The organism is Streptomyces sp. NPDC004284 (genome assembly GCF_042874035.1).
In the GTDB taxonomy this organism is placed as follows: domain Bacteria; phylum Actinomycetota; class Actinomycetes; order Streptomycetales; family Streptomycetaceae; genus Streptomyces.
Genome location: NZ_JBIAMJ010000012.1, coordinates 1 through 57413, shown reverse-complemented (window position 1 = coordinate 57413; position 57413 = coordinate 1). Strand labels below are relative to the sequence as shown.

At 72.6% G+C, this 57413-nt stretch carries 46 protein-coding genes, 1 tRNA gene, 1 rRNA gene and 1 pseudogene (1 of these 49 running past the window's edge); 18 read left to right on the top strand and 31 right to left on the bottom strand.

Annotated elements, in window-relative coordinates:
• From ACFYUS_RS27140 to ACFYUS_RS27105, 8 genes are all read right to left on the bottom strand, one after another.
• On the bottom strand, positions 1-84 hold the beginning of the coding sequence (locus ACFYUS_RS27140) for an FAD-dependent oxidoreductase (RefSeq protein WP_388857303.1). Its footprint begins 1182 nt before the window's first position; the window shows 84 of its 1266 coding nt (coding positions 1-84); it begins with the start codon at positions 82-84; its stop codon lies off the left edge, out of view.
• Positions 81-821, bottom strand: a complete 741-nt coding sequence (locus ACFYUS_RS27135; protein ID WP_388857300.1) for an arylmalonate decarboxylase — start codon at positions 819-821, stop codon at positions 81-83. The genes ACFYUS_RS27140 and ACFYUS_RS27135 overlap by 4 nt, the downstream gene beginning before the upstream one ends.
• A 178-nt stretch (positions 822-999) precedes the next feature.
• Positions 1000-1419, bottom strand: coding sequence for a 4-oxalocrotonate tautomerase family protein (locus ACFYUS_RS27130; RefSeq protein WP_388857298.1), 420 nt, complete (start codon positions 1417-1419; stop codon positions 1000-1002).
• Between the two features lie 40 nt (positions 1420-1459).
• Positions 1460-2050 carry a LuxR C-terminal-related transcriptional regulator gene (locus tag ACFYUS_RS27125; RefSeq protein ID WP_388857295.1) on the bottom strand — a complete coding sequence of 197 codons (591 nt, stop codon included), beginning with the start codon at positions 2048-2050 and terminating at the stop codon, positions 1460-1462.
• A gap of 107 nt (positions 2051-2157) precedes the next feature.
• Positions 2158-3099 (bottom strand): DMT family transporter, encoded by a 942-nt coding sequence (locus ACFYUS_RS27120; RefSeq protein ID WP_388857292.1) that lies wholly within the window; start codon positions 3097-3099, stop codon positions 2158-2160.
• Positions 3100-3255: 156 nt separating this feature from the next.
• A complete protein-coding gene (locus ACFYUS_RS27115) occupies positions 3256-4167 on the bottom strand; it encodes a LysR family transcriptional regulator (protein WP_388857289.1) in 912 nt (303 codons plus the stop codon).
• A gap of 79 nt (positions 4168-4246) precedes the next feature.
• Positions 4247-5164 (bottom strand): TIGR03619 family F420-dependent LLM class oxidoreductase, encoded by a 918-nt coding sequence (locus ACFYUS_RS27110; RefSeq protein WP_388857286.1) that lies wholly within the window; start codon positions 5162-5164, stop codon positions 4247-4249.
• Positions 5161-6378: an MFS transporter gene (locus tag ACFYUS_RS27105; protein WP_388857283.1), complete on the bottom strand. Its 1218-nt coding sequence runs from the start codon at positions 6376-6378 to the stop codon at positions 5161-5163. Before ACFYUS_RS27105 ends, ACFYUS_RS27110 begins: the two co-directional genes overlap by 4 nt.
• A 183-nt stretch (positions 6379-6561) precedes the next feature.
• Between ACFYUS_RS27105 and ACFYUS_RS27100 the strand changes: the two genes are divergently transcribed.
• A complete protein-coding gene (locus ACFYUS_RS27100; RefSeq protein ID WP_388857280.1) occupies positions 6562-8196 on the top strand; it encodes a glutamate--tRNA ligase in 1635 nt (544 codons plus the stop codon).
• A gap of 44 nt (positions 8197-8240) precedes the next feature.
• Here the strand turns inward: ACFYUS_RS27100 and ACFYUS_RS27095 are convergent, their stop codons facing one another.
• The 3 genes from ACFYUS_RS27095 to ACFYUS_RS27085 form a co-directional block, all read right to left on the bottom strand.
• Entirely contained in the window at positions 8241-9623 is a 1383-nt protein-coding gene (locus ACFYUS_RS27095; RefSeq protein WP_388857277.1) for a hypothetical protein, read from the bottom strand.
• Positions 9624-9658: 35 nt separating this feature from the next.
• Positions 9659-10609: a hypothetical protein gene (locus tag ACFYUS_RS27090; protein ID WP_388857274.1), complete on the bottom strand. Its 951-nt coding sequence runs from the start codon at positions 10607-10609 to the stop codon at positions 9659-9661.
• A 130-nt stretch (positions 10610-10739) separates the two neighbouring features.
• A complete protein-coding gene (locus tag ACFYUS_RS27085) occupies positions 10740-11234 on the bottom strand; it encodes a hypothetical protein (RefSeq protein ID WP_388857271.1) in 495 nt (164 codons plus the stop codon).
• A 670-nt stretch (positions 11235-11904) separates the two neighbouring features.
• Here ACFYUS_RS27085 and ACFYUS_RS27080 point away from each other — a divergent pair.
• The 4 genes from ACFYUS_RS27080 (at position 11905) to ACFYUS_RS27065 (ending at position 16680) form a co-directional block, all read left to right on the top strand.
• Complete coding sequence (locus ACFYUS_RS27080) at positions 11905-13149, top strand: RCC1 domain-containing protein (RefSeq protein WP_388857268.1); 1245 nt, start codon at positions 11905-11907, stop codon at positions 13147-13149.
• A 14-nt stretch (positions 13150-13163) separates the two neighbouring features.
• Positions 13164-14348: an RCC1 domain-containing protein gene (locus tag ACFYUS_RS27075; RefSeq protein ID WP_388857265.1), complete on the top strand. Its 1185-nt coding sequence runs from the start codon at positions 13164-13166 to the stop codon at positions 14346-14348.
• A 28-nt stretch (positions 14349-14376) separates the two neighbouring features.
• Positions 14377-15576 (top strand): RCC1 domain-containing protein, encoded by a 1200-nt coding sequence (locus tag ACFYUS_RS27070; protein ID WP_388857262.1) that lies wholly within the window; start codon positions 14377-14379, stop codon positions 15574-15576.
• Between the two features lie 105 nt (positions 15577-15681).
• Positions 15682-16680 carry a TAXI family TRAP transporter solute-binding subunit gene (locus ACFYUS_RS27065; protein ID WP_388857685.1) on the top strand — a complete coding sequence of 333 codons (999 nt, stop codon included), beginning with the start codon at positions 15682-15684 and terminating at the stop codon, positions 16678-16680.
• Positions 16681-16784: 104 nt separating this feature from the next.
• Here the strand turns inward: ACFYUS_RS27065 and ACFYUS_RS27060 are convergent, their stop codons facing one another.
• Positions 16785-18209, bottom strand: a complete 1425-nt coding sequence (locus ACFYUS_RS27060) for an ATP-binding protein (RefSeq protein WP_388857259.1) — start codon at positions 18207-18209, stop codon at positions 16785-16787.
• An 18-nt stretch (positions 18210-18227) separates the two neighbouring features.
• The gene (locus tag ACFYUS_RS27055; RefSeq protein ID WP_388857256.1) at positions 18228-18941 is read right to left on the bottom strand and encodes a response regulator transcription factor; all 714 of its coding nucleotides are present in this window, start codon (positions 18939-18941) and stop codon (positions 18228-18230) included.
• A 280-nt stretch (positions 18942-19221) separates the two neighbouring features.
• Between ACFYUS_RS27055 and ACFYUS_RS27050 the strand changes: the two genes are divergently transcribed.
• The 8 genes from ACFYUS_RS27050 (at position 19222) to ACFYUS_RS27015 (ending at position 25608) form a co-directional block, all read left to right on the top strand.
• A complete protein-coding gene (locus ACFYUS_RS27050) occupies positions 19222-20019 on the top strand; it encodes an amino acid ABC transporter ATP-binding protein (RefSeq protein ID WP_388857253.1) in 798 nt (265 codons plus the stop codon).
• 54 nt (positions 20020-20073) lie between these two features.
• Positions 20074-20895: a glutamate ABC transporter substrate-binding protein gene (locus ACFYUS_RS27045; RefSeq protein WP_388857250.1), complete on the top strand. Its 822-nt coding sequence runs from the start codon at positions 20074-20076 to the stop codon at positions 20893-20895.
• A 104-nt stretch (positions 20896-20999) separates the two neighbouring features.
• Positions 21000-21674, top strand: coding sequence for an amino acid ABC transporter permease (locus tag ACFYUS_RS27040; protein ID WP_388857247.1), 675 nt, complete (start codon positions 21000-21002; stop codon positions 21672-21674).
• Positions 21671-22561 carry an amino acid ABC transporter permease gene (locus ACFYUS_RS27035; RefSeq protein WP_388857244.1) on the top strand — a complete coding sequence of 297 codons (891 nt, stop codon included), beginning with the start codon at positions 21671-21673 and terminating at the stop codon, positions 22559-22561. Before ACFYUS_RS27040 ends, ACFYUS_RS27035 begins: the two co-directional genes overlap by 4 nt.
• Positions 22562-22753: 192 nt before the next feature.
• Positions 22754-24445 carry an FAD-dependent monooxygenase gene (locus tag ACFYUS_RS27030; protein WP_388857241.1) on the top strand — a complete coding sequence of 564 codons (1692 nt, stop codon included), beginning with the start codon at positions 22754-22756 and terminating at the stop codon, positions 24443-24445.
• Between the two features lie 32 nt (positions 24446-24477).
• Positions 24478-24564: a putative leader peptide gene (locus tag ACFYUS_RS27025; RefSeq protein WP_311605579.1), complete on the top strand. Its 87-nt coding sequence runs from the start codon at positions 24478-24480 to the stop codon at positions 24562-24564.
• A 106-nt stretch (positions 24565-24670) separates the two neighbouring features.
• Positions 24671-25204 (top strand): cysteine dioxygenase, encoded by a 534-nt coding sequence (locus ACFYUS_RS27020; protein WP_388857682.1) that lies wholly within the window; start codon positions 24671-24673, stop codon positions 25202-25204.
• Entirely contained in the window at positions 25201-25608 is a 408-nt protein-coding gene (locus tag ACFYUS_RS27015) for a rhodanese-like domain-containing protein (RefSeq protein ID WP_388857238.1), read from the top strand. The genes ACFYUS_RS27020 and ACFYUS_RS27015 overlap by 4 nt, the downstream gene beginning before the upstream one ends.
• Before the next feature lie 319 nt (positions 25609-25927).
• On the opposite strand, the pseudogene recX reads toward ACFYUS_RS27015, so the two are convergent.
• The 5 genes and pseudogenes from recX to ACFYUS_RS26990 all read right to left on the bottom strand — a co-directional run.
• Positions 25928-26530 (bottom strand): annotated as a pseudogene (recX, locus tag ACFYUS_RS27010) (recombination regulator RecX); the annotation flags it as partial.
• Positions 26499-27623 (bottom strand): recombinase RecA, encoded by a 1125-nt coding sequence (recA, locus tag ACFYUS_RS27005; protein ID WP_388857235.1) that lies wholly within the window; start codon positions 27621-27623, stop codon positions 26499-26501. The gene recA and the pseudogene recX, both read right to left, overlap by 32 nt.
• Positions 27624-27943: 320 nt before the next feature.
• Positions 27944-28777: an alpha/beta fold hydrolase gene (locus ACFYUS_RS27000; RefSeq protein ID WP_388857232.1), complete on the bottom strand. Its 834-nt coding sequence runs from the start codon at positions 28775-28777 to the stop codon at positions 27944-27946.
• Between the two features lie 27 nt (positions 28778-28804).
• Positions 28805-29920, bottom strand: coding sequence for an AI-2E family transporter (locus ACFYUS_RS26995; protein WP_388857679.1), 1116 nt, complete (start codon positions 29918-29920; stop codon positions 28805-28807).
• A 293-nt stretch (positions 29921-30213) separates the two neighbouring features.
• On the bottom strand, positions 30214-30408 hold the full coding sequence (locus ACFYUS_RS26990) for a DUF3046 domain-containing protein (RefSeq protein WP_116158513.1): 195 nt from the start codon (positions 30406-30408) through the stop codon (positions 30214-30216).
• 79 nt (positions 30409-30487) lie between these two features.
• On the opposite strand from ACFYUS_RS26990, the gene ACFYUS_RS26985 reads away from it, so the two are divergent.
• Positions 30488-31417 (top strand): hypothetical protein, encoded by a 930-nt coding sequence (locus ACFYUS_RS26985; protein WP_388857229.1) that lies wholly within the window; start codon positions 30488-30490, stop codon positions 31415-31417.
• Between the two features lie 176 nt (positions 31418-31593).
• Here ACFYUS_RS26985 and ACFYUS_RS26980 read toward each other — a convergent pair whose 3' ends face one another.
• Genes ACFYUS_RS26980 through ACFYUS_RS26970 form a run of 3 tightly spaced genes read right to left on the bottom strand, consistent with a single transcriptional unit; the run spans position 31594 to position 33554 of the window.
• Positions 31594-31902: an AzlD domain-containing protein gene (locus ACFYUS_RS26980; protein ID WP_030692368.1), complete on the bottom strand. Its 309-nt coding sequence runs from the start codon at positions 31900-31902 to the stop codon at positions 31594-31596.
• On the bottom strand, positions 31899-32639 hold the full coding sequence (locus ACFYUS_RS26975) for an AzlC family ABC transporter permease (RefSeq protein ID WP_388857226.1): 741 nt from the start codon (positions 32637-32639) through the stop codon (positions 31899-31901). The genes ACFYUS_RS26980 and ACFYUS_RS26975 overlap by 4 nt, the downstream gene beginning before the upstream one ends.
• 54 nt (positions 32640-32693) lie before the next feature.
• Positions 32694-33554, bottom strand: coding sequence for an AraC family transcriptional regulator (locus ACFYUS_RS26970; protein ID WP_388857223.1), 861 nt, complete (start codon positions 33552-33554; stop codon positions 32694-32696).
• A 91-nt stretch (positions 33555-33645) separates the two neighbouring features.
• On the opposite strand from ACFYUS_RS26970, the gene ACFYUS_RS26965 reads away from it, so the two are divergent.
• From ACFYUS_RS26965 to ACFYUS_RS26955, 3 genes are all read left to right on the top strand, one after another.
• Positions 33646-38295: a DEAD/DEAH box helicase gene (locus ACFYUS_RS26965; protein ID WP_388857220.1), complete on the top strand. Its 4650-nt coding sequence runs from the start codon at positions 33646-33648 to the stop codon at positions 38293-38295.
• A gap of 68 nt (positions 38296-38363) precedes the next feature.
• Positions 38364-39167, top strand: coding sequence for a DNA-formamidopyrimidine glycosylase family protein (locus ACFYUS_RS26960; protein WP_388857217.1), 804 nt, complete (start codon positions 38364-38366; stop codon positions 39165-39167).
• Positions 39168-39199: 32 nt separating this feature from the next.
• On the top strand, positions 39200-39970 hold the full coding sequence (locus tag ACFYUS_RS26955; protein WP_388857214.1) for an SDR family NAD(P)-dependent oxidoreductase: 771 nt from the start codon (positions 39200-39202) through the stop codon (positions 39968-39970).
• A gap of 474 nt (positions 39971-40444) precedes the next feature.
• On the opposite strand, the gene ACFYUS_RS26950 is transcribed toward ACFYUS_RS26955, so the two are convergent.
• The 8 genes from ACFYUS_RS26950 to ACFYUS_RS26915 all read right to left on the bottom strand — a co-directional run bounded on the left by ACFYUS_RS26950 (position 40445) and on the right by ACFYUS_RS26915 (position 54186).
• Positions 40445-40828 carry a helix-turn-helix domain-containing protein gene (locus ACFYUS_RS26950; RefSeq protein ID WP_024758922.1) on the bottom strand — a complete coding sequence of 128 codons (384 nt, stop codon included), beginning with the start codon at positions 40826-40828 and terminating at the stop codon, positions 40445-40447.
• A gap of 109 nt (positions 40829-40937) precedes the next feature.
• Positions 40938-41459, bottom strand: coding sequence for a CinA family protein (locus tag ACFYUS_RS26945; protein ID WP_388857210.1), 522 nt, complete (start codon positions 41457-41459; stop codon positions 40938-40940).
• Positions 41456-42130: a CDP-diacylglycerol--glycerol-3-phosphate 3-phosphatidyltransferase gene (gene pgsA / locus ACFYUS_RS26940; RefSeq protein ID WP_388857207.1), complete on the bottom strand. Its 675-nt coding sequence runs from the start codon at positions 42128-42130 to the stop codon at positions 41456-41458. The genes ACFYUS_RS26945 and pgsA overlap by 4 nt, the downstream gene beginning before the upstream one ends.
• Positions 42127-43632 carry a 30S ribosomal protein S12 methylthiotransferase RimO gene (gene rimO, locus ACFYUS_RS26935; protein ID WP_388857204.1) on the bottom strand — a complete coding sequence of 502 codons (1506 nt, stop codon included), beginning with the start codon at positions 43630-43632 and terminating at the stop codon, positions 42127-42129. The genes pgsA and rimO overlap by 4 nt, the downstream gene beginning before the upstream one ends.
• A gap of 90 nt (positions 43633-43722) precedes the next feature.
• A complete protein-coding gene (locus ACFYUS_RS26930; protein WP_388857201.1) occupies positions 43723-44547 on the bottom strand; it encodes a helix-turn-helix domain-containing protein in 825 nt (274 codons plus the stop codon).
• Between the two features lie 232 nt (positions 44548-44779).
• Positions 44780-47602, bottom strand: a complete 2823-nt coding sequence (locus ACFYUS_RS26925) for a DNA translocase FtsK (RefSeq protein ID WP_388857198.1) — start codon at positions 47600-47602, stop codon at positions 44780-44782.
• A 127-nt stretch (positions 47603-47729) separates the two neighbouring features.
• On the bottom strand, positions 47730-48404 hold the full coding sequence (locus ACFYUS_RS26920; RefSeq protein WP_388857195.1) for a two-component system response regulator: 675 nt from the start codon (positions 48402-48404) through the stop codon (positions 47730-47732).
• Positions 48405-48708: 304 nt separating this feature from the next.
• Complete coding sequence (locus ACFYUS_RS26915; protein ID WP_388857193.1) at positions 48709-54186, bottom strand: HAMP domain-containing protein; 5478 nt, start codon at positions 54184-54186, stop codon at positions 48709-48711.
• A 269-nt stretch (positions 54187-54455) separates the two neighbouring features.
• Between ACFYUS_RS26915 and ACFYUS_RS26910 the strand changes: the two genes are divergently transcribed.
• The gene (locus ACFYUS_RS26910; RefSeq protein WP_388857190.1) at positions 54456-57101 is read left to right on the top strand and encodes a SpoIIE family protein phosphatase; all 2646 of its coding nucleotides are present in this window, start codon (positions 54456-54458) and stop codon (positions 57099-57101) included.
• A gap of 130 nt (positions 57102-57231) precedes the next feature.
• On the opposite strand, the gene ACFYUS_RS26905 is transcribed toward ACFYUS_RS26910, so the two are convergent.
• Together ACFYUS_RS26905 and rrf are read right to left on the bottom strand one after the other, a co-directional pair.
• Positions 57232-57304, bottom strand: a tRNA-Thr gene (locus ACFYUS_RS26905).
• Positions 57305-57308: 4 nt separating this feature from the next.
• Positions 57309-57413, bottom strand: a 5S ribosomal RNA gene (gene rrf / locus ACFYUS_RS26900); the annotation flags it as partial.

Here is a 57413-nt window from a genome sequence, read left to right as displayed (position 1 = left end):
GGCGAGGACGAGCGCGGCGGTCAGGCCCACGGGCCCGGCGCCGACGACGGCGACCGGCCCGTGGGGGGCGGTACGGCCGCTCACGACACGGCCGCGGCGGCGAGTCGCCGGAGCAGCGGGTGGGCGTCCGGCCCGTCGGCCGGGAGGCCCAGGGCGTCCCGGGCCCACCAGGCGCTCGCCAGGTTGGAGGTGAGCAGGGTGCGTCCGCTGTCCTTGCCGAGCTCGGTGAGCGCGTCGAAGGTGAACATGCCGGTGCCGGTGAACAACAGGGTCGCGTCCTCGGGGAGTTCGGCCTCCCGGACCTGGGCGACGAGTTCGTCGGTGGTCACGTCGTACGGGGAGAAGCGCGCGCCGGCCCGGATCTTGACGACCCGGTCGACCTTGAGCCCGGCGGACTCCCAGTAGGCGTGCGAGAGTTCGGTGAGCCACGGCTCGTACGGCGAGACCAGGACGAGTCGTTCGGCGCCGACGGCGCGCGCGGTGTCGAGGATGGCCAGGGCGGCGGACCGTACGGGCGCTCCGGCGCGCTCGGAGAGCTCCGCGCAGAGCGCGCGGTCGCCTTCGGGGGTGAGGAGGTAGTGCGAGCCGGTGCAGGAGACGACGGTCGCGTCGAGACGCAGTCCGCCGAAATTCCCCAGCACTTCGGGGAGCACGTCGTTGTACTTCTCCAGACGACCGCGCAGGTCTTTTCCGGGAAGTACCGGGAATCGCGAGGTGTGGACATTTACCGCGGGGCTGACGAGGCTGCCGATCTCGGGTTCGGCGGCGGCGTTTCCGGAAGGAACCACCACACCGAGTCGCGGCGCCGATTGCAGAGCCATGAACGAGTCTCTCCCATCCGTCGGTGCCATTGACATCACCGTACGGGCGGGGAGATCCGTACATCGATACGGGAATCCGCACCTGCCCCGCGTTCCGGAAATGCGAACGGCGCCGCACCGTGAATACGGTGCGGCGCCGCCGGCAGGAATCGGGGAACAGGAATCAGGAATGCGGAATTCAGTCGGCGCGGGCCGCCTCGGCGACGAGTTCGTCGATCTTCGCGCGGCGGGTCAGTCCGCCGTTCACGCCCCAGTTCCCCTCCGGGATCTCGTTCACGACGAGCCAGACGACGGTGTCGGGCCCGGTCGCCTCGTGCACGTGCCGGGTGACCTCGGCGGACAGCGCCTCGTTGCGCTCGGGGGTGAGGAAGCCCTCCAGGGGCGTGACGACGACCAGGACGCCCGGGGGCCGGCCGGTGCCGGTGGCGGCGAGGCCCTTGGCGGCCTCGCGGACGTACACCCAGGTGGCGGCGGCGAAGAATTCGGTGCGGGGCAGCTCCATGGCCGTCAGCACGGCGTCGGCGACCTGCTGCTGCAGGACCTCCGCGGCGGCCTCGGAGAGGGTGCCCTCGGGAACGGTTATCTCGACCAGCGGCATGGCGACTCCCGTCGTCGGTGTGTGCGTGCGGAGGTAAGGGTCAGCAGGCCAGCGCGGCTTCGAACCGGTCGATGGCAGCGGCCAGTTGGGCGCGCCTGCGGATGTCGAGCTTCCGGTAGATCCGGGTGATGTGCAGCTCCACGGCCCGGGTGGAGACCGTGAAGGACTCGGCGATCTGCTTGTTGGTCAGGCCGTCGAGCATCATCGTGGCGATGCGGCGCTCGTGGGCGGTCAGTTCCTCACGGGCGCGCGGCGGGGCGGTCGGCGTGCCGGGGGCCGGCGCGCCCCCGCGTATTCGCTCGTGGGTCCCGGCGCCGCCGGTGGACCGTTCGAGCCCGGCGAGGACCACGTGCCCCATGACGGCGTTCCATTCGCGGACCCGCAGTTCGCCGATGACCTGTGCCTGTGCGTACGGGTCGGCGTACAGCACCCGTAAGAGCGTGCGGCGGTCGGGGGCCTCGCAGACCAGGAACTCCCCGGTACCGTCCCGCCAGGGTCCGCCGCCGAGCAGGATGCCGCGTGCGGACATTCTTTTCCAGTAGGTCCGGTGAGCCTCTCCGAAACTCAACCGGTCCGTCTCACTGCCACGGAAAACGAGTTCGACCACAAAAGCCACGTGCGACTCCCCCATAAAGGCCGGGTGTTTCCACTTGTGACGCTACCATCCACCGCCCGCCCATTGAATGAACACAATGTTGCGGACGGCGGCCCGGCATTTCATGGGTTCCGGCGGTACGGCTAATCGGCCGCGGCGGGCGTCGGTACGGGGGCGGTGTCGGGGGCGGTCCCGGAGGCCGGTTCGGCCGCCGGGCGGGGCTTGCGGCGCAGCAGTCCGGTGGCGGCGAGCACCGCCGCGGCGCCCAGCCAGACGGTCCAGCCGAGCGGCTCGCGCAGCACGACGGCGCCGAGCACGACGGCCACGGCGGTCATCAGATAGGTGACGGTGGAGGCCACCGTGGGCCCGTCCTTGATGATCAGTTCGAAGTTGAGGAGCGCGGCGAGGCCGGTGCAGACCACGCCGAGGACGAGGACCGAGATCACCGAGTCGGCGCGCCAGGTCACGGCCTGGAGGCCCAGGAACGGGAAGGCGGCGAGGAGGAGCACGGTCGCCACGCTGAGCTGACCGCCGGCCAGCATGAGCGGCGGAATGCCCTTGCCCACGAGGAACTTGCCCATGTACGCGAAGCTGGCGCCGAAGCTGATCGAGCCGAGGACGAAGCAGAGGATGCTCCAACCGGAGCCCGCGGAGGCCGAGTTCCAGGGGGAGGCGATGAGCGCGGTGCCGCCGAGGCCGAGCAGCACGCCGCCGGCCTTGTAGCCGGAGACGCGCTTCTCCTGGCCGAGGAGCAGCGCGGCCGCCAGGGTCCAGATCGGCGCGCTGCCGTTGACGACGGCGGCGACGCTGCTGGAGCCGTCGATCTCGCCCTCGGCGTACAGGGTCCAGGGGACGGCGTTGCCGAGGAGCGCGGCCACCGTCAGATGCCCCCAGGTGGCGGCCTCCTTGGGCAGCCGGAGCCCCTTCGCGTATCCGATGGCGAGGATGACGACGGCGCCGAGGGCGAGCCGGATGAGCACCATCTGCACGGGGGAGAAGCCGTAGCCGGCGATCTTGATCCACAGGAAGACGGAGCCCCAGATGAGGCTCAGCGCGGCCAGCCGCGTGTACGTGGCTTTGGACATGGGTGTTCCCGCTCCAGAGAGGACAAGGGGAGAAGAAGGGGACGCGCGAAAGGGTCCGCGGTACGGGTCCGAGCCTCGCAGCGGCGGCCGCGCGGGTCCAGCAACGGCTGGTGGAGGGTACCTTCCACCAGCCGTGGCGAATCGCGTTCCGCCTGGTCAGGCGGCGACGGCCGCCCTGGCGACGGTGCGGAGGGCGTCCAGGACGGCGGCGATCTCCGGGGAGTTCTGGCTGCCCTCCCGTACGGCCGCGAAGACCGTGCGGGACGGGGCCCGCTCGCTGAACGCGCGGATCGTCACCTCGGGCCGCGGCGCCGGCTTGGCCAGGCGCGGGACGAGTGCGACCCCGAGGCCGAGCCGCACCGCCGCGAGGGTCGCGTCCCAGTCGCCGATGGCGTGGGAGGCCTGCGGGGTGAACCCGGCGGCCGTACACGCGGCGACGCCGATGTCGTGGCACATGCCCGTGGTCGCGAAGATCCAGGCCTCCTCGGCGAGGTCGGCGAGGAGCAGCCGGGGGCTGTCGAGGAGCCGGTGGCCCTCCGGCAGGGCGATGTCGAAGGGGTCGTCGCAGAGCGCGACCCGGTGGAAGCGCGGGTCCTCGCCGGCCGCCCCCGTGGTGTCGGCGGAGATGACGACGTCCGTCTCCCCGCGGTGCAGCAGGGAGAAGCTCTCCGGCGGGTCGATCTCGGCGAGCGAGGTCCTCAGCAGCGGCCGGGTCTCCCGCAGCCGGGCCACGGCGGGCAGGATCAGCGCCGAGAGGGTGGTGGAGAAGCCGGCCACCGCCACCTCGCCGCGCTCGCCGCTCTGGTGCGCGGCGAGTTCCGCGCGCATCTGCTCGACCTGCGTGAAGACGGCGTCGGCGTGCCGGAGGACGATCCGCGCGGCGCCGGTGAGGCGCAGCCGGCGCCCGGAGGGTTCGGTGAGCGGGACGCCCAACTCCCGGCCCAGGGCGCTGATCTGCTGGGAGACGGCCTGGGGGGTGAGGTGGAGCGCCTGGGCGGCGGCGCTGACGGTGCCGCGCTCGCTGAGCTCCCTGAGCACGCGCAGTTTCCGCAGGTCCGGATCGGCCACGTCCCGCTCCCCCTCCCCCGTCGCCCTGCCACCCTGTCGAACTGTCGAACTGTCGAACTGTCGAAGCGTCAGCGTCTCGTCATCGTACGCAGCCGGCGTCCACGTCGATGACCTCCTTGGCCAGTGTCTCCAGGCCGTCGAGGTCCCGCGCGGTGCGGCCCGCCTCCCGCCGGTCGCCCGGGTAGGTGGGGTCGAGGACGACGGCGCTCGCGCCCAGGTCCTGGAGGAGTCCGAGGTCGTCGGCGATCTGCGCCCGGGTGCCCTCGCCGAGCAGTCTTCCCGGGCCCAGCGGCCGGGTGGTGACCCGCAGTTTGATCCGGGGACAGAGGTCGGGCACCGGCCGCTCCTGTTCCTCGGCGACCTGGCGGAGCGTGGGAAGGCCCACGCCGAGGAGCCAGTCCCCGGAGACGGAGGTGGGGTGCCAGGCGTCGCCGAGGCGGACGGCCCGGCGCAGGGCCCCGTAGCTGTGGCCGCCGACCCAGACGGGCGGTCCGGGCCGCTGCACGGGCAGCGGCCCGGTGTGGACCTCGCGGAAGGAGACGTGGGCGCCGTCGAAGGAGGCGACCTCGCGGGCCCAGCAGGCCTTGATCGCGGCGAGGTACTCGTCGCTGATCGCGCCGCGCTTGCGGTACGGCACGTCGAGGACGGCGAACTCCCGGGCGGCCCAGCCGGCGGCCGCGCCGAAGACGAGCCGGCCGTTGCTGAACCGGTCGATGTTGGCGGCGACGCGGGCGGTGTGCACGGGATGCCGGTACGGGAGGATCGTCACCGTCGTGCCGAGCCCCACCGTCCTGGTGACCCCGGCGAGCCAGGCGAGGGTCGCGAAGGGGTCGTAGAACGGGGCGGGGAAGAGGTGCTGGACGTCCGGGGTGAGCGCCACGTGGTCGGAGACCATGGCGTAGTGGTAGCCCATCGCCTCGACCCGCAGCGCCCAGTCGGCGAGGGCGTCGGGAGTGGCTTCGGGCCCGTAGTTGGGCAGATTGACGCCGAATTTCATGAGGCGTTCCTTTCGGGGGCCTCGGCCGCGGCTCCGGCCCCGTGTGCGTTGTCCGGGAGGACGGGACCGGTGGTGCGCCGGGCCACGGTGAGGTGGAGGAGGACTCCCGCGAACGCGGCTCCGGCGGCCAGGAGCGGGAGCAGGCGGGCGTCGAGCCCGCGGGCGAGGGCGAGGCCGCCGAGCGCGGAGCCGACGGCGCCGCCGAGGTAGGTGGCGGAGCTGTTGAGGCCGACGGCCGCGGCGCCCGTGCCGGAGGAGTCCCCGGCGAGGAGCCGGTGCTGCTGCGGGACGACGAAGGCCCAGCCGACCGCGCCCCACACGAGGAGGGGCAGCAGGACGAGACCGGGGACGGCGCCGGTCCACGGCAGCAGCGCGAGGGCGCCGCCGAGGACGCCGAGGAGCGTGACCGCGAGCCGGGCGGGCTTCCCCGTGCGGTCGACGAGGGTCCCGGCGAGGAAGCTGCCGCAGACCCCGCCGATGCCCCAGACCCACAGGTACGGCACCGCGCTGCCCACGTCGGCGACGCGGTGCAGGACCGGTTCGAGGTAGGTGTAGAGCCCGAGGCTGGCCACGGTCTGGGTGAAGGTGACGGCGACGACGACGGCGACCCGGGGGCGGGCGAGGGCGCCGATCCGGTCCCGCAGCGAGGGCGCCGCGGCTCCCCGTACGGGCGGCAGCGCGGCCGCGACGCCGAGGAGCGCGGCGAGGCCGAGCGCGGTGACCAGCCACAGGGCGGCCCGCCAGCCGGAGCCGGCGGCGACGAGCAGCCCGAGCGGCACGCCGAGCACGGTGCCCGCGCTCATCCCGCCGAGGACCAGGCCGAGGGCGCGCCCGCGCCGCTCGGGCGGGACGAGCGCGACGGCGGCGGTGGCGGCCGCCGGGGTGAAGAGGCCCGCTCCGGCACCGGCGAGGGCGCGGGAGCCGAGGAGTGCGGCGTACGAACCGGCCAGCGCCGTGCCGGAGTTGGCGAGGACGAAGACGACGAGCGCGGCAACGAGGACGGTGCGGGTGCCCCAGCGGGCGAGGACGGCCGAGAACAGCGGCGCGGCCAGGGCGTAGCAGAGGGTGAAGGCGGTGACGGACTGGCCGGCGAGGGAGACGGAGACGCCCAGGTCGGCGCCCATGTCCGGGAGCAGTCCGGCCATCGCGTAGGCGTCGGTGCCCATGGCGAAGGAGCCGAGTGCGAGCAGGCCCACCGCGCGCGTGCCGCCCATCACACCCCCTTGTGGTTCTCGTGCGGAACGGTCCTCGGGACGCTACTGACCGGGCATGCCCCTCGCAGCCCACAACGCGGAAGAGGGTTCGGAGTTCCGCAGCCTCGCGCTCCCGGTCCCCTCGGACCGGCCGGTCACCGGCCTACCGTGGATCTCTCCAGGAACCCCAGGAGGGAGTCCACCGTGCTCGACCTGTCCGTCATCAACGCGATGTTCCCGCCCGATCTCCCGGAACCGGCCGACTGGGAGCGGCGGTTCGGGCCGCGCGCCCTGCCGGACGGCGCCGAGGTCACGCGCTTCGCCCCGAGCCCCACCGGACACCTGCACATCGGCGGCCTCTACACGGCGGCGGTGTCCCGGGCGCTCGCCCGCCAGTCGGGCGGCGTGCACGTGCTGCGCGTCGAGGACACCGACCGGTCCCGGCAGGTGGCGGGCGCCGCCGAGGAGTTCTCGCGCCTGCTCGGGGCCTTCGGGCTCGCGCCCGACGAGGGCGGCGCCGCCGGGGACGGGGCGTGGGGGCCGTACCTCCAGTCGGAGCGCCGGGAGGTCTACCTCGGCCATGTGCGCGAGCTCCTGAGACGGGACCGCGCGTATCCCTGCTTCTGCGACAAGGAGTCGCTGGCCCGGAGCGCGGAGGAGCAGCGCGCGGGCCGCTCGCCGCTGGGCTACTACGGGCGCTGGGCGCCGTGCCGGACGCTCGCGCCGGAGGAGGCGGCGCGGCGGCTCGCGGCGGGCGAGCCGTACGTGGTGCGGTTCCGCTGCCCGTACGAGTTCCCCGGCCGGGTCCGGTTCACGGACCGCATCCGGGCCTCGGTGACGATGCAGGACAACGGCAACGACATCGTCCTGCTCAAGTCCTCCCAGGAGGAACTGCCGCTGCCCACGTACCACTTCGCGCACGTCGTCGACGACCACCTGATGCGGGTGACGCTGGTGGTGCGCGGCGAGGAGTGGCTCTCCTCGACCCCGGTCCATCTGCAGCTGCACGCGGCGCTGGGCTTCGAGCCGCCCGCGTACGCGCACCTCGCCCCGCTGATGAAGGCGGAGGGGTCCTCGCGCCGCAAGCTCAGCAAGCGCAAGGACCCCGAGGCGTCGGTGGACTACTACCTGTCGGCCGGCTATCCGCCGGCCGCCGTCCAGCACTATCTGCGGGGCCTCGCCAACATCCGGCTCATGGACGTGCCCACCGCCGAGGCGCTCGCCGCCGACGTCCGGCTGGACGGCATGCGCCCCTCGGGCCCGCTGCTCGACCTGCCCAAACTGCACTCCCTGAGCCGGGAGTTCATCGCCTCGCTCACTCCGGGCGAGCTGTACGCGCAACTCCTCGCCTGGGCGCGGGAGTACGACCCGGAGCTCGCCTCCGTCCTCGCCCGCCACGAGGGGATCGCCCTGGCGGCGGTGGCGACGGGCCGGCCGGAGGGCGCGCCCGCCCGCAAGGACCTGGAGCGCTGGTCGTGCTTCCGCGACCGGTACGGCTTCTTCTTCGCGGAGCTCTTCGGCCCGGTGCCGGCGCCCGGCGACGACCGCTACGACGGCCTCGACCCCGGCCTCGTGCGGCGGATCGCCGCCGACTTCGCCGCCCTCTCCCCCGAGGAGTGGCCGGCGGAGCTCGGAGGGCTCGCCGTGCGCCACGGCTTCGCCCCGGACACGGCCTCCTGGCGCCGGGACCCGGGCCGCTGGGCGGGACCGCCCCGCGCCGTGGCGAACGTGGTCCGGGTCGCGCTCACGGGCGCCACCCGCGGCCCCGACCTGTTCGCCGTGGCCCGCGCCCTGGGCCGGGACGAGGTGGTGCGCCGCCTCGGCGCCGTGGCGGGGTGAGGCGGCGCGTTCCGGCGTACTCCGGCACGCTCCGACGGAGGCGGCTAGTGCAGCGTCAGGCTCCGGGAAGCGGCGCGGACGCCCGGGGCCGTCGGCGCGGGCGTCTTGAGGAGGCCCTTGTCGCTGGAGCTCGCGGGCGCGTCCGCGCCCACCGGGGTGGTGGTCATGGGACGGGAGGCGGCGCAGCGCTGCTTCTCGGCCTCGGACATGGGCCCGGTGCGCTGGAGCAGCCGGTCGGGCACGGCGCGGGAGGGCCCGTCGACGACGGCGTGCAGCCGGTAGTCGTCCTTCTTGCTGACGAACCAGCCCTCGACCCGCTCGCGGCTCGGCTGCATCTCGACCCAGCTGACCTCGCCGGGCTGGATGCGCTCCACGACGGTCCGCTGGTCGCTGCTGAACCATTGCCAGGGCCGCTGCCAGCCCTTCTCGTAGGCGAGGGCGAACTGGGTGGCCATCGGCCGCTCCTTGATCCGCTTCTCGTCCTCCTCCCGCACGCCGGTCGTGGGCAGCCGGGCCACCTCGGGGAGCGCGAGGCCCGCCTCGGCGTACGTCTGGGAGATGCTGTCGTGGCTGCGCTCGGCGTACGAGAGGAGCCGGCTGTGCTCCAGGGTGTTCCGGGTGCAGTTGACGAAGGCCTCGCCGACGACCCGCGCCTCGTCGTAGTAGCGGAAGGAGGTCCGGGCGTCCGGCCGGAAGGTGCAGGCGTTCTCGCCGTTGCAGGCGGCGGCCGCGTTGTGGAGGGAGCTCTCCCGTTCGTTGCCCTTGTACGCCTCGGAGGTGCCGAGGTTCGTCTTGTCGACGGTCATGTCGACGGGGGGCGGCACCTCGACGGCGCGGATGCGGGCGATCATCGGCGTGCAGGTCACGTGGGTGCGTGAGTCGGTGACGCGTGAGGTGAAGGTGAGCACCGGTTCGTTCTCGCCGGCGGTGAAGACGTAGGCGCGGCCGGTCCACACCCCCTTGCCGGCCGTGCCCTTCACCCGGCCGGGGTCGCCGTCGGTGACGACCTCCAGGACCGGCCCGCCGGAGCCGGAGACCGTGTACGGCTGGCCGTCGGCGACCTCGGGTCCCGTGCACTCCTTGGAGACGGCCGGGCTGTCCTCGTAGGTCACGGTCACCCGCGCCCCGGCGCGCACCCCGCGCAGCCGCTGCCGGAGGCTGTTGCCGTCCTTCTGCAGGGCGACGCCGTGGGCGTTGTCGGTGCGGCCGGAAGCGGTGGGCGAGTAGCGCTGGTTGAGGCCGGTCCAGTGGTCGAGGCCGACGGTGGTCGGGCCGTCGCCCTTCATGACCGGGTCGGCGAAGTCGCCGTTGAGGACGGGGACGGTCTGCTCGGCGGGGGCGGCCTGCGCCGCGTACGAGACGGGGGCGACGGGCAGCAGCAGTCCGGCGGCCCCGAGGACGGCGAGCGCGGAGAGGGAGCGGTTCACGGTGGGGTTCTCCTCCGGGTCGGTGGGCGGCCGGGTCAGCGGGCGGCGGACGGCAGGACGACTTCGCGCTTGGGGTCGGCGCCGGGCGGCACCGCCCGGGTGGCCGGCACCTCCCGCGTCTCGTGCTGGAAGCCGGGCACCGTACGGGTGTTGTCGCCGTCGGGCGCGGTGTCGGAGGCGGGGCGCTTGCGGCCGCAGAGCATGTCGGGGACGGCGTACGTCTGGGCGACGAAGGTGCTGCTGTTGACCATGGAGGGGCTGTCGACGCGGATGCCGAGGATCCGCTCCCCCTTGTCCGTCCTGAGGCTGCCGACCACGCGGCGCATGGCCGCGCTCGCCCCGAAGACCAGCATGTCGTAGGGCTTGACGGTGGTCCTGTACGTGGTGGTCTCGGTGTTGTCGATCGTCCAGGACTTGGAGTACGTGGCCTTGAAGGCGGCTTCGAAGGCGAGCTTGGCGCTCATCGAGCCGGCGACCTTGCCGCCGGTGGCGACGCTGGTCTTGGTGCCGTTCGTCGAGGTCGGGCCGTCCTTGAGGTTGGGCGTCTTGTTCTCCATGGTCATGTCGTTGACGAGGTTGGTGGTGACCTCGCCCGAGACGCCGACCGAGCCCTCGGCGGAGATCTTCCCGGAGATCTCGCCGCCGATGTTGTCGGTGCTGCTGGTCCGCAGCGTGACGGTCCGGTCCACGTTCATGTCACTCTTGGTGCAGTTGACGACCGCGTTGCCCAGGGACTTGACGGCGGTGGCGTACTCGCGGTCCTGCTTCGGGTCGATGGTGAAGGTGCAGGCCGTGCGCTTCGTCCCGCAGTACTCCAGGACGTCGGCGATCTTCGCGGGGCGGCCGTCGGCGGTGACGGCGCGGGGCGCGGGGATCTCGCCCGGCCCCTCCTCGGCGGTGGCGGCGGGCGGGGCGAGCAGCGCGAGCGGCGCGGTGATGCCGAGGACGAGCACGGGCAGGACGGCGCGGGGACGGCGCGGGGACATGGCGGAGGAACCCTTCGGGACGTGGGGGGGCGACGGGTGCGGCGAGGAGCCGGGCTTCGGGACGGGGGCGACGGCTGAAGTCAGCAGCCGGGCTTCGGGACGTGGGGAGGGAGGGGGACGACGGGTGGGGTCAGGAGCCGAGCAGGGAGCAGAGCTGCGCGACCGGGAAGGGGGACTGTCCCGGGTCGGTGGAGCCCTGCGGCAGGGAGGCGGGGAAGTCCGCGCAGGTGGAGGTCACGGCGGACTGCGCGTTGTCGGCGGGCTCCGGCTGGTACGTGGAGAGGGTGTCGGTCATGTCCTTGACGCCCTTCTCCTCGGCGGCGCCCTTGCCGGAGGTCAGCCTGCCCATGCAGGAGGCGGAGTCCGGCGGGCACTCGTCGATCTTCTTGCCGACGTCCTTGATGTCCTTGTCGGCCTGGCCTGCGGCCTCCTCGGTCTTCTTCTGCTTCTCCGCGATCTCCTTGGCCTCCTTTTCGTTGGCCTCCTTGTCCTTCTGGTCCTGGCAGACCTTGTCGTCCGGCTTGCAGTCCTCCGCGTGGGCGACGGAGGCCAGGGGCAGCGCCAGGGCGGCGGCGAGGAGGACGGCGCCGAGGGCACGGCGCGGCGAGGCCTTCACGTGGGGCATGGGAACTCCCGTGGGACAGGGGCGAGTTGGTCAGCTCGGAAGGGGACGCCAGGGGCGGACAGGGGACTGTCCTCAAGATCACCGAGCGTGCCTCGACGCTAACCGCAGAGGCCCGGCACCGCGGCGCGACACACGGCGCGGCGCGCGCCGACGGGGGGCGCTCACCACTTCGGCGGAGCGCACTCGAACCCGCCGCGAGAGGCCGGACCGAGGGGCCTCACGAGCCTCCTCCCGTCCCTGCGGGTCCACCCGTTCGTAGGGAATCCGAACCATCGGCGAGAGACCGGACGGCCTCGTGCGGCGGGGGTCCTCACTCCCCCGGCCGCCGCCGTTCGGCGGCCCGCCGGCCGTGGGCGGGCGGCTCCGCGCGACGGCCGCCCGGAGGGCGAACGCGCCCCTTCCCGCACCACCCCGAACGGGCGTCCGTCAGACGGGTGTTTCAGCGGTTCCGGCTCGCCGGAGTGATCCTTTTCGGACAGTCTGCTCTTGTGCCCGGCGGCCCGTCCCGGCCGCCGCACCCGGCCGTGGGCACCCCATGCCCAAGGGCCCGGCACGGCCTGTCCGCATGACCCGCGCCCGAAGCACGCGCGCGCCCCCGCCCTTCCCCGCGGGGCCGCCGGCCGAGCGGGCGCAGCGCTCCCGTATGTCCCCATCGAAGGAGAGCAGAGCCATGTTCCGCAGCAGAGCCATGTCCCGTACCCGCCGCAGTCCCCTGCGTGCGCCCTTCCGCGGCCTCCCGTTCGCCACCGCCGTCCTCACGGCCGCCGCACTCGCCGCCGTACCGGCACACGCCCCGGCCGCGAGCGCCAACGAGGGCAACCCGACCGTGCTGGCCTGGGGCGCCGGCCACACCGGCCAGATCGGCAACGGCACCCTCGCCGACAGCCTCAGCCCGTCCTCGGTCACCAGCCTGTTCCGCGGCGACGTCGACCAGATCTCGGCCGGCGGCACGTCCTCGGCCGACTCGTTCGTGCTCGCCCGGACCGACAAGACGGTCAAGTCCTGGGGCAACAACTCCGCGGGCCAGCTCGGCACCGGCGGCACCACGAAACAGACCGTGCCCACCATCGTCCCGCGCCTGAACAACATCAAGGACATCGCCGCGGGCGGGGCGCACGGCCTCGCCCTCGACACCGACGGCCAGGTCTACTCCTGGGGCGACAACGCCTACGGCCAGCTCGGCAACAACCGCACCGGCGAACACCGGAGCGTCCCCGACCGCGTCCAGGGCATGCCGAAGGTCAAGCAGATCTCGGCCGGCTGCGACTTCAGCCTCGCCCTCCTGGAGAACGGCACCGTGTACGCCTGGGGCCGCGGCATCCACGGCCAGCTCGGCAACGGCAGCCGCGCCACCAGCTCCGTCCCCCGGCAGGTCACGGGCCTGACGGACATCGTCGAGATCGACGCGGGCTGCCACCACGCCCTCGCGCTGACCTCCGACTACACCGTCAAGTCCTGGGGCTACAACCTCTACGGCCAGCTCGGCAACTCCTCCACCAAGTCCTCCACCGTCCCCGTCGACGTCGACTGGCTCACGGACGTCTCCGACATCGAGGCGGGCGCCTTCCACAACTACGTCCAGACGAGCGACAGCCAGGTCTGGGGCTGGGGCAACAACCAGTACGGGCAGCTCCTGGAGGAGGACGAGACCTTCGAGGCCAACGTCTCCCGCACCAACCGCACCGCCCCCGTCGTGATCCCGCGCCTGGAGGGCGTCCAGCACCTCGCGGCGGGCCTCCGGCACGGCGTCGCCGTCACGGCCGACGACGTCGTCACCTGGGGCTTCAACGGCGAGGGCCAGCTCGGCAACGGCACGACGGTCGCCCGCTACGAGTCGGTGAAGATCCTCAACCAGGGCTCGGCGATCAAGGCGGTGGCCGTCTCCCTGGCCGGCAACACGACGTACGCGTACTGAGTCGGGTGCACGGCATGTCGTACCACTCGCACGTACGGGGTGCCGTCGCCACGGCCCTGACCCTGGCCCTGCTCTCCCTCGCCGCCCCCGCGCACGCGGAGCCGAGCGATCCGTGGGTACGGGCCTGGGGGACGAACACGGGCGGCCAGCTCGGCAACGGCACCACGCTGGGGCAGCTCACCCCGGGCTCGGTCGTGGGAGTCGCCCGCGGTGACGTCCGTGAGGTCTCCGCCGGCGGCTACAACAACGAATCCGCCTTCGCCCTCGCCCTCCTCGCCGACGGCACGGTCCGGTCCTGGGGCGGCAACACCTCGGGACAGCTCGGCGACGGCACCACCACCGCCCGGAGCTTCCCCGCGACCGTCGCCGGGCTCTCCGGGGTGTCCTCGGTCTCCGCCGCCGGCGGCCCCTTCGCCCTCGCGGTACGCGGCGGGCGCGTCCTGGCCTGGGGCACCAACGCCTACGGCCAGCTGGGCAACGGGCTCACCACCCCCGACAAGGACGGCCCCGTGACCCGTCCCGCCGCCGTCCAGAGCCTGAACAGGGTCACGGACGTGTCGGGCGGCTGCGAGCACGCCGTCGCCCTCCGGGAGGACGGCACCGTCTGGACCTGGGGCAGGAACAACTACGGACAGCTCGGGACCGGCACCGACGCCGACCGGAACACGCCCCAGAAGGTGCCCGGACTCGACGGCGTGGTGGCCGTCGCCGCCGGCTGCCTCCACACCCTCGCCCTCACGGCCGACGGCACGGTCAGGGCCTGGGGCCACAACGCCTACGGCCAGCTCGGCGACGACGGCGTCGAGCACAGCAAGGTGCCCGTCGACGTGCGGCACCTGGACGGCGTCACGAAGATCTTCACGGGCGCCTACCAGAGCTACGCGCTCCTCGACGACGGCACCGTGCGCGCCTGGGGCGAGAACGGCAACGGCCAGCTCGGCGACGGCACCGCCGCGAACCGGACGACCCCCGTCCCCGTCACCGGCCTCACCGACGTCCAGGAGATGGCCTCCGGATGGCAGCACGCCCTCGCCGTCCGCACCGACCGGTCCGTCGTCGCCTGGGGCGACAACAGCAACGGCCAGCTCGGCAACGGCACCACCGAGTCGTCCCCCACCCCGGTCACGGCACTGCCCCCGGGCAGCGGCGCGCTCCACGTCGCCGTCTCGGTCGCCAACAAGTCCAGCTACGCCTACTGACCACCCGTACGAACGGAAAGGCACGCAGATGACCCCACCCCTGCGCCGCACCCTCCTCGCCGCGCTGTCCCTCGCGGCCCTCGCCGCCCCCGCCCTCCCCGCCCACGCCGCCGACGCCGGCGACCCCTGGGTACGGGCCTGGGGCGAGAACGCCCAGGGCCAGCTGGGCAACGGCAGCGTCGTCGCCCAGCAGACCCCCGCCGCCGTCACCGGCATCGCCCGCGAGGACGTCCGCGAGCTCTCCGGGGGCGGGGGCACCACCGGCACCGGCACCGCCGCCGTCACCAACCCCTTCGCCGTCGCCCTCCTCAGGGACGGCACCGTGAAGAGCTGGGGCAACAACGCCACCGGCCAGCTCGGCAACGGCACCCTCAACGCCCAGAGCTTCCCCGGGACCGTCGCGGGGCTCTCCGGGGTGAGCGAGGTCTCCGCCGGCCTCAACCACGCGCTCGCCGTCAAGGGCGGCCGGATCTTCGCCTGGGGCAGCAACGCCTCCAAGCAGCTGGGCACCGGCCAGGACACCACCAACCCGCAGCGCGTCCCGGTCCCGGTGCAGAGCCTGGACAAGGTCAAGGACGTCGGCGCGGGCTGCGACTTCAGCGTGGCGCTCCGGCAGGACGGCACGGTCTGGACCTGGGGCAAGGGCGACAACGGCCGCCTGGGCACCGGCAACAACACCACGCGCGACACCCCGCAGAAGGTCCCCGACCTCGCTGGCATCGAGTCCGTCTCCGTGGGCTGCGACCACGTCCTCGCGCTCACCGTCGACGGCACGGTCAAGGCCTGGGGCAAGGGCACCGAGGGCCAGCTCGGCAACGACACCGTCGTCGACAGCAGCACGCCGGTGGACGTCGCCTACCTCGACTCCGCCGCCAAGGTCTTCGCCACCTCCGCGTCCGGCTTCGCCGTCCTCGACGACGGCAGCCTGGCCGGCTGGGGCAAGAACACCGACCGCCAGCTCGGCGACGGAACGGCCGCCAACCGCACCACCCCGGTGATCCTGGACACCATCAGGGGCGTCCAGGACATCGCGGGCGGCCTCGACTTCACCCTGGCCGCGCTCGACGACGGCTCGGTGATCGGCTGGGGCGCGAACGCGGCCGCCCAGCTCGGCGACGGCTCCACGACGGCACCCACGGGCACGGGCACGACCACGCCCCTGCCGCCGGGCAGCGGGATCACCCGCGTCGCGTCGACGATGCTGGGCAAGTCCGGCTTCGCCTACTGACGGCTGCTCCTACTCGCGAGTACGCAGGCCCGTGCGCGCACCCGCGCGGGCCTCCGTCACCGCCGAACCTGGCCAGGGACGCCGGTGAGCTGGCAGGATCGCCGCATGTTCGCCTCGCTCTCCCGTGCCGCCCGCCGCCGTGTCCTGGCGGTCTCGGCCGCGCTGCTCGCGCTGTGCGGGGTGCTGGTGTGGTGGCTGGTCCCCTTCGGCTCCCCCGCCCCGAGCGGTTCGGTCACCTTCAGTACGGGGGTCCCCAGCGGCGTCTACCAGCGGTACGGGCAGCTCCTCAAGAACGCCCTGGCGCAGGACCTGCCCGAGGTGTCGATAAAGCTCGAGGACAGCGAGGGCTCGCAGCAGAACCTGGCCCGGGTCGCGACGGGCGAGGCCGACTTCACCGTGGCGACGGCCGACGCGGTGGCCCAGTACCAGCGCGAGCGCAGGGCCGGCTTCGAGCGGCTGCGCGGCTGCGCACGGCTCTACGACGACTACGTACAGCTCGTCGTGCCCAAGGGCTCCCCGGTGCAGAAGGTCAAGGACCTGCGCGGGCTCCGGGTCGGGGTCGGCCAGGCCGGGTCCGGCGTGCGGCTCATCGCCGACCGGGTGCTCGCGGCGGCGGGTCTGACCCCGGACCGGGACGTACGGTCGGTCGCGGCGGGCATCGACACGATGCCGGGGCTCCTGGAGCGGGACGAGCTCGACGCCTTCTTCTGGTCGGGCGGACTGCCGACCACGGCGGTGCAGACGCTGTCCGAGCGCTTCCGGATCCGGCTCGTCCCGCTGGACTCACAGCTGGTCGACCGGCTGCACGACGTCGGCGCGTCGACCCGGTACTACCGGTCGGCGGTGATCCCCGCGGACGCGTACGGCAAGGCGCAGGACGGCCGCCCGGTCGAGACCCTGGCCGTGGCGAACCTGCTGGTCACCACGGTGGACGCCGACGAGGACCTGGTCGAGGGCTTCACCCGTACGGTGATCAGGAGCCGCGACCGCATCGGCAGCCAGGTCCACCCGGCCCAGCTGGTGGACCTGCGCACCGCCGTCTACACCGAACCCCTGAAACTCCACGCCGGCGCCCGCCGCTACTACCGCTCGGTGAAGCCCTGACGCGCCCCGCAGTACCGCGCACCACCGCTCCGTGAAGCCCTGACCGCACCCCGTAACCGCGCGCCACCGCCCCGTGAAACCCCGACCGCACCCCGCACCGCGCGCTACCGCTCCGTGAAGCCCTGACCCGGCTCCCGCTCCGCCGGCGCGTGTCTCGGCACCGTCACCGTCACCTTCAGCCCGTGCGGCTCGTTCGGGGCGAAGCCCACGCTTCCGCCGCCCGCCGTGAGCAGGACGCGCGCGATCGAGAGGCCGAGGCCCGAGCCCTTGACGTTCTGGTGGCGGCCGGAGCGCCAGAAGCGGTCGCCGACCCGGCCGAGCTCCTCCTCGGTGAGGCCGGGCCCGTGGTCGGCGACGACGACGGAGACGGCCGACCGGCCGGGGGCGACGGTGACCGCGACCGACTCTCCGGCGGGGGTGAACTTCAGCGCGTTGTCGATCACGGCGTCGAGGGCGCTGGAGAGGGCCACCGGATCCGCCCAGGCGGTGACCGCCCCGCACTCCCCGGTCAGGACGACGCCCTTGTCCTCGGCGACCGGCCGCCAGGAGGCGATCCGCTCGGCGGTGAGCGCGCCGACGTCGGTGAGCCGCGGCTCGGCCGCCGCGTGCTCGGCGAGCGCCAGGTCGAGGAGGTCGTCGAGGACCTGCGCGAGACGCTTGCCCTCGGTCCGTACGGAGGCGATCTCCTCGTTGCCCTCGGGGAGCTCCAGGGCGAGCAGCTCGATCCGCAGGAGCAGCGCGGCGAGCGGGTTGCGCAGTTGGTGGGAGGCGTCGGCGACGAAGGCCCGCTGCTGTTCGAGCGCGTCCTCGACGTTGTCGGCCATCTCGTTGAACGAGCGGGCGAGGCGCCGCAGTTCGGGCGGTCCGCCCGTGGCGGCGACGCGGGAGTTCATGCGCCCGGTGGCGATGTCGTGGGTGACGGCGTCGAGGACGCGGACCGGTCGCAGCACCCAGCCGGTGAGCCGGAAGGCGGCGCCGACGGCGAGCAGCATCGCGGCGGCCTCGCCGGCGAAGATCAGCAGCCAGCCGCGCAGGATGCGGGAGCGGAGCTGTCCGGTGGGCGAGTCGGTGACGACGACGGCGACGACGTCCCCGTCGCGGACGACGGGGGAGGCGATGATGAGCCGGGCGTCCCCCTGCCAGGGCCAGACCTGGGGCGGGTCGTGGCTGCGGCGCCCGAGCAGGGCCTCGTTGAAGGCGCGCCTGCCCTCCCCGGCGTACGGGACGACCCAGTCCTCGGGTGCGGCGGCCATGGAGCGGTTGTCGCGGTAGAAGATCCCGGCGCGGATGCCGTACACGTCGTGGTAGCTGGCGAGTTCGCCGCTGAGCGTGGCCTGCCGCTCGTCGTTGCCGGGGTTGCTCTCGCTGACGAACTGGGCGAGGGCGGCGAAGCGCGCGGCGTCGTCGAGCCGGTCGACGACGACCCGCTGCTGCTCGGACGCGGCGAGGCTCGCGGCGAGCGGGAAGCCGAGGGCGAGCAGCACGCCGGCCATCAGCACGATGAGCAGCGGGAGGAGTCGGGTGCGCACGTGAGGAGCCGTCCGGGGTTACGCGGCGGGGGCGACGAGGCGGTAGCCGACGCCCCGCACGGTCTCGATCAGGGCGGGCATGCGCAGCTTGGAGCGCAGGGAGGCGACGTGCACCTCCAGGGTGCGGCCGGTCCCCTCCCAGCTGGTGCGCCAGACCTCGCTGATGATCTGCTCGCGGCGGAAGACGACGCCGGGCCGCTGGGCGAGGAGGGCGAGCAGGTCGAACTCCTTGCGGGTGAGCGGCACGGCCTCGCCGTCGACGCTGACCCGTCGGGTGGGCAGTTCGATGGTGACGGAGCCGAGCCGCAGCAGGGTGCCGTCGGCGGCGCCCGCGGTCCCGGAGGTCTCCTCGGCTCCGGTGCTGCGCCGGCTGACGGCGTGGATGCGGGCGAGGAGCTCACCGGGGTCGTAGGGCTTGACGACGTAGTCGTCGGCGCCGAGGTTGAGTCCGTGGATCCGGGAGCGCACGTCTCCGCGCGCGGTCACCATGATGACGGGGGTGGTGGTGAGCTTCCGGATGCGGCCGCAGACCTGGTAGCCGTCCTGGTCGGGGAGGCCGAGGTCGAGGAGGATCACCCCGTACGAGGGGCGCTCGCCCTGGGCGGTGGGCAGGACGGCCTGGAGGGCCTCCTCGCCGTTGCGGGCGTGCGTGACCGCGAAGCCGTGCTTCGCGAGGATCGCGGAGAGTGCGGCGGCGACGTGGTCGTCGTCCTCGACGAGCAGCAGTCGCATGCGTACCTCCTCCGTGATGGATGTCCGCCGATGGCGGGCGGCTCTCTGTGTACCAGGTGCCACCAGGGCATGAACACCGAACATGGGTGTCACAGTCAAGTGTCCCCCTGCGACGGAACCGCTTCCGTTACGGACCCGGTACGGCCCGGGGTGTCCCCTTCACGCGCTGTGTCCGTTCGCGGCCGTATCGTTATCCTCAATTTCCGCTCAGATGTGATGACGCTCGTCACATCGGGTCTCTAGTGTCCTCTCCAACCGAGGAGGACGGAGCAAGAGGCCGATGAGCGGAGAGTCCGTGTCCAAGTCCGTGCCCAGGGGGCCCGAGGACACCCCGCGTGCGGCGGACGACCTGGTCGTACTGTCCGACGTGAACAAGCACTTCGGCGCACTGCATGTCCTCCAGGACATCGATCTGACGATCACCCGCGGCGAGGTCGTGGTCGTCATCGGACCGTCCGGGTCCGGCAAGTCGACGCTGTGCCGCACGATCAACCGGCTGGAGAGCATCGACTCCGGCACCATCACCATCGACGGCAAGCCGCTGCCGCAGGAGGGCAGGGAGCTCGCCCGGCTGCGGTCCGACGTCGGCATGGTCTTCCAGTCGTTCAACCTCTTCGCGCACAAGACGGTGCTCGAGAACGTGATGCTGGGTCAGATCAAGGTCCGCAGGACGGAGAAGAAGGCCGCCGAGGCCAAGGCCCGGGCCCTGCTCGACCGGGTCGGGGTCGGCACCCAGGCGGACAAGTACCCGGCCCAGCTCTCCGGCGGCCAGCAGCAGCGCGTGGCGATCGCCCGCGCCCTCGCGATGGACCCGAAGGTCATGCTCTTCGACGAGCCGACCTCGGCCCTCGACCCCGAGATGATCAACGAGGTGCTGGAGGTCATGCAGCAACTCGCCCGGGACGGCATGACGATGGTGGTCGTCACCCACGAGATGGGCTTCGCGCGCTCCGCCGCCAACCGCGTCGTCTTCATGGCCGACGGAAAGATCGTCGAGCAGGCGTCGCCCGAGGAGTTCTTCAGCAACCCGCGCAGCGACCGGGCCAAGGACTTCCTCTCCAAAATCCTTCACCACTGAGCTGGTTGACCACCTAGTCTTCCCAACTCACGCCTATTCAAGGGATTTTCCTCCATGAAGCTTCGCAGCGTCTCCGCCGCCGCCGCGGCCGCCGTCGTCCTCGCCCTGACCGCCACCGCCTGTGGCAGCGGCTCCGACTCCGGCAGCAACGGCGACAAGATCAACATCGGCATCAAGTTCGACCAGCCGGGCCTCGGCCTGAAGACCCCGGACGGCACGTACGCCGGCTTCGACGTCGACGTCGCCAAGTACGTCGCCAAGGAGCTCGGTTACTCCGAGGACAAGATCAACTGGAAGCAGGCGCCGAGCGCCGAGCGCGAGAACCTGATCAAGAACGGTGACGTCAAGTTCGTCGTCGCCAGCTACTCGATCAACGACAAGCGCAAGAAGGAGGTCGACTTCGCGGGTCCGTACTTCCTGACCCACCAGGACCTCCTCGTCCGCGCCGACGACAAGTCGATCACCAAGGTCGAGGACCTCAACTCCAAGAAGCTCTGCTCGGTCACCGGCTCGACCTCCGCGCAGAACGTCAAGGAGAAGCTCGCTCCGAAGGCCAACCTCCAGCAGCTCGGCGGCTACTCCGAGTGCCTCACCGGCCTGGAGAACAAGGCCGTCGACGCCCTGACCACGGACGCCTCCATCCTCGCGGGCTACGCCGCGCAGAAGGAGAACCAGGGCAAGTTCAAGCTCGTCGGCCTGAAGATGAGCGACGAGAACTACGGCATCGGCCTGAAGAAGGGCGACGACGAGCTCCGCGGCAAGATCAACAAGGCGCTGGAGAAGATGGTCTCCGACGGCACCTGGGAGAAGCTCGTCAAGGAGCACTTCGGCCCCTCGGGCTACCAGTACGAGCCCGCTCCGAAGGTCCAGAACTGACCTGACGTGCTCCGGCCGTGACGGCCGCCCCGTACACGAGGGCGGCCGCCACTCCGGCACCGGCCAACACACCGACCGACCACCAGGGGAGAGCGCGGGGCATCGTGTTCGACTTTCTTGATTCCGGGCAGTACGACCTGCTCGGCGCCTTCTGGGTGACGGCGCAGCTCGCCTTCTACTCGGCGATCGGCTCGCTGGTCTGGGGCACGGCCCTGGTCGCCATGCGGGTCAGCCCGGTCCCTCTGATGCGGGGCTTCGCCACCGCGTACGTGAACATCGTCCGGAACACTCCGCTGACGGTCGTCCTCGTCGCCTGCCTGCTCGGCCTCAACCAGACCCTCGGCGTCTCGCTCGGCGCGGACCGCTTCGAGGACATCGGCTTCCGCCTCGCCGTCCTCGGTCTCGTCGCCTACACCGGCACCTTCGTCTGCGAGGCGCTGCGCTCGGGCATCAACACCGTGCCGCCGGGCCAGGCCGAGGCCGCCCGCGCCCTGGGCCTGAGCTTCACCCAGGTCCTCCGTCTCGTGGTCCTCCCGCAGGCCTTCCGCGCCGCGGTGACCCCCCTCGCCAACGTCCTGATCGCCCTCACGAAGAACACCACCGTGGCGGCCGCGATCGGCGCCGCCGAGGCGTCGCTCCTCATGAAGACGATGATGGAGAACGAGACCGACGCGCTCTTCGCCGTCTTCGCGGTCTTCTCCTTCGGCTTCATCGTCCTCACCCTCCCCACCGGCCTCATCCTGGGCTGGGCGGCCAAGCGACTGGCGGTGAAGCGATGAGCTCCGTCCTGTACGACACCCCCGGCCCGCGCGCGAAGCGGCGCAACGTCGTCTACACGATCGTCTTCGTGGCGGTCCTCGCCCTGGTGGCCTGGTGGGTACTGGCGGCCCTGGACGAGAAGCACCAGCTGGACGCCGACAAGTGGAGCCCGTTCGTCACCGACTCCGAGGTCTGGACGACGTATCTGCTGCCGGGCCTCACCGAGACCCTCAAGGCCGCCGCGCTCGCCATCGTGATCGCGCTGCCGCTCGGCGCGGCCCTCGGCATCGGCCGGCTCTCCGACCACCGCTGGGTGCGGGTGCCCGTGGGCACGGTCGTGGAGTTCTTCCGCGCCATCCCGGTGCTGCTCCTGATGATGTTCGCCGCCGCGGCCTACCGGGAGTTCACCACCATCAGCTCGGACTTCCGGCCGCTGTACGCGGTCGTCACCGGCCTGGTGCTCTACAACGCCTCCGTCATCGCCGAGGTCGTCCGGGCCGGCGTGCTCTCGCTGCCCCGGGGCCAGGGCGACGCCGCCGTCGCGCTCGGCATGCGCAAGGGCCAGACCATGCTGTACGTCCTGCTGCCGCAGGCCGTGACCGTCATGCTGCCCGCCCTGGTCAGCCAGCTCGTCGTCATCGTCAAGGACACCGCGCTCGGCGGCGCCCTGCTCGGCTTCGCGGAGCTGCTCAGCCAGAACCGGCAGATCACGGCCAACTACGGCTCCAACACGATCGCCACCCTCACGGTCATCGCGCTGATCTACATCGTCATCAACTTCCTCCTCACCCACCTCGCAGGCCGCCTGGAGAGGCGCCTGCGGCAGGGCAGGAAGTCCCCCTCGGTGACCCTCCCGGCCCAGGCCGGAGCCCCCGAAGCGCAGTCGGAGGCCGTCAGCGGCGCCTGACCCCGCAGGGGTCCGTGGGACCACAGGGGTGGGCCGGAGCGGCACCGACTTCAGGTCGGCCGCACCGCGCCCACCCCGTCGCTTGACGCAAGCACCCTCAGTGGGTTGCATACGGTCTGTGATCAACCACCGGGCTCGTGCCACACTCAGCTGTGCTGCCCCCATGACCGTCCGGCCTACAGGAGCCGCGCCGTGGACCCGGTGATCATCGTGGGCGCGGGGCCGGTCGGCCTCGCGCTCTCCCTCGCGCTCGCCGCGCAGGGCGTGCCCAGCGTCGTCCTCGACGAGGGCACCGGCAAGGAGGAACCGCGCCCGGCGCGGAGCGTCGTCCTGCGCGCCGACATGGCCGCCATGGTCGAGCGGCTCGGCTGCACGACCCTGCGTGACGAGGGCGTCCGCTGGATCGGCTGGCGCGGGATGCGCCGCCGCCAGGAGGTCCGCCGGCTCACGCTCGACCTGGGGCTGGGCGGTACGGAGGAGTGGTCCGAGGACCCCGACGCGCCCGCCTCCCCGGCCTCCCCGCTGCACATCCCCCAGCACGCCCTGGCCCGTGGCCTGCGCGACGCCATCGCCCGGCAGAAGCTGATCCGGCTCGTCACCGAGTCCCGGCTCGACACCCTCGAGCAGGACCGGGAGGGGGTCGTCGCCCACACCCGCGGCCCGGAGGGCACCTGGTGGCGCGGCAGCCACCTCGTCGGCTGCGACGGGGCCCGCTCGACCGTGCGCAAGCTGCTCGGGATCCGCTTCCCCGGCCGCACGGCGGTGGAGCGGCACGCCGTCGCCGCGCTGCGCACCGAACTCCCCTGGCCCGGCGAGGCCCTGCTGCACCGTCAGCCGCCGTGGCGCGGCGCCCCCGAGGAGATCTCCGCGCGTCCGCTGCCCGACGGGGTGTGGCGGATCGACTGGCTGCTGCCGCCCCGCGGCGACCTCGTCACCCCGGACGCGCTGGTCGCCCGGATCCGCGAGACCCTCGCCGGCTGGTGCGACGGCATGACGCCCCCGTACGAGCTGATCGACACCGGCGTCCACACCCTGCACCACCGGCTGGCCCGCCGCTGGCGGGTGGACCGGGTCTTCCTCGCCGGGGACGCGGCGCACCTGCTCGGCGCGGTCGGCACCCAGGGCCTCGACGAAGGGCTGCGGGACGTCGACAACCTCGCGTGGAAGCTCGCCCACGCCTGGCACCACGGCGGCTCGGAGCGGCTCCTCGACAGCTACCAGAGCGAGCGGCGGACGGCCGTCGCGACCCGGCTGCGCGCGGCGGACCAGTCGCTGCCCGTCCTGCGCGGCGGCGGGGGCCTGCGGACGTACCTCCCCGGGGCCGCGCGCGGCCACGACGCCCTGCTGGCCGACGGCCACGTGGGGCGCGGCCCGCTCGGCGCGCCCCCGGCGTACCCCCACTCCCCCCTCGCGGCCCCGTACACCGAGGGACAGACGCCCGTCGGCACCCCGGTCGGCGCCCCGGTCGAGGACGTCCGCGTGACCGCCCCCGACGGCACGACCGTACGGCTCCGCGACCGGCTCGGGCAGGGCCGTCTCCTGGTCCTCCTCGTCGCGCCCGGCACCGGGGTGTGGGACCGGCGCCACTGGCGTACCGCAGGCGTGATGCCCCGGCTCGAAGAGGCCGTCCAGGCGCTCCCGGCGAAGGCCGAGGTCCTGGTGACCGAGGCCTACCCGGGGGCTCCGGCCCACGCCGTCCTGCTCGTACGGCCCGACGGGCACCTCGTCGCCTCCTTCTCCGGGGTCCGCCCGGAGGAGCTGTACGCGGCGGCGGACGCGACACGCGGCGGCCCGGCCGCCGAGGAGGCCGCCGCGGAGAAGGCCTCCCCGGAGGAAGCCCTCGAAGTGTCCGTGTCGAGCGACCGCACAGCGGACACGCATTGATTCCCGCAGGCGCGCATGGTGTACTCCGGAACGTGACCGACACCGATGTGCGCCTGTGGCGGAGGGTCCACATGGACCTCGTCCGCTACGCGGGCTGCGTGTGTCGCCCGTCCTGCTGATCTCGCCCTTTCCCCGCGCGCCCCGCCGCTGACGCACGCCCCTGTACGCGTGTGCCGCGTGCCGTCGCGCGCTCTTCCGCGAACCCCAGGACGGTCACCCGTGCCCCTGCACGCCTCCCCCCTCCCCCCTGCCCTCTCCTCCTCGCCCTCCCCGACCTCGGCGGAACTCCTCGACTTCGTCCGGCGCACGGCGGCCGACAAGGAACTCGTCGACTCCCTGCCGCTCGACCCCGAGGGCCGTACCTGGGTACGGCTCGACGGACCCGGCGGCAGCGAGGCCTGGCTCATCGGCTGGCCGCCCGGCACCGGCACCGGCTGGCACGACCACGCCGAGTCGCTGGGGGCCTTCGCGACCGCGCGCGGCACCCTGACCGAGAACGCCCTCGCGGTCCGGCTGCCGGCGAGCGGCTGGAAGACCCTGGAACTGGCCGACGGCCTCGACCGCTCCCGGCGTCTCCCGGAGGGCACCGGCCGGGCCTTCGGCCGCCACCACGTCCACGAGGTGCTCAACGAGTCCACGGACACCCACGCGGTGTCGGTGCACGCCTACCACCCTCCGCTTCCGCTGATCCGGAGGTTCAGTCGTACGGGCCCGGTACTCCGGCTCGAGCAGGTCGAGCGTCCGGAGGAGTGGCAGTGAGCGAGGAGCGGGTGGGCATCGACGAACTTCTGGAGCGGGTCAGGGCGGGCCTCGACCGGATCGAGCCCCGGGCCGCCTACGAGGCGTACGAGGCGGGTGACGCGCTCCTGGTGGACACCCGCTACGCGGCCCTGCGCGAACGGGACGGCCTCATCCCGGGCGCCCTGATCGTGGAGCGCAACGAGCTGGAGTGGCGGCTCGACCCCCTGGGCAGCCACCGCGCGGCGGAGGCCGACAGCCACGACCTCCGGGTGGTGGTCCTCTGCGACGAGGGCTACGCCTCCTCCCTCGCGGCCGAGTCCCTGCGCCGCCTGGGCCTCCACCGGGCCACCGACCTCATCGGCGGCTTCCAGGCCTGGAAGTCCGCCGGCCTCCCGGTCCTCCTCCCCGCCCCCCGCCCCTGACCGCCCACCCCGAACCGGACGAGCCCTTCTGTACCCCCGTACCAGAAGGACCCGTCAGGAGAACCCGCCAGAAGGGCGCGTCCCAGGAAGGCGTCCCAGGGCGGCGTCCCAGCGGGCGACCCCGGGCCGCGGCTGAGCAAGTCCCAGAAGGGCGACCCCGGGCTACGCCCCAGGGGCACGTCTCAGCGGGCGGCCCTGGGCGGCGTCGTCGCAGGCACCCCAGGCGACGCGTCCGACCCGCCCGGAAGAGTCCGTCTCGGACGGGCAGTCCGTCCCGGACGGGCCCATCGTCGACGGTCCCCTCTCAGAAGGTCTCGTCTCAGAAGGGCTCGTCCAGCCCCTCCGTGTCCTCGCCCTCGGCCTCCAGCGCCTGGCGGACGACGCGGAGGGCCATGCCCTCGGGGTACCCCTTGCGAGCGAGCATCCCCGCGAGGCGTCTCAGGCGCCGGTCGCGGTCGAGGCCGCGGGTGGCGCGCAGCTTGCGGTCCACGAGCTCGCGCGCCGTGGCCTCCTCCCGCTCGGAGTCGAGCTGCTCCACCGCCTCCTGGATGAGGGCCGGCTCGACGCCCTTGGTGCGCAGCTCCCGGGCGAGGGCCCGGCGGGCGAGGCCCCGGCCGTGGTGGCGGGACTCCACCCAGGCCCCCGCGAAGGCGGCGTCGTCGATGAGACCGACGTCCTCGAAGCGGGAGAGGACCTCCTCCGCCACCTCGTCGGGGATCTCCCGCTTGCGCAGCGCGTCGGCGAGCTGCTTGCGCGTGCGGGGGCTTCCGGTGAGCAGGCGCAGGCAGATCGCGCGCGCCCGCTCAGCCGGATCCTGGGGTGACAGCTCCTTCTCGGCCCTCGACGAGTCGGAGCTGTCACCCGGCCATTCGGTGCGCCCGGTCACCGGGTCAGCTCTTGACCGCGGTGGCCTTGGTCGCCTTCGCGGTCTTGCTCGCGGAAGCCGGGACGCCCTTGGCGTCGTCCGCGTCGGCGGCGCCCGCCGCGTCCGCACCCGGCTCGGCCGACAGCGCCTCGGGCCGGACGCCGACGCCCAGCTTCTCCTTGATCTTCTTCTCGATCTCGTTGGCGAGGTCGGGGTTGTCCTTCAGGAAGTTACGGGCGTTCTCCTTGCCCTGGCCGAGCTGGTCGCCCTCGTACGTGTACCAGGCACCCGCCTTGCGCACGAAGCCGTGCTCCACGCCCATGTCGATCAGGCCGCCCTCGCGGCTGATGCCCTGGCCGTAGAGGATGTCGAACTCGGCCTGCTTGAAGGGGGGCGCGACCTTGTTCTTGACGACCTTGACGCGGGTGCGGTTGCCGACCGCCTCCGTGCCGTCCTTGAGGGTCTCGATGCGACGGATGTCGAGGCGCACCGAGGCGTAGAACTTGAGGGCGCGGCCACCGGTCGTGGTCTCCGGCGAGCCGAACATCACGCCGATCTTCTCGCGGAGCTGGTTGATGAAGATCGCGGTGGTCTTGGACTGGTTGAGCGCGCTGGTGATCTTCCGGAGGGCCTGGCTCATCAGGCGGGCCTGGAGACCCACGTGCGAGTCGCCCATCTCGCCCTCGATCTCCGCGCGCGGGACGAGCGCGGCGACGGAGTCGATGACGATCAGGTCGAGGGCGCCGGAGCGGACCAGCATGTCGACGATCTCGAGGGCCTGCTCGCCGTTGTCCGGCTGGGACAGGATGAGGTTGTCGATGTCGACGCCGAGCTTCTTGGCGTACTCGGGGTCGAGGGCGTGCTCGGCGTCCACGAAGGCGACCTGGCCGCCGGCCTTCTGGGCGTTGGCCACGGCGTGCAGGGTCAGGGTCGTCTTACCGGAGGACTCCGGGCCGTAGATCTCCACGACACGGCCGCGCGGCAGGCCGCCGACGCCGAGGGCGACGTCGAGGGCGGTCGATCCGGTGGAGATCACCTCGATCGGCTCCTGGGTGCGGTCGCCCATGCGCATCACGGCGCCCTTGCCGAATTGGCGTTCAATCTGTGCGAGCGCGGCGTCGAGCGCCTTCTCGCGGTCGGTTCCTGCCATGGGTTCCACCCGGTTTGCTTGAGTCGATCGCTTCATGTGAAAGACGCTAACCCCTGCCACTGACAACGGGCCCCGACGTCCCCTCCGACCTGTGGATAACCCGGCGAGAAGCCCGTGATTCCAAGGGTCGGGCTTCCATGAGAATGGATGTTCGATTTTAGTGTCAAGCGCACCACGCGGTCATCGACCGGGTCTTGCGCGCAGCGGGATGCGCAGGATCCCCGGCATGGCACCGCACCCCGTCCTGGTCGACATCAAGCGGTCCACGGACGCGCGAGCACACGCGGCCCGGCCCCCGGACAGGCCTGGCCGCGGCGCCGTCACACGGACCGGTCCGTGAGCCATTCCAGGGCCGCCGGGCCGCCTCCGAGGACGGAGATGTGCCCGTCGGCCGGGCCGAGTCGCAGTTCCGCGCCGGGGCAGTGGTCGGACAGCCATCGGCCGTGGGCGCTCGGCACGATGCGGTCCTCGGCTCCGTGCAGGAGGAGGACGGGGGCGGCGATCCGGGCGGGATCGCATCCCCATGGGGTGACGTAGGCGAGGTCGTCGTCGATCAGTGCGCCCGGCCCGCCCTCCAGGGCCGGTCCGACGACCTCGCCGAACCAGGACCACTCACCGGCGAGCGCGGCGTGGTCGGCGGGGGTGAACATCTCCGGGTCGTACGCGGCGTCCGCCTCGTACGCCTCCTTCGCCGCGCGCCCCTCGGCGGCGGCCCGCAGGCCCGCCGCGCCGGACGCGGTCATGCCCGCGAACCAGTCGAGCCCTTCGGCGCCGAACGGGGCAAGCGCCGCCACGGCGACCACGGCGAGCACCCGTTCCGGCAGGAGGGCGCCGCAGGCCAGGGCGTGCGGGCCGCCGCCGGAGTGCCCCATGACGGCGAAGCGGCCGATTCCCAGGGCGTCGGCGACGGCCCCGACGTCGCCGGCCGCCGAGGCGACGTCCCGGCCGGGACGTGGAGTCGAGCCGCCGTAGCCGGGGCGGTCGTACGACACCCAGCGGATCCCCAGCCGTTCGGAATCCCGGAGGAGCGGCCCCGGGGGCGTGCCGGTGTTCGGCGTCCCGTGCTGCCAGAAGACGGTCGTACGGGGGCCCGCCCCGGTGTCGTAGACGTGCAGCCTGCGCCCGTCGTCCAGTTCCAGATCGGTTTCGATCACGGTTCCCCCTCTTCGGCTGCCGAAGGCTCAGGATTCCTTCTTCGAGTGCAGCGCCTTCTGCAGCCGGGCCACGACGGCCTCGCCGTACCTCCGGTGGCCGTGGACGCGCGGGTCGTCCGTCACGTCGTACCGCTTCACGTACGCGCCCAGGAAGGCCTGGAGGGTGGCGACGGCCGGGATGGCGATCAGCGCGCCGACGGCCCCGAGCAGCGCCGTGCCCGCGATGACCGAGCCGAAGGCCACCGCCGGGTGGATGTCCACGGTCTTCGAGGTGAGCTTCGGCTGGAGCACGTAGTTCTCGAACTGCTGGTAGATCACGACGAAGCCGAGCACCCACAGCGCGTACCAGGGGTTGACCGTGAAGGCGATCAGCATCGGCAGGGCGCCGGCCAGGTACGTGCCGATGGTCGGGATGAACTGCGAGACCAGGCCGACCCACACGGCGAGCGCCGGGGCGTACGGCACGCCCAGGATCTCGAAGACCACGAAGTGCGCGATGCCCGAGACGAGGGCCATCAGGCCGCGCGAGTAGAGGTAGCCGCCGGTCTTGTCGACGGCGATCTCCCACGCCCGCAGGACCTCGGTCTGCCGGGCCGGCGGCAGGACGGAGCAGAGCCCGCGCCGCAGCCGGGGCCCGTCGGCCGCGAAGTAGAACGAGAACAGGAAGATCGTGAGGAGCCGGAAGAGTCCGCCGAGGACGGTGGCGGAGACGTCGAGGACGCCGGACGCGCTGTTCTGCACGTACTTCTGCAGCCAGTCGGAGCTCAGCACGCTGTCCTGGACCTCGACGCGCGAGAGCTCCGTGTGGAAGTTCTGGTTGATCCAGTTGATCAGCGAGTCGAGGTACTTCGGGAAGTTCTCGACCATGTCCACGATCTGGCCGGCCAGCATCGAGCCGAGGAGGACGACGAAGCCGATGCAGAAGACCGCCACGGCGAAGAAGACGAGGAAGGTGGCGAGGCCGCGGCGCATCCCGCGCGCCGCCATGCGCCCGACCGCCGGTTCGATGGCGAGGGCGAGGAAGAAGGCGAGCAGGATGTTGACGAGGAGGCCGACGAGCTGGTGGAAGGCCCAGCTGCCGAGCAGGAAGCAGGCGTAGAGCGCGAGGGCGAGCACGAGCGCGCGGGGCAGCCAGCGCGGCATCCGCGCGGAGGCGGCGGCCGCCCCGGCACGTGGGTCCGACGGCAGGGCGGCCGTGTCCGACGGCGGGACGGCCGTGGCGCTCCCCACGGCTCTCGTTCCCTCTCCCGTCACGGCGACCGCGGCCGGCGCCGGGGCCGGGAAAGCCGTCGCGCCGGTCACATCGGGCACATCGTTCGGTTCGGTCTTCTCGGTGTCGTCAGTCGGAGCCACCCCGCCAGTCTCGCGCACCGCACGGACATTCCACCCGGGACCCCCGCACATCCCCGCCAGTCACCCCGTGGTTCGCCTTCCGGTCACCGCTTGTCGGCCGGTACGTCGACGGCCGCGCAGACGGCACGCCACACGTCCTTCGCCTCCCAGCCGGCGTCCAGCGCCTCCCGCACCGTCCGGCCCCCGAGCTCGGCCATCACGTGATCGCTCGCGAAGGACTCGGCGTAGGACCCGCCGAAGTGGTCGGCCATCCGTTCCCAGAAAATCGTCAACCGCATGACCTCAGTATCCCGCTCCCAAGAGTGCAGCCCGGTCCGCAGGCCTTGTCACCGCGCTTTTCCGCCCTACCTTCGGAGCATGGCCGAAAACCTCCTCTCCTCCCCGCCCCCGACTCCCCTGGCGCGCGCCGAGCGCTTCGTCTGGCTGACGGCCCGTGTCCTCGAACAGCGCCGGTTCGCCTACCACTTCCTGCGCGGTGGCGCGGACCCCGTCGAGACGGCCCTCACGGCGTACCTCAACGAGGACGGCGGCTACGGGCACGCCCTCGAACCGGATCTCCGCGGTCCGGTGAGCCAGCCGCTGCACACCGCGCACGGGCTGCGCGTCCTGGACTCCATCGGCCGCTGCGGCGGGCCGCGCGTGGAGCGGATCTGCCGCTACCTCACGGAGGTGTCCACGCACGACGGGGCACTCCCGGCGATCCACCCGTCCCAGCGCGGCTATCCGTCGGCTCCCTTCGTGCCGGTCGTCGACTCCCCGCCGAGCGCGCTGCTCTCGACCGGCCCGGTGGTCGGCCTGCTGCACCGCAACCAGGTGTGGCACGCGTGGCTGTTCCGGGCCACCGAGTTCTGCTGGTCGGCCGTGGAGTCGCTGGAGGAGTCCCATCCGTACGAGGTCCAGGCGGCCGTCGCCTTCCTGGACGGGGCCCCCGACCGGCCGCGCGCGGAGGCGGCCGCCGACCGGCTCGGCCGGCTCGTCCGGGAGCAGCGGCTCGCCGTCCTGGATCCCGGCCGGCCGGAGGACTTCCCGGTCTCGGAGGGGTACGCGCCCGGTGAGCACCACTACCCGCACGACTACGCGCGCGTGCCGGACTCGCTGGCCGCGCGCTGGTTCACGGACAAGGAGATGGACCTCTCCCTCGACCGGCTCGAAGCCGACCAGCAGGAGGACGGCGGCTGGCCGATCCGCTGGCGCGCCTGGGCGCCCGGCTCGTCCCTTGAATGGCGCCCGATCGTCACCATCGAGGCCCTGCGCACCCTGCGGGCACACGGCCGCGCCCTCGCGTGACACGCGCGCGCGTGGGGAGGCGGTACGGGGCGGGCGCGCCGGCCCTTGGCTCCTGGCGGCGCCACCGGCCCCGTACGGCCCTTACGGCTCCGGACGGCGCCGGGCCGGTCCCGTACCAGTCCCGTACCGGCTCCGGTGGTGCCGTCACCGGTCCCGGGCGGTTCCTGTCGCCGTCGTCACCAGCCCAGGGCCCGTACCCCCGCCGTGACGGCGACGGCGGCGCCCACGACGACCAGGAACGGTGCGCGGAGGACGAGTGCGACGGCGGCCGCGGCGAGCCCGGCGGCCCGGGCGTCCAGGACGAGGTCGCCGCCCGCGCTGAAGGTCTGCTGCGCGGTGAGCGCGGCGAGCAGCGCGACGGGGAGGAGGGCGGCGAGCCGCTGGACGAGCGGGCGTTCCAGCGCTCCGGCGGGGACGAGCAGGCCGACCAGCTTGACGAGGTAGCACCCGGCGGCGGTGAGGGCGATCGCGATCCAGACGTTCATCGGGGGTCCTTCTCTCCTCCGGTGGGGGCCGTGCGCCGGCCCTGGGCCCAGAGCACGGCGGGCGCGGCGAGGGCGGCGCCGAGGACCGGGACGCCGGCGGGCAGGACGGGCAGCAGCCCGAGGCCGAGCAGGACGGCGATCCCGGCGGTCGCGCGCTCGGTGGCGGACTTCAGCATGGGGGCGAGCAGGGCCAGGAAGACGGCGGGCCCGGCGGCGTCGAGCCCCCAGGCCGCGGTGTCGCCGATCGCCTCGGCCCCGAGCGCCCCGAGGAACGTGGTCAGGTTCCACAGGACGTACAGGGAGATGCCGGTGACGGTGAAGCCGATCCGGACGGCCCTGCGGGACGGCTGGGCGAGCGCGACGGCCGTGGTCTCGTCGATGACCCAGTGCGCGGCGAAGGGCCTGACGGCCTTCGGCAGGGCGAGGAGCTGGGAGAGCCGCAGCCCGTAGAAGGCGTTGCGGGTGCCCAGGAAGAAGGCTCCGGCGGCGGCCGTGAAGGGGTTGCCGCCCGCGGCGAGCGCGCCGACCAGGGCGAACTGCGAGGCGCCGGTGAAGACGAGCAGGCTGAGGACGCAGGTCTGGAGGAGGCTGAGGCCGGAGCCCGCCGAGGTCACGCCGAAGGCGAAGCCGGAGAGCCCGACGGCGACGCCGACGCCGAGCGCGTCGCGGACGACGGCCGCGTCGGGCTTGGCGGGGGTGCCGTCGCGTATGACGGGGGTTGCTGTCTGTTCTGCCACGTCAGGGACGTTACGGGGCCGGTGCGGCCCCGGTCTTGTACGTTCTTGCGGCGGCTACGAGGCCTGCCGTCCCACGCCCCGCGCGCGTTGGTAGGCGCCCGGCGGGACCCCGACGCTCCGGGTGAAGTGCCGGCTGAGGTGGGACTGGTCGGTGAAGCCGACGGCGGCGGCCGCCTCCGCCGGGGGCGTCCCCGCGTCGAGGAGCTGCCGGGCCCGCCGTACGCGCGCGTCGGTGAGCCAGGTGTGCGGCGGCATCCCGTACGCCTCGCGGAAGGCGCGGAGCAGGGCGAACGGGCTGGTGCCGAGGTCGGTGGCGAGCCGTTCCAGGGTCGGCGGCCCGGCCATCCCCGTCTCCAGGACCTCACGCGCGCGTGCCGCGTTCCGGGCGCCCGCCGAGCGGGGCGGGAGCGGGGTGAGCAGTCCGCCGTGGCTGCGCAGCAACCGGGCGGTGACCAGGCGCAGGAGGCTGTCCGCTGCGAGCGCGTTGCCCTCCTCCGCGGCCCGGTGGACGCCGACGACGAGCCGGGCGGCGTACGGGTCGTCGACGACGGGCGAGGTGAAGCCGACCGCGCCGCGCAGGGCGAGGGTGTCGGCGGCGATCGACCGGACGATCTCCGCGTCGGGGTAGATCGTCCGGTAGGTCCAGCCCTCGGGCACGCCCGCGTACCCGGTGTGCGGGGTGTCCGGGTTGACGAGGGCGAGCTGTCCGGGCCCGGCGTGGACGAGTTCGTCGCGGTGGTGGAAGGCCTCGACGCCCTCGGTGATCGCGGCGAAGACGAAGGTCTCGTGGGTGTGCCGGGCGAAGGCCTTGCGGATGTAGTGGGCGTGCAGCAGGTCGACCCCGGGCAGCTCGGCGTACTGCCAGTACCGTGCCCGCTCCCCGCTCGCGCCGCCCCGCTCCGTACTCCTGGCCATTCCCCCATTCTGCGCCCCGCCGGCACCCCTCGACGATCGGGATTCCCCCAGGTCCGGACGGTTGTCAGTGGTCGGGTGCACGATGGGGGGCATGGTCAGGTCCGCGCTCGACTCGTTCTCCCCCGCGACCCGTGGTTGGTTCACCGGGGCCTTCGCCGCGCCCACGGCGGCGCAGGAGGGCGCCTGGCGGGCCATCGGCGCGGGCTCCGACGTGCTCGTCGTCGCGCCGACCGGTTCGGGCAAGACCCTCGCCGCGTTCCTCGCCTCCCTGGACCGGCTCGCGTCCGTCCCGCCGCCCGCCGAGGCGAAGAAGCGCTGCCGCGTGCTGTACGTGTCGCCGCTGAAGGCCCTCGCCGTGGACGTCGAGCGGAACCTGCGCTCGCCGCTGACCGGCATCCGCCAGGAGTCGGTGCGGCTCGGCCTGCCCGAGCCGGACGTCCGGGTCGGGATCCGGTCCGGGGACACCCCGGCGGCCGAGCGCCGGGCGCTCGCCACCCGGCCGCCGGACATCCTGATCACCACCCCCGAGTCCCTGTTCCTGATGCTGACCTCCGCCACGCGCGAGGCCCTGTCGGGCGTGGAGACGGTCATCCTGGACGAGGTCCACGCGGTCGCGGGCACGAAGCGGGGCGCGCACCTGGCGCTCTCCCTGGAGCGGCTCGACGAGCTGCTGCCCCGCCCGGCGCGCCGGATCGGCCTGTCGGCCACGGTCCGCCCGGTCGACGAGGTGGCCCGCTATCTGTCGCCGGGGCGGGCCGTGGAGATCGTGCAGCCGCCGTCGGGCAAGGAGTTCGACCTCTCCGTCGTCGTGCCCGTCGAGGACATGGGCGAGCTCGGCGGGTCGCCGGCCTCCGAGGGCAAGGACGGCGGGGACAAGCCGTCGATCTGGCCGCACGTCGAGGAGCGGATCGCCGACCTGGTCCAGTCCCACCGCTCCACGATCGTCTTCGCGAACTCCCGGCGGCTCGCCGAGCGCCTGTGCAACCGGCTCAACGAGATCGCGTACGAGCGGGCGACGGGCGAGCCGCTCCCGGAGGGGGCCCCGCCCGCCGAGGTCATGGCCCAGTCGGGGGCGGCGCAGGGCGCCCCGCCGCTGCTCGCCCGGGCCCACCACGGTTCGGTGTCGAAGGAGCAGCGCGCCCAGGTGGAGGAGGACCTGAAGGCGGGCCGGCTGCCCGCCGTGGTGGCCACCTCCAGCCTGGAGCTGGGCATCGACATGGGCGCGGTCGACCTGGTCGTGCAGGTCGAGTCGCCGCCCTCCGTGGCCTCCGGCCTCCAGCGCGTGGGCCGCGCGGGCCACCAGGTCGGAGCGGTCTCCACGGGCGTGGTCTTCCCCAAGTACCGGGGCGATCTGGTGCAGGCGGCCGTGGTCACCGAGCGGATGCGTGCGGGTGCGATCGAGTCGATGCGGATCCCCGCCAATCCGCTGGACGTCCTCGCGCAGCAGCTGGTCGCCATGGTCGCGCTCGACACCTGGCAGGTGGACGACCTGCTCGCGGTGGTGCGCCGCGCGGCCCCGTTCTCGTCGCTGCCGGAGTCGGCGTTCACCGGCGTCCTGGACATGCTGGCCGGCCGCTACCCCTCGGACGCCTTCGCCGAGCTGCGCCCGCGCGTGGTCTGGGACCGGGTCGCCGGGACGGTCACGGGACGGCCGGGTGCGCAGCGGCTCGCCGTCACCTCGGGCGGCACGATCCCCGACCGCGGTCTGTTCGGCGTCTTCCTGGCGGGCTCGGACCCCAAGAAGGGCGGGGGCCGGGTCGGCGAGCTCGACGAGGAGATGGTGTACGAGTCGCGGGTCGGCGACGTCTTCACGCTCGGCACGACCTCCTGGCGGATCGAGGACATCACCCGGGACCGGGTGCTGGTCTCCCCCGCGCCCGGGGCGCCGGGCCGGCTGCCGTTCTGGAAGGGCGACCAGCTGGGCCGCCCGCTCGAACTGGGGCGGGCGGTGGGCGCGTTCCTCCGCGAGGTCGGCGCCCTGGGGGACGAGGACGCGCGGCTGCGGCTGCTCGCCGCGGGCCTGGACGCCTGGGCCGCGGAGAACGTCCTGGCGTACCTCAAGGAGCAGCGCGAGGCCTGCGGCCATGTGCCGGACGACCGGACGATCCTGGTCGAGCGCTTCCGGGACGAGCTCGGGGACTGGCGGGTCGTCATCCACTCGCCGTTCGGGGCGCAGGTGCACGCCCCGTGGGCGCTGGCGCTCGGCGCGCGGCTCACCGAGCGGTACGGCATGGACGCGCAGGTGATGCACGCGGACGACGGCATCGTGCTGCGCCTGCCGGACGCCGACCTGATGGGCCTGGACATGGGCCTGGACCTCCTCGACCACGAACCGGTCGACCCGGGCCGGCACCTGGACACGACGTACGACGCGGACAAGGCGCCGGTCGGCGCCGCCGACGCCCTCTTCGACAAGGGTGAGATCGGGCAGATCGTCACCGACCAGGTGGGCGGCTCCGCGCTGTTCGCCTCCCGCTTCCGGGAGTGCGCGGCCCGCGCCCTGCTGCTGCCCAAGCGCAATCCGGGCAAGCGCACCCCGCTGTGGCAGCAGCGGCAGCGCGCGGCCCAACTGCTCCAGGTCGCGAGCGAGTTCGGCTCGTTCCCGATCGTCCTGGAGGCCGTCCGCGAGTGCCTCCAGGACGTCTTCGACCTCCCGGGCCTCGAAGAGCTGATGGGGGACATCGAGTCCCGCCGCGTCCGGCTCGTCGAGGTCACCACCCCCGAGCCGTCCCCCTTCGCCCGCTCGCTGCTCTTCGGTTACGTGGCGCAGTTCCTGTACGAGGGCGACTCCCCGCTCGCCGAGCGGCGGGCGGCCGCGCTCTCCCTGGACTCCCGGCTGCTCGCGGAGCTCCTCGGCCAGGCCGAGCTGCGCGAACTGCTCGACCCCGAGGTCCTGGCGGAGCTGGAGCGGGAGCTCCAGTGGCTGGCGGAGGACCGCCGGACCAAGGACCTGGAGGGCGTCGCCGACCTGCTGCGGATCCTGGGCCCGCTGACGGACGCGGAGCTGGCCGAGCGGGGCGCCGAGGCGGGGTGGGCGCCCGAGCTCGAGGCGGCCCGCCGGGCGATCCGGGTGCGGATCGGCGGCCGGGACCACTGGGCGGCGATCGAGGACGCGGGCCGGCTGCGGGACGCCCTGGGCACGGCCCTGCCGGTCGGCGTGCCCGAGGCCTTCACCGAGCCGGTCAAGGACCCGCTGGGCGACCTCCTCGCGCGGTACGCGCGCACGCACGGCCCGTTCACCTCCTCCCGGGCCGCCGCCCGCTTCGGACTCGGCACGGCCGTCACCGACGGCGCCCTCCAGCGCCTCGCCGCCTCGGGCCGGGTCGTCCAGGGCGAGTTCCACCCCTCGGGCATCGGCCAGGAGTGGTGCGACGCGACCGTGCTGCGCCGGCTGCGGCGCCGCTCCCTGGCGGCCCTGCGCCATGAGCTGGAGCCGGTGCCGCCGGCGGCCCTCGCCACCTTCCTGCCGCAGTGGCAGCACCTGGGGAGCAGCGGCCTGCGCGGCATCGACGGCCTCGCGCGGGCGATCGAGCAGCTCCAGGGCGCGCCGGTCCCGGCCTCGGCCCTGGAGAAACTGATCCTGCCGTCCCGGGTCCGCGACTACTCCCCGGCGCTCCTCGACGAGCTGACGACGACCGGCGAGGTCGTCTGGGCGGGCGCGGGCTCGCTCCCCGGCAAGGACGGCTGGGTCTCGCTCTACCTGGCGGACGCGGCCCCCCTGCTCCTCCCGCCGGCGCACCCCCTGGAACTGTCCGCCCTGCACGAGTCCGTCCTCACGGCCCTCTCCGGCGGGTACGGCCTGTTCTTCCGGCAGATCGCCGACCAGATCCGGGCCACCACCCACCCGGACGCCACCGATCCGCAGCTCGCCGACGCCCTCTGGGACCTGGCCTGGTCGGGCCGGCTCACCAATGACACCCTGGCCCCGCTGCGCGCGCTCCTCGGCTCGGGCCGCACGGCGGGCTCCACCGCCCACCGGGCGCGGCGCACGGTCCCGCGCGGCCGGTACGGCACGCTGACGGCCGCGGCCCGCCCGGCGTCCCGCACGGGCCCGCCGACGGTCTCCGGCCGCTGGTCCCTCCTCCCTCCCCCCGAACCGGAGCCGACGCACCGGGCGCACGCCCTGGCCCGCACCCTCCTGGACCGGCACGGCGTGGTGACCCGCGGCGCGGTGGCCGCCGAGGGCGTGGAGGGCGGCTTCTCGGCCACGTACCGGATCCTGGCCGCCTTCGAGGACAGCGGACAGGCCCGGCGCGGCTATGTCGTGGAGGGGCTGGGCGCGGCCCAGTTCGCGATGGACGGAGCGGTGGACCGGCTGCGTGCGGCGGCGACCGCGCGCGACCGCGGCGCCGAGTCCGCGGCGGGCCCCCGCGCCCTGGTCCTGGCGGCGGCCGACCCGGCGAACGCGTACGGAGCGGCCCTCCCCTGGCCCGAGCCCCCGACCGGTGCCGGCCACAAGCCGGGCCGCAAGGCGGGCGCGATGGTGGTCCTGGTCGACGGCGAGCTCACGCTCTACATGGAGCGCGGCGGCAAGACGCTGCTGTCCTGGCCGACGGACCCGGAGGATCCGGCCCTGGGAGCGGCGGCGGCGGCCCTGGCCGAGTCGGCGAAGGCGGGCGCGCTGGGCACGGTCACGGTCGAGCGCGTCAACGGCGCGATGTCCCTGACGTCCCCCCTGTCCCGCCCCCTGGAATCGGCCGGCTTCCTGGCCACCCCCAGAGGCCTCCGCCTCCGCCCCTGAAGCCCTCCGCGTCCCCCTGAGCCCTCCTGCAACCCTCTGAAGCCCTCCGCCCCTGGAACAATGACCCCATGCCCGAAGGAGACACCGTCTGGCAGGTCGCCCACCGTCTGCACGCCGCGCTCGCCGGGCAGGTCCTCACTCGCGCGGACCTCCGTGTGCCCCGGTTCGCGACCGCCGATCTCACCGGGCGGACGCTGCTCGACGTCACCCCGCGCGGCAAGCACCTGCTCGCCCGGATCGAGGGCGGGCTCACTCTGCACTCGCATCTGCGGATGGACGGCGCGTGGCGGGTGTACGCCACCGGGGAGCGCCCGCGCGGCGGCCCCGAGCATCAGATCCGGGCGGTCCTCGGGAACGCCGAGTCCACCGCGTACGGCTACCGTCTGCCCGTCCTGGAGCTGATCCGCACCGCCGAGGAGGCGAGCGTCGTGGGTCATCTCGGCCCTGACCTGCTCGGCCCCGACTGGGATCCCGAGGAGGCCGTACGGCGGCTCGTCGCCGACCCCTCCAGAACACTGGGCGAGGCCCTGCTCGACCAGCGCAACCTGGCCGGCATCGGCAATGTGTACAAGTCGGAGCTGGCGTTCCTGGCCGCCGTCACCCCCTGGCTCCCGGTCGGTGAGCTCGCCCCGGAGGTCCCGGCCCGCCTGGCCGCCACGGCCCACCGTCTCCTGGAGGCGAACAAGGACCACCCGGACCGGCGCACCACGACCACGCGCCGCCCCGGCACCCCGCTCCACGTGTACGGCCGCGAGGGCCGGCCCTGCCTCCGCTGCGGCACCGCGATCCGCCGGGCGGAGCTGGGCGACCGGGTCACGTACTGGTGCCCCGGCTGCCAAAGAGGGCCCGCCGCCGACCCGCACGACAATTGACGGACCGTCAGATGCGGTCGTACGGTCCGGACATGACGACGACTCTCCCGGCATACGACCTGACCGGCCGCACCGCGTTCGTCACCGGCGCCGCGAGCGGCATCGGCCGTGCCACCGCGGCCCTCCTCTCCCGCGCCGGTGCCACCGTCCACTGCGCCGACCGCGACGAGGACGGCCTCAAGGAGACCGCGGCCCTGATCGCCCGGCAGGGCGGCACCGCGCACACCCACCCCCTGGACGTCACCGACCGGTCCGCCCTGGCGGCGGCCGTCCGGTCCGCCGGCCCCCTGCACGTCATGGCCGCCGTCGCGGGAATCATGCACACGAGCTCGGTCCTGGAGACCCGGGACGAGGACCTCGACCGCGTCCTCGCCGTCAACTTCAAGGGCGTGCTGTACGCGTGCCAGGAGGCGGCCCGTTCGATGATCGCCGCCGGCGTCCCCGGTTCGATCGTGACGATGGCCTCGGGCGCGATGGACACCGCGAGCCCGGGCCTGCTCTGCTACAGCGTCACCAAGGCGGCCGTGGTCCAGCTGACGAAGACCCTGGCGACGGAGGCGGGTCCGCGCGGGATCCGGGTCAACGCGATCGCCCCGGGCTGGATCCGCACCCCGATGACGGACCGCCACGAACCGGCCGCCCAGGAGCAGGCCGAGGCCGCGATGGTCCGTCACTCGCCGCTGGGGCGGGTCGGCGAGGCCGAGGACATCGCGCACGCGGTCCTCTACCTCGCCTCCGACGCCTCCGCGTTCACGACCGGCCAGATCCTCCGCCCCAACGGCGGCGTCGCGATGCCCTGGTGACCCCCGGGGCCGCCGCACCGGGTAGTCGCCGCCCCCTCGAAGCGACCGTCCCCCGCCGTCCCGACGAGGCCGCCACGTGCACCGGCAGCAGGCTCAGCCCCCAGCCGCCCGCGGCCACCGCCCCCTCGACCGGCCCGGTCTCCACCGGTACGAGCAGCAGGCGCAGCACCGCCCACCACCAGAGCCCTCCGGCGGCGAGGCCACACGCGAACAGCGCGAGCGTCACCAGCGGAACCCGTCGCCGTACCATGGCCGCCTCCTGCGGTCGACGCTAGACCGGCAGGATCACCCTGCGGGAGGGCGCACCGGTGGCAACCCCGGCGCACACGGCCCAGGCGTACGTCCCTCCCACCATGGCACGCCCCACCGGAACCCGGCATCTCAGGAAAACCGCTCGAAAACCCCCGGAAACGAGAAAAGCCCCGGTCAGCGCCTCACCAAGAGGCACCGACCGGGGCTTCGCCCCACTTCGGTTCAGGCAGCGACGACGTCCACCGCTTCGGCGGGCGCCTTGATGGTCACCCGCCCGGTGGGCACACCGGCCACCGACGTCACCGACACCGAATTGAGCATCGGGCGCACCGGCGTCGGCACCGGTTCGCTCGCCGCTGCCGACTCGGCCAGTTCGGCCAGCGACAGCTCGTCACTCACTTCGCGCATGAGCTCGGACATCCGTACATCCAACGCGTCGCAGATCGCGGAGAGCAGCTCGGAGGAAGCCTCCTTCTGCCCCCGCTCCACCTCGGAGAGATAGCCGAGCGAGACTCGGGCGGACGAGGAGACTTCGCGCAGAGTACGGCCCTGGCGCTGGCGCTGCCGACGCAGCACGTCACCCAGCAGGCGACGGAGCAGAATCATCGGTGGCTCCCTCCTCGGACCGCGTAGCCGCATCCTTCACGCCCCACCGTACCGCCTCGCGCCGCGGCCGTGCGGGGAGCGATGTCGTGTTCACTCAGGGCTGCAAACATCAAATCCCCCCGTTGTGTTCCGTATCCTGTGCCCGCGCATTTCCCGAGAGTTCCTCATGGAGCAGTTCCAGCACGCTCCGTACGCTCTCTCTACGGATTTCCGCACGATCGCCGTTCAACCTCAGCGACACCACTTTCCCGGCGCGGGCGCTCGTCGTGGCGGGGCCGGCGACCGCCACGTAGACCGTTCCGACGGGCTGCCCGTCCTGCGGGGTCGGTCCCGCGACCCCGGTCGTCGAGATGCCCCAGTCGGCGCCGAGCCGGTCCCGTACACCCGCCGCCATCTGCAGCGCGACCTCCGGATCCACCGCTCCGCGCTCCGCGAGCAGGGACCCGTCGACGCCGAGGAGCTCGCGCTTGAGGGGCGTGGCGTAGGCCGTGACCGACCCCAGGAAGGAGGCCGATGCGCCGGGGACGCCGGTGATCTCGGCGGCCACCAGACCACCCGTGAGCGACTCCGCGGCGGCCAGCGTCTGGTCACGCTCCGCAAGCAGCGCCAGCACCCGGGCGGCCTCGGTCATCGCGTCGCCGTCTCCGACCGCGCCGCCGCCCGCTCCACCGCGAGTCCCTTGCGCCTCAAGGCGACGGCCTGCCGGACGTAGTCCAGACCGGTGACGACCGTCAGCACGACGGCCACCGCCATCACCCAGAAGCGCAAGGTGGCCAGAGGGCCGGTGAGCATGAGGACGTACATGCCCACGGCCGTGCCCTGGGCCAGCGTCTTCATCTTGCCGCCGCGGCTGGCGGGGATGACCCCGTGCCGGATGACCCAGAACCGCATCAGGGTGATCCCGAGCTCCCGGGCGAGGATGACCCCGGTGACCCACCAGGGCAGGTCCCCGAGCGAGGACAGCGAGATGAGTCCGGCCGCCATGATCGCCTTGTCGGCGATCGGGTCGGCGATCTTCCCGAAGTCGGTGACCAGGTTGTACGTACGGGCGAGGTGCCCGTCGAAGACGTCCGTGATCATGGCCACCGCGAACGCCGCCCAGGCCCAGGCCCGCCACACGGGGTCGTGCCCGCCGTCCTGGAGCAGCAGCACCACGAAGCCCGGCACGAGGACGAGCCGGATCATGGTGAGGATGTTCGCGATGTTCCACAGGCTGGCCTGGTTGACGGCCGCCGAGCCCAGCTTGCCGCGGGGCGTCGGCCTACCGGTCCCGCCCGTCGCGGATGCCGGGACTCCGGTCATCTGCCCGCCTCCTCGAAAAGACACTCGGCCACCAGGTCGACGCCCTCCGTGCCGACGACCTTCGCCCTGACCATACGGCCCGGGGCGAGTTCGGGGCCCGCACCGCCGTCCGTGGTGAGCAGGAGCACCTGTCCGTCGGTCTCGGGCGCCTGGTGGGCCGCGCGGCCGATCCAGCCGCCCGCCTCGTCCTCGTCGTCCGACTCGGACTCGACGAGTACTTCCAGGGTCTCTCCGATCCGCTCCTCCGCGCGCTGCGCGGTGAGCTCCTCGGCGAGCCGGGAGAGGTGGGCGAGGCGCTCGTCGACGACTTCCTGGTCGAGCTTGTGCTCGTACGTGGCGGCCTCGGTGCCGTCCTCGTCGGAGTAGCCGAAGACGCCGATGGCGTCGAGGCGGGCGTGGGTGATGAAGCGTTCCAGCTCGGCGAAGTCCGCCTCGGTCTCGCCGGGGAAGCCGACGATGAAGTTGGACCGGGCACCGGCCGTGGGCGCCTTGGAGCGGATGGTCTCCAGGAGCTCCAGGAAGCGGTCGGTGTCGCCGAAGCGGCGCATGGCCCGCAGCACGTCGGGGGCGCTGTGCTGGAAGGACAGGTCGAAGTAGGGCACGACCTTCTCGGTCGACGTGAGGACGTCGATCAGGCCCGGGCGCATCTCGGCGGGCTGGAGGTAGCTGACGCGGACGCGCTCGATGCCGTCCACGGCGGCCAGCTCGGGCAGCAGGCCCTCCAGGAGCCGGATGTCGCCGAGGTCCTTGCCGTAGGAGGTGTTGTTCTCGGAGACCAGCATGATCTCCTTCACGCCCTGCTCGGCGAGCCAGCGCGTCTCGTTCAGCACGTCCGAGGGGCGGCGGGAGACGAAGGAGCCGCGGAAGGAGGGGATGGCGCAGAAGGAGCAGCGGCGGTCGCAGCCGGAGGCCAGCTTCACGGAGGCGACGGGGCTGGTGTCCAGGCGGCGGCGGAGCGGCGCGCGCGGCCCGGAGGCGGGCGCGAGGCCCTCGGGCAGGTCGCTCGGCACGTTCTCGGGGGCTTCCGCGGAGCCGTGTCCCGGCAGGGCCACGGTCTCGGCGGCCTTCTGGCGCTCCACGGGGGACAGCGGCAGCAGCTTGCGCCGGTCACGCGGGGTGTGGGCCTCGACACTGCCACCGCTGAGGATGGTCTGGAGGCGGTTGGAGATGTCGGCGTAGTCGTCGAAGCCGAGGACGCCGTCGGCCTCCGGGAGGGCTTCGGCGAGCTCCTTGCCGTATCGCTCGGCCATGCAGCCGACGGCGACGACGGCCTGGGTCTTGCCGTGGTCCTTCAGATCATTGGCTTCGAGGAGGGCGTCGACGGAGTCCTTCTTGGCGGCCTCGACGAATCCACAGGTGTTGACGACGGCGACATCCGCGTCCTCGGCGTTCTCGACGAGCTCCCAGCCGTCCGCTGCCAAGCGGCCTGCGAGCTCCTCCGAGTCCACCTCGTTACGGGCGCAGCCAAGAGTGACAAGGGCGACGGTACGGCGTTCGGGCATGGACTCAAGACTACTTCGTCCCGGCCGTTCCCCCGTCGCGCAGGGTTCACCTGCGCGACAGAGGTCACATCACACGCGGTGTTGCGGGGCTCAGCCGGCCTCGGGGTCGCCCTTGGTGTAGCTGAGCCGCTCGACCTGACCGGATTCGAACTTGTCCGCGAGCTTCTTGCCGTTCACGTAGAGCTCGATCGCGCCGGCGTTGCCGAGGACGAGGTCGACGCGCTCGTCGTCCTGGAAGGTCTTGGACTCGCCCTTGAGGAGGAGGCCGTCGAAGAGGAGCTTGCCGTCGTGCGCCTTGGCCGAGATCCAGCTCTTGTCGTCGATCGCGGAGAGCTTGATCGTGACCTTGTCCTGCGGGACGGCGGCGATCGCGCTCTCGGTGGGCTTGGGCGCGGGCTTGGCCGGCTTCGGCTTGGCGGCGGACGTCGCCTTCTCCGGCGCGGGTGCCGGGCCGCCGTCGGCCACGGTGGTCCCCGTCGTGGCGTCGTTCCCGTTGAACATCGTGTAGCCGACGAAACCGACGACGGCGACGATGGCCGCGACCATCGCGGCGGTCCAGTTGGGCCTGCGCGGCTCGGGGCGGATGCGTTCCGCCTCGAAGAGCGGGGCGGCGGGGGTCGGCGCGGGACGGCCACCGTGCTCGGCGTCGTACTGCTCGATCAGCGGAGCCGGATCGAGACCGACGGCGCGCGCGAGGGTACGGATGTGGCCGCGGGCGTAGACGTCGCCGCCACAGCGCGAGAAGTCGTCCTCCTCGATCGCGTGCACGATCGGAATCCGGACACGGGTGGAGGCACTGACCTCTTCGACGGTGAGACCGGCGGCGATTCGGGCCTGCTGGAGAGAGCGACCGATCGATTCCCGGTCGTCTGCCGGGAAGGTCCGGTCGTCTTCGGGGGAGTTGCCGATGGACACGAGAGCGCCTTTCGAGCGTGTAGCCACCTGCTGGACGTTCAGTCTATGGGTGGTACGAAAGGGTGGGGCAACCGGGCGGGTGCTGTTTGTACGCCATGAGGCTGGGACATCCTTCTGTCCCACCGTCCAACTTGACGTACGGCCAGGGGAAACGGTTGCCCACCGTTTTCTTACGAGTGAGTCTCGGCCCGGTCTCGAACGGGTACCCCGCCTCGCCGTCGGCACACCCGGACTACTCCCCCGACTCCCCCCGGATGACGGCGAGGACCCCGTCCAGCTCGTCCGGCTTCACGAGCACGTCGCGCGCCTTCGAGCCCTCGGACGGTCCGACGATGTTCCGCGACTCCATCAGGTCCATCAGCCGGCCGGCCTTCGCGAAGCCCACGCGCAGCTTGCGCTGGAGCATCGAGGTGGAGCCGAACTGCGTCGAGACGACCAGCTCGGCGGCCTGGCACAGCAGGTCGAGGTCGTCGCCGATGTCCTCGTCGATCTCCTTCTTCTGCCGGGTGCCGACGGTGACGTCCTCCCGGAAGACGGGCGTCATCTGGTCCTTGCAGTGCTGCACGATCGCCGCGACCTCGGCCTCGGTGACGAACGCGCCCTGCATGCGGACGGGCTTGTTGGCGCCCATCGGCAGGAAGAGTCCGTCGCCCTTGCCGATGAGCTTCTCGGCGCCGGGCTGGTCGAGGATGACCCGGCTGTCGGCGAGCGAGGAGGTGGCGAAGGCGAGCCGCGAGGGCACGTTCGCCTTGATCAGACCGGTGACGACGTCCACGGACGGCCGCTGGGTGGCGAGCACGAGGTGGATGCCGGCGGCGCGCGCCAGCTGGGTGATGCGGACGATGGAGTCCTCGACGTCGCGCGGCGCGACCATCATCAGGTCGGCGAGCTCGTCGACGATCACCAGCAGGTACGGGTACGGGTTGAGCTCGCGCTCGCTGCCCTCGGGCAGTTTGATCTTGCCGTCCCGGATGGCCTGGTTGAAGTCGTCGATGTGCCGGTAGCCGAAGGCGGCCAGGTCGTCGTAGCGCAGGTCCATCTCGCGCACGACCCACTGGAGCGCCTCGGCGGCCCGCTTGGGGTTGGTGATGATCGGCGTGATCAGGTGCGGGATGCCCTCGTAGGCGGTGAGCTCGACCCGCTTGGGGTCGACCAGCACCATCCGGACGTCCTCGGGGGTCGCTCTTATCATGATCGACGTGATCAGGCAGTTGATGCACGAGGACTTTCCGGAGCCCGTGGCACCGGCGACCAGGACGTGCGGCATCTTCGCCAGGTTGGCCATCACGTAGCCGCCCTCGACGTCCTTGCCGAGCGCGACCAGCATCGGGTGCTCGTCCCCGGCCGCGTCCGCGAGCCGCAGCACGTCGCCGAGGTTGACCATCTCGCGGTCGCTGTTCGGGATCTCGATGCCGACCGCGGACTTGCCGGGGATCGGCGAGATGATCCGCACGTCGGGCGAGGCCACGGCGTAGGCGATGTTCTTGGTCAGGGCCGTGATCTTCTCGACCTTCACGGCGGGGCCGAGCTCGACCTCGTACCGCGTGACCGTCGGACCGCGCGTGAAGCCCGTGACGGCCGCGTCGACCTTGAACTCGGTGAAGACGTTGGACAGCGCGTCGACGACGGCGTCGTTGGCGGCACTGCGGGTCTTGCCCGGCCCACCGCGCTCCAGCAGGTCGAGCGAGGGCAGGGAGTACGTGATGTCGCCCGCGAGCTGGAGCTGCTCGGCCCGGGGCGGCAGGTCGGTCGGCTCGGGCGCCGGCTTCGTCAGATCGGGTACGCCCCCACCGGGACGGCCGGCCCCGCGCGCCGGGGGTACGGGCGCGGCCTTCTCCACGGCGGCGGCTTCGGCGGCGGAGGCTTCGGAGGCGGCCAGCGCGGCCTTCCGCTCCGCGGTGACGTCCTTCGTCAGGTCGGCGACGATCGGCGAGGGCGGCATGCCGTTCAGCACGGCGCCGTCGAGCGCCGCGGCGGCCGCCGCGGCGACGTCCACCGGGTCCAGGCCGGAGTCGAAGTCCTCGCGCGCGGAGGCCCGGCGGGCCGGGCGGCCACGCCGCTCCAGCACCTCCGCCTCGGCCCGGTCGACGTCGTACGGCTCCGCAGGCCCGGCCGCGCGGCGCCGGACGGGCCGCGCGGGGCGCGGTCCCGCGTCCCGCCAGTCCTCGTCGTACCCCTCGTGCTCCGGGTGGCCCGCGTATCCCTCGGCCTCCGCCGGGTCGTACGGGAGCTCGACGATGCCCAGCTTGGCGCCGAGCGCGCGCAGCCGCTGCGGGATCGCGTTGACCGGGGTCGCGGTGACCACGAGGAGCCCGAAGACGGTGAGCAGCACCAGCATCGGTACGGCGAGGACCTCGCCCATCATGAAGACGAGGGGCTGGGACGCGGCCCAGCCGATGAGCCCGCCGGCGTCCTGCATGGCCGCGCTGCCGTCACCGCGGCCCGGCGAGCCGCAGGCGATGTGCACCTGGCCGAGGACGCCGATGACGAGCGCGGAGAGGCCGATGCTGATCCGGCCGTTGGCCTCGGGCCTCTCCGGGTAGAGGATCAGCCGGATGCCCATAGCGCCGAGGAGCAGCGGTACGAGCAGGTCGAGCCGTCCGAAGGAGCCGGTGACCAGCATCTCGACGAGGTCGCCGACCGGGCCGCGCAGATTGGACCAGGTGCCGGCGGCGACGATCAGCGCGAGGCCGAGGAGGAGCAGCGCGAGCCCGTCCTTGCGGTGGGCGGGGTCGAGGCCCTTCGCGCCGCGCCCTATCCCCCGGAGCATCGCCCCGATCCCGTGGGCGAGGCCGAGCCAGGCGCCGCGCGCGAGCCGGTAGACGCCCCCGGTCGGGGACGGGGCGGGCCTGGGCGGGGCCTTCTTGGCGGCGGTCTTCCGCGCGGGCGCGCGCTTGGCGGGCGCGGCCTTCTTGGCCGGCGCCTTCTTCGCGGGCGGCTTGGCGGGGGACTTCGCGGGCGCCGCTTTCTTCGCGGCACCCGTCGTCCGGCCGGTGCGCGGTTTCGCGGTGTTCGCCGTGCCCTGGGAACCCTTGCCGGACGTACGTGAAGCCATGATGCCGAGGTTACCGGTGTGGAGACCGGCTGTCCGCCTCACCCGTTCGTGTCGTCCGTGCCGGGGCGCGATGCTGACGCCGCATCACGGCGGTCCCCACCGTACGCGAGGACGCGATGACGGCGCGTCAGCTCTGGGCGGGCAGTGTCGGCGTGGCGCCCGTGCCCGGCTCCAGCGCGTCCAGGGCCCGGCGCAGTCCGGTGAGCTTGCGCTCCAGGTGCGCGGCGGTGGCGACGGCGGCCGCGTCGGCGGAGTCGTCGTCGAGCTGCTTCGACAGGGCCTCGGCCTGCTCCTCGACGGCGGCGAGCCGGGCGGAGAGCTCGGCGAGCAGTCCGGCGGCCTCCTTGCCGTGACCGCCCTCGCCGCCGCCCTCCAACTGCAGCCGCAGCAGGGCGGCCTGCTCGCGCAGCTTGCAGTTCTTCATGTAGAGCTCGACGAAGACGGAGACCTTGGCGCGCAGCACCCACGGGTCGAACGGCTTCGAGATGTAGTCGACCGCCCCGGCCGCGTACCCCCGGAAGGTGTGGTGCGGGCCGTGGTTGATGGCGGTGAGGAAGATGATCGGGATGTCCCGGGTCCGCTCGCGCCGCTTGATGTGGGCGGCGGTCTCGAAACCGTCCATGCCCGGCATCTGGACGTCGAGCAGGATGACCGCGAAGTCGTCCGTCAACAGCGCCTTGAGCGCTTCCTCCCCGGACGATGCCCGCACCAGCGTCTGATCGAGCGCGGAGAGAATGGCCTCCAGCGCCAGCAGATTCTCCGGCCGGTCATCGACCAGGAGGATCTTGGCCTTCTGCACCATGCCCCGTCCTCCTCGTCCCGGCAACGGCTCTCCCCGGACCCCCGAACCGGGGGAAGCACCGGGCGCCGCCCCAGAAGACGACTCCCTAGCGCCGTCCGTCCTTGTGCCGGTCATCGTAGCCGCACCCTGCCCGTCGCCACACCCTGTCACCGCGATGTCACTGTGCACGTAGCGGAAACGCGGTGGGAGACCAGAAGGTTCCCCGTATCCGGCCCTCTCACACGCCCCTGGCGACAGTCCGTCAGAGGGAGCCGGCGGAGCCCGGGGGTCCGCGCCCGGCGCGGCGCGGACCCCCGGCGCGGAGTCACTCCCCCCGCATCCACTGCTCCATGACGGACAGCAGGTGATCGGGGTCGACCGGCTTGGTCACGTAGTCCGAGGCGCCGGACTCGATCGCCTTCTCCCGGTCGCCCTTCATCGCCTTCGCCGTCAGCGCGATGATCGGCAGCCCGGCGAACTGCGGCATCCGCCGGATCGCGGTCGTCGTCGCGTACCCGTCCATCTCCGGCATCATGATGTCCATCAGCACGACCGTCACGTCGTCGTGCTGCTCCAGGACCTCGATGCCCTCCCGCCCGTTCTCCGCGTACAGCACGGCGAGCCCGTGCTGCTCCAGGACGCTGGTGAGCGCGAAGACGTTGCGGATGTCGTCGTCGACGATGAGCACCTTCTCGCCGGAGAAGCCGAACGTACGGCGCGGCTCGGCCTCCGGCTCCGCCCGGTCCGCCGCGTCCTGCCCGCCGGACTGCCCGGGAACCGCGTCCCGCACCCCGGTGGCCTCAGCCACCGCCTTCCGCCGGTGCCGGAACAGCGCCGCCCCGGACCGCGCCTCGGTCCGTACGGGCGGCGGCGGGAAGTGCGGGAACGCGTCGAGGGCCCCGACCGTCCCCTCCTCGGCCCCCTGCTGCGGGTCCTCGACGTCCTGCGCGCCCTGCCCGTGGCCGCCCGGCGGCAACTCCGTCGGGCTCAGCGGCAGATAGAGCGTGAACGTCGAGCCGCGGCCGGGCTCGCTCGCGGCGAAGATCTCGCCGCCGAGCAGCCGCGCGATCTCCCGGCTGATCGAGAGCCCCAGCCCCGTACCGCCGTACTTCCGGCTGGTCGTGCCGTCGGCCTGCTTGAACGCCTCGAAGATGACCCGCATCTTGCCGGCCGCGATCCCGATCCCGGTGTCGGTGACCGAGAACGCGATCAGGGCGGCCTCCGGGTCCCGCAGCGATCCGGCCTCCAGGAGCTGCTCGCGGATCGACTGCGGCACGTCCGCGGCCGCCGGCCGGATCACCAGCTCCACCGCGCCCGTGTCGGTGAACTTCACCGCGTTGGACAGGAGGTTGCGCAGGACCTGGAGCAGCCGCTGCTCGTCGGTGTGGAGGGTGGCCGGCAGCTCGGGCGAGACCCGCACCGAGAAGTCGAGCCCCTTCTCCGCCGTGAGCGGCCGGAAGGTGGCCTCCACGTAGTCGACGAGCTGGACGAGCGCGATGCGGGTCGGCGAGACGTCCATCTTGCCCGCCTCGACCTTGGACAGGTCGAGGATGTCGTTGATCAGCTGGAGCAGGTCCGAACCGGCGCCGTGGATGGTCTCCGCGAACTCGACCTGCTTCGGCGTCAGATTGGTCTCGGCGTTGTCCGCGAGCAACTTGGCCAGGATCAGCAGCGAGTTGAGCGGGGTGCGCAGCTCGTGCGACATGTTGGCGAGGAACTCCGACTTGTACCGCATGGAGACGGCGAGCTGTTCGGCGCGCTCCTCCAGGACCTGCCGGGCCTCCTCGATCTCGGTGTTCTTCACCTCGATGTCGCGGTTCTGCCGGGCGAGCAGCTCCGCCTTCTCCTCCAGCTCCAGGTTCGAGCCCTGGAGTTCCTTCTGCCGGTGCTCCAGCTCGGCCGAGCGCTCCTTGAGCTGCTCGGTCAGCTTCTGCGACTGCTGGAGCAGCACCTCGGTCTTGGTGTTGACGCTGATGGTGTTGACCGTGGTCGCGATCAGCTCGGCGATCTGGTTGAGGAAGTCCCGCTGGATGTGCGTGAACGGCTGGAACGAGGCCAGCTCGATCACCCCGAGGACCTTGCCCTCGAAGAGCACCGGCAGCACGATCACATGGGCCGGCGAGGCCTCCCCGAGCCCCGAGGAGATCTTCAGATAGCCCGGCGGCACATTGACCTGGATGGTCCGCTTCTCCTCGGCGGCCGTCCCGATGAGGGTCTCGCCGGGGCGGAACGAGGTCGGCATGGACCCGGTGGAGTATCCGTAACTCCCGCGCATCCGCAGCTCGTACGAGCCGTCGCCCTCGCCGACGAGTTCGGCGTCGCCGTGGGCGGAGCCCGTCGGCATCGCGACGAAGAAGGCGCCGTGCTGGGCCGAGACCACCGGCGTCAGCTCGCTCATGATGAGCGAGGCCACGTCGTCGAGGTCCCGGCGGCCCTGCATGAGGCCGGAGATGCGGGCCAGGTTGCTCTTGAGCCAGTCCTGCTCGTCGTTGGCGAGGGTGGTGTCGCGCAGGTTGGCGATCATCGTGTTGATGTTGTCCTGGAGCGCCTGGATCTCGCCGGCCGCGTCCACACCGTCGATCTTGACGTTGAGGTCGCCGCGGGTCACCGCGGTGGCGACGGCCGCGATGGCCCGCACCTGCCGGGTGAGGTTCCCGGCCATCTCGTTCACGGACTCGGTGAGGTCGCTCCAGGTGCCCTCCACGTCCCTGACCCGGGCCTGGCCGCCGAGCTGCCCGTCGGTGCCCACCTCGCGGGCCACCCGGGTGACCTCCTCGGCGAAGTTCGACAGCTGGTCGACCATCGTGTTGATGGTGTTCTTCAGCTCCTGGATCTCACCGCGCGCGTCGATGTCGATCTTCTTGGTGAGGTCGCCCTTGGCGATGGCCGTGGTGACGGCGGCGATCTGCCGCACCTGACCGGTGAGGTTGTCGGCCATCGAGTTCACCGACTCGGTCAGGTCCTTCCACGTGCCGGAGACCCCCGGCACCCGGGCCTGGCCGCCCAGTTCGCCCTCCGTACCCACCTCGCGGGCCACGCGCGTGACCTCGTCCGCGAAGGACGACAGGGTCGTCACCATCGTGTTGACGGTCTCGGCGAGCTCGGCGACCTCGCCGCGCGCCTCGACCGTCACCTTCTTCGTCAGGTCGCCGTTGGCGACGGCCGCCGAGACCCGGGAGATGTTCCGCACCTGGTTGGTCAGGTTGTTGGCCATCAGGTTGACGTTGTCGCTGAGGTCCTTCCACGTACCGGTGACCCCGCGCACGCGTGCCTGGCCGCCGAGGATGCCCTCCGTACCCACCTCACGGGCCACCCGCGTGACCTCGTCGGCGAAGTTCGACAGCTGGTCGACCATCGTGTTGACGGTCGTCACCAGCTCCAGGATCTCGCCCCGGGCGTCGACGGTGATCTTCTTCGACAGGTCGCCCATGGCGACCGCCGTCGTGACCTCGGCGATGTTCCGCACCTGGATGGTGAGGTTGTTCGCCATGAAGTTCACCGACTGGGTGAGGTCCTTCCAGGTGCCGGAGACGCCCTGCACCTCGGCCTGGCCGCCGAGACGCCCGTCGGTGCCCACCTCGCGGGCCACCCGGGTCACCTGCTCGGCGAAGTTCGACAGCTGGTCCACCATCGTGTTGAGGGTGTTCTTCAGCTCCAGGATCTCGCCGCGCGCGTCCACGTCGATCTTCTGCGACAGGTCGCCGCGCGCGACCGCGGTGGCGACCTGCGCGATGTTGCGGACCTGGGTCGTCAGGTTGCCGGCCATGCCGTTCACCGAGTCCGTCAGATCGCGCCACACACCGGCCACGCCCGGCACCTGCGCCTGACCGCCGAGACGCCCGTCGGTGCCCACCTCGCGGGCCACCCGGGTCACCTGGTCCGCGAAGGCCGAGAGCTGGTCGACCATCGTGTTGATGGTGTTCTTCAGCTCCAGGATCTCGCCGCGCGCGTCCACGTCGATCTTCTGCGACAGGTCGCCGCGGGCCACGGCCGTCGTCACCTGCGCGATCTGCCGCACCTGCGAGGTCAGGTTGCCGGCCATGAAGTTCACGGAGTCCGTGAGCTCCCGCCAGCGCCCGGAGACGCCGTCCACGCGCGCCTGCCCGCCGAGCCGACCCTCCGTGCCCACGTCCCGGGCCATCCGCGTCACCTGGTCCGCGAACGACGACAGCTGCGACACCATCGTGTTGACGGTGTTCTTCAGCTCCAGCATCTCGCCGGCCACGTCCACCGTGACCTTCTGCGACAGATCACCGTTGGCGACCGCCGTCGTCACCTGCGCGATGTCCCGCACCTGACCGGTCAGGTTGCGGAAGGCCGTGTTCACCGAGTCGGTGAGGTCCTTCCACGTGCCCGCCGCGCCCGGCACCTCGGCCTGACCGCCGAGCAGACCCTCGACGCCGACCTCCCGGGCCACCCGGGTCACCTCGGAACCGAACGCCGACAGCTGGTCCACCATCGTGTTGACGGTGTTCTTCAGCTCCAGCATCTCGCCGGCCACGTCCACCGTGACCTTCTGCGACAGATCACCGTTGGCGACCGCCGTCGTCACCTGCGCGATGTCCCGCACCTGCGTGGTGATGTTCCGGAACACCGTGTTGACGGAGTCGGTGAGGTCCTTCCACGTCCCCGCCGCACCCGGCACCTGCGCCTGCCCGCCGAGCAGACCCTGCGCGCCGACCTCGCCCGACACCCGGGTCACCTCGTCGGCGAACGTCCGCAGCGTCTCCGTCATCTGGTTGATGGTGTCCGCGAGTTGGGCGATCTCACCGCGCGCGGAGACCCGTACCTTCTGCGACAGGTCGCCGTTGGCGACCGCCGTCGTCACCTCGGCGATACCCCTCACCTGATTGGTGAGGTTGCCCGCCATCGTGTTGACGGAATCGGTGAGGTCCTTCCACACACCGGCGACCCCGGCCACCTCGGCCTGACCGCCGAGCTCGCCCTCCGTACCCACCTCGCGCGCGACACGGGTCACCTCGGAGGAGAACGACGACAGCTGGTCCACCATCCGGTTGACGGTGTTCTTCAGCTCCAGCATCTCGCCGGCGACGTTCGCCGTGACCTTCTGCGACAGATCGCCGTCCGCGACCGCCGTCGTCACCAGGGCGATGTCCCGCACCTGCGCCGTCAGCCGGTTCGCCATCGTGTTGACGGAGTCCGTGAGGTCCTTCCACGAACCGGACACCCCGCGCACCTGCGCCTGCCCGCCCAGCTTGCCGTCCGTACCCACCTCGACGGCGACCCGCGTCACCTCGGAGGCGAACACCGACAGCTGGTCGACGAGGTTGTTGGCGGTACGGGCGACCTTCAGGAACTCCCCGCGCAGCGGCCGGACCGTCCCGTCCGCACCCTCCGAACGCAGGTCCATCCGCTGGTCCAGATCACCCTCGGCCACCGCCGACAGGACCCGCCCCACCTCGGACACCGGCCGGGCCAGCTCGTCGACGAGCGCGTTCGCGGCCTCGATCGCCGCCGCCCACGCCCCTTCGCTGGCCCCCGCCTCCAGACGCTCGGACAGCTTGCCCTCGCGGCCGACCACCCGCCGGACCCGCGACAGCTCCCCCGTCACGTGCAGCTGCCGGTCGGCGACCTCGTTGAACACGGCGGAGATCTCCGCCATGACCCCCTCGCCGGACAGCGTCAGCCGCCTGCGGAAGTTCCCGTCCCGCATCGACACCAGCGCGGCCAGCAGCCGCTCCAGCGCCGCCGCGTCCACCTGGACCGTCCCCCCACGGGAACGCCCGCCCCTCGCGCGCGTGCCACTGCCGCCGCCGCGCCGCGCCGCCGTGCCAGACTCCACCGTGTCCCTCCCGAAAGGGGTCGACCGTACCGCTCCGGCTCTCGCCGTCAGCCTGCCCAGTGTTTCACCGCGACCGAACCAGGCGATAACAGTTCGGCGGCTCCGCACCGCGTCCCTACCCCCGAGGGACGGAATCAACGGTGACCGGCATCCGCTCGGACAGCGAAGGTAAGTAACCTGGCATCCGGCTGTCCAGCCGCCCCGGTCCGCCCGGCGGGGGCGGTGTGGTGCGCGCACGACCACCGGGCAGCGGGAGGGACAGACCGAGCATGGCAGAGCCGGGCGTCGAGACGCGTACGAGGAGTGCTGTGATCACCGCGCGGGCGACTGCCAGCTTCGAGCCCGAAGGCCGGTCCGTCGCGGCCGCCCGCGCCTTCGTCAGAGACACCCTCCAGGGCTGGGGACACCCCGAACTCGTCGACGACGCCGTCGTCCTCACCAGCGAACTCGTCACCAACGCCGTCATCCACGCCGGCACCTCGGCCGAGGTCCTCTGCCTCCGCTCCGACGACAGCGTCCGCATCGAGGTCGCCGACCGCTACCCCGAGCGCGAGATCCCCGTCCAGAGCGGCCGCTCCCTCGGCAACCCGGACCGCGAGAACGGCCGCGGCCTGCTGCTCTGCGCCGCCCTCGCCCACCGCTGGGGCGTCGACTACTCCCCCACCCGCAAGCACGTCTGGTTCCATCTCGACCTCCCCCAGCGCCCGGTGGGCACCCGCTCCGCCGGCCCCGTCCTCCCCGACGCCCTCCTCCCGGTCGCCGAGACGCGCGTCCGCGTCGCCGTCGTCCAGATCGACCTCGGCGGCACGATCACCTCGTGGAACGAGGACTCCGAGGAACTCTTCGGCTACGGCTCCGAGCAGGTCACCGGCAAACCCCTCGGCGACCTCGCCGCCTGGCCCCACACCCCCGGCATCGGCACCGGCCTCGCCGAGGCCCTCCGCCTCTCCCGCTGGGAGGGCAGCTACGGCATCCGCTGCGCCGACGGCCGCGTCATCCCCGTCTACGCCTCGCACCTGAGGGTCCGCGACACCCAGGGCGAACCCTCCACGGTCTGCCTCCTCGTACGGGAGCACGAGCGCGCCGTCCTCCAGACCCCGCAGCGCCCCGTCGCCGAACCGGGCACCGAGAGCCGCGCCGCCGACCCCTTCGAGGTCTTCATCGGCTCCCCCGCCCCCGACGACCTCGACGGCCTCCTCCAGCGCACGGTCGAACGCGCCCGCGACATGCTCGACGGCGACGCCGCCTTCCTCCTCCTCGCCACCGACGACGAGACCGAGCTCGAAGTGCGCGCGACCACCGGGCTCCCGGCCGCCCGCCAGCGCTTCGCCCGCGTCCCCGTGGAGACCGGCGCCAGCCGCTACGGCTCCGCCCGCATGCCCGCCGTCCACGAGGACCTGGCCGCCGTCCCCGGCGCCGTCCCCCTCCTCGAAGGCACCGGCATGCGCTCGGTCGTGACGGTCCCCCTGAAGGTCGAGGGCCGCCTCACCGGCTCCCTCGGGGTGGCCGCCGAGTCCGCGAACCGCTACTCCAACGAGGAGGCCCTGCGCCTCCAGTTCGCCGCCGACCGCATCGCCCTGGCCGTCGAATCGGCCCGCCTCGGCGAACTCGAACGGCTCCGCCGCGGCTCCCTCAGCTTCCTCGTCGAGGCCTCCGACCTCCTGGCCGGCACCCTCGACCGCGACCAGACCCTGGCGCTCATGGCCCAGATGACGGTCCCCACCCTCGCCACCTGGTGCGCGGTCTACACGATCGCCGACCAGGCCTCCGACCCGTACCTCTCGTACGTGCTCCACGAGGACGAGGACCGCATCGACGGCCTCAAGGACCTGCTCTCCTCCATCGCCCCGCCGGACCCGGTGCCGACCCCCGGCGCCCGCGTCTGGTCCGCCCCGGGCGACGCCGCGCACCGCGCCGCGCTGACCGCCTCGGTCCGTGCCCTCGACCATCCGGCGAGCCCGCTCTCCTCCGGCATCGACACCACCCTGGCCACCGCGAGCGCGGTCGCCGGCGAGACGGTCGTCCTGCCGCTGGTCGCCCGCAACCGGGTCATCGGCATGCTGACGCTCGGCAGGCCCTCGGAGGACCACTTCCGCCAGGAGATCCTGGAGCTCGCCGAGGACCTCTCGCGCCGGGCCGCCCTCGCACTGGACAACGCCCGCCTGTACTCGGAGCGCGTGGCGATCAGCCAGTCCCTCCAGCGCAGCCTCCTCCCGCCCGGCCTCCCCACGATCCCGGGCGTCGAGGTCGACGTCATCTACCGCGCGGCCGGCGAGGGCAACGAAGTGGGAGGCGACTTCTACGACGTCTTCCCCATCAGGGACGACGTCTACGGATTCGCCATCGGCGACGTCTGCGGCACGGGCCCGGAGGCGGCCGCCGTCACGGGCCTGGCCCGTCATGCCCTGCGCCTCCTGGCCCGCGAGGGCTTCGGCGGCCCGGCCGTCCTGGAGCGGCTGAACGCGGCGATCCTCGACGAGGGCGCCCGCAGCCGCTTCCTGACCCTGCTCTACGGCGAGATGCGCCCGCAGCCGGACGGCTCGGCGATCCTCAAGGTCGTCTGCGCCGGCCACCCCCTCCCGCTGCGCCTCCGCCCGGACGGCACGGTGGAGCCCGCGGCCGAACCCCAGCCGCTCCTGGGCGTCATGGAGGACCTGGAGCTGTACGAGCAGACGGTCACGCTCGACCCGGGCGACGTCCTCCTGTGCGTCACGGACGGCGTGACGGAACGCCGCGAGGGCACCCGCATGCTGGGCGACGACGGCCTCGCCGAGGTCCTCAAGACCTGTACGGGCCTGACGGCCGGCGCGGTCTCCTCCCGTGTCCTCCGCGCGGTCGAGCGCTTCGCCCAGGCCCCCGCCTCCGACGACATGGCCATCCTGGCGATGCGCCTCCGCGAGCCGGACCCCCACTGACACGAAAGGCGCCCTCCCCCTGCGGGGAGGGCGCCGTCCTCTTCGGATCCCACAGACTCCCGGAAACTCCTGGAAACTCCTGGAAACACGAAAAAGCCCCCGCCAAGAGGCGGGGGCCTTTTCATTTCGGAGCCCTTTAACGGAATCGAACCGTTGACCTTCTCCTTACCATGGAGACGCTCTACCGACTGAGCTAAAAGGGCAGGTGTTCGGCGGTGTCCTACTCTCCCACAGGGTCCCCCCTGCAGTACCATCGGCGCTGAAAGGCTTAGCTTCCGGGTTCGGAATGTAACCGGGCGTTTCCCTAACGCT

What these genes read in the sequence shown, in the direction of transcription:
- ACFYUS_RS27085 (WP_388857271.1), bottom strand. Translation starts at nt 11,234, where the DNA reads ATGCCCCACGTGAAGGCCTCGCCGCGCCGTGCCCTCGGCGCCGTCCTC.
- ACFYUS_RS26970 (WP_388857223.1), bottom strand. Translation starts at nt 33,554, where the DNA reads ATGGCCAGGAGTACGGAGCGGGGCGGCGCGAGCGGGGAGCGGGCACGG.
- ACFYUS_RS26990 (WP_116158513.1), bottom strand. Translation starts at nt 30,408, where the DNA reads ATGCGGTTGACGATTTTCTGGGAACGGATGGCCGACCACTTCGGCGGG.
- ACFYUS_RS27050 (WP_388857253.1), top strand. Translation starts at nt 19,222, where the DNA reads ATGAGCGGAGAGTCCGTGTCCAAGTCCGTGCCCAGGGGGCCCGAGGAC.
- ACFYUS_RS27105 (WP_388857283.1), bottom strand. Translation starts at nt 6,378, where the DNA reads ATGGGCGGCACGCGCGCGGTGGGCCTGCTCGCACTCGGCTCCTTCGCC.
- ACFYUS_RS26910 (WP_388857190.1), top strand. Translation starts at nt 54,456, where the DNA reads ATGGCAGAGCCGGGCGTCGAGACGCGTACGAGGAGTGCTGTGATCACC.
- ACFYUS_RS26985 (WP_388857229.1), top strand. Translation starts at nt 30,488, where the DNA reads ATGGCCGAAAACCTCCTCTCCTCCCCGCCCCCGACTCCCCTGGCGCGC.
- ACFYUS_RS27125 (WP_388857295.1), bottom strand. Translation starts at nt 2,050, where the DNA reads ATGGGGGAGTCGCACGTGGCTTTTGTGGTCGAACTCGTTTTCCGTGGC.
- ACFYUS_RS26945 (WP_388857210.1), bottom strand. Translation starts at nt 41,459, where the DNA reads ATGACCGAGGCCGCCCGGGTGCTGGCGCTGCTTGCGGAGCGTGACCAG.
- rimO (WP_388857204.1), bottom strand. Translation starts at nt 43,632, where the DNA reads ATGCCCGAACGCCGTACCGTCGCCCTTGTCACTCTTGGCTGCGCCCGT.
- ACFYUS_RS27065 (WP_388857685.1), top strand. Translation starts at nt 15,682, where the DNA reads ATGTTCGCCTCGCTCTCCCGTGCCGCCCGCCGCCGTGTCCTGGCGGTC.
- ACFYUS_RS26995 (WP_388857679.1), bottom strand. Translation starts at nt 29,920, where the DNA reads ATGCCGCGCTGGCTGCCCCGCGCGCTCGTGCTCGCCCTCGCGCTCTAC.
- ACFYUS_RS27120 (WP_388857292.1), bottom strand. Translation starts at nt 3,099, where the DNA reads ATGTCCAAAGCCACGTACACGCGGCTGGCCGCGCTGAGCCTCATCTGG.
- ACFYUS_RS27055 (WP_388857256.1), bottom strand. Translation starts at nt 18,941, where the DNA reads ATGCGACTGCTGCTCGTCGAGGACGACGACCACGTCGCCGCCGCACTC.
- ACFYUS_RS26950 (WP_024758922.1), bottom strand. Translation starts at nt 40,828, where the DNA reads ATGATTCTGCTCCGTCGCCTGCTGGGTGACGTGCTGCGTCGGCAGCGC.
- ACFYUS_RS27075 (WP_388857265.1), top strand. Translation starts at nt 13,164, where the DNA reads ATGTCGTACCACTCGCACGTACGGGGTGCCGTCGCCACGGCCCTGACC.
- ACFYUS_RS27045 (WP_388857250.1), top strand. Translation starts at nt 20,074, where the DNA reads ATGAAGCTTCGCAGCGTCTCCGCCGCCGCCGCGGCCGCCGTCGTCCTC.
- ACFYUS_RS27080 (WP_388857268.1), top strand. Translation starts at nt 11,905, where the DNA reads ATGTTCCGCAGCAGAGCCATGTCCCGTACCCGCCGCAGTCCCCTGCGT.
- ACFYUS_RS26955 (WP_388857214.1), top strand. Translation starts at nt 39,200, where the DNA reads ATGACGACGACTCTCCCGGCATACGACCTGACCGGCCGCACCGCGTTC.
- recA (WP_388857235.1), bottom strand. Translation starts at nt 27,623, where the DNA reads ATGGCAGGAACCGACCGCGAGAAGGCGCTCGACGCCGCGCTCGCACAG.
- ACFYUS_RS26965 (WP_388857220.1), top strand. Translation starts at nt 33,646, where the DNA reads ATGGTCAGGTCCGCGCTCGACTCGTTCTCCCCCGCGACCCGTGGTTGG.
- ACFYUS_RS26960 (WP_388857217.1), top strand. Translation starts at nt 38,364, where the DNA reads ATGCCCGAAGGAGACACCGTCTGGCAGGTCGCCCACCGTCTGCACGCC.
- ACFYUS_RS26925 (WP_388857198.1), bottom strand. Translation starts at nt 47,602, where the DNA reads ATGGCTTCACGTACGTCCGGCAAGGGTTCCCAGGGCACGGCGAACACC.
- pgsA (WP_388857207.1), bottom strand. Translation starts at nt 42,130, where the DNA reads ATGACCGGAGTCCCGGCATCCGCGACGGGCGGGACCGGTAGGCCGACG.
- ACFYUS_RS27110 (WP_388857286.1), bottom strand. Translation starts at nt 5,164, where the DNA reads ATGAAATTCGGCGTCAATCTGCCCAACTACGGGCCCGAAGCCACTCCC.
- ACFYUS_RS27090 (WP_388857274.1), bottom strand. Translation starts at nt 10,609, where the DNA reads ATGTCCCCGCGCCGTCCCCGCGCCGTCCTGCCCGTGCTCGTCCTCGGC.
- ACFYUS_RS26980 (WP_030692368.1), bottom strand. Translation starts at nt 31,902, where the DNA reads ATGAACGTCTGGATCGCGATCGCCCTCACCGCCGCCGGGTGCTACCTC.
- ACFYUS_RS26920 (WP_388857195.1), bottom strand. Translation starts at nt 48,404, where the DNA reads ATGGTGCAGAAGGCCAAGATCCTCCTGGTCGATGACCGGCCGGAGAAT.
- ACFYUS_RS27035 (WP_388857244.1), top strand. Translation starts at nt 21,671, where the DNA reads ATGAGCTCCGTCCTGTACGACACCCCCGGCCCGCGCGCGAAGCGGCGC.
- ACFYUS_RS27070 (WP_388857262.1), top strand. Translation starts at nt 14,377, where the DNA reads ATGACCCCACCCCTGCGCCGCACCCTCCTCGCCGCGCTGTCCCTCGCG.
- ACFYUS_RS27130 (WP_388857298.1), bottom strand. Translation starts at nt 1,419, where the DNA reads ATGCCGCTGGTCGAGATAACCGTTCCCGAGGGCACCCTCTCCGAGGCC.
- ACFYUS_RS27135 (WP_388857300.1), bottom strand. Translation starts at nt 821, where the DNA reads ATGGCTCTGCAATCGGCGCCGCGACTCGGTGTGGTGGTTCCTTCCGGA.